Annotated in this window: 54 protein-coding genes, 1 tRNA gene and 1 pseudogene (2 of these 56 only partly in view); 26 read left to right on the plus strand and 30 right to left on the minus strand. The window is 59.3% G+C overall.

Annotated elements, in window-relative coordinates:
• Nucleotides 1-543: the beginning of a phosphogluconate dehydratase gene (gene edd, locus AC3WMT_RS13775; RefSeq protein WP_103303984.1), read on the minus strand. Its footprint begins 1,284 nt before the window's first position; 543 of the gene's 1,827 nt are visible here — the first part of the coding sequence; its start codon is at nt 541-543; its stop codon lies off the left edge, out of view.
• Between the two features lie 220 nt (nt 544-763).
• On the opposite strand from edd, the gene gap reads away from it, so the two are divergent.
• The 9 genes and pseudogenes from gap to AC3WMT_RS13820 all read left to right on the plus strand — a co-directional run bounded on the left by gap (nt 764) and on the right by AC3WMT_RS13820 (nt 11,602).
• Nucleotides 764-1,765, plus strand: coding sequence for a type I glyceraldehyde-3-phosphate dehydrogenase (gene gap / locus AC3WMT_RS13780; protein ID WP_103303983.1), 1,002 nt, complete (start codon nt 764-766; stop codon nt 1,763-1,765).
• A gap of 189 nt (nt 1,766-1,954) precedes the next feature.
• Nucleotides 1,955-2,473, plus strand: a complete 519-nt coding sequence (locus tag AC3WMT_RS13785) for an RNA polymerase sigma factor (protein WP_103303982.1) — start codon at nt 1,955-1,957, stop codon at nt 2,471-2,473.
• A 124-nt stretch (nt 2,474-2,597) separates the two neighbouring features.
• Nucleotides 2,598-3,563 carry a FecR family protein gene (locus AC3WMT_RS13790; RefSeq protein ID WP_103303981.1) on the plus strand — a complete coding sequence of 322 codons (966 nt, stop codon included), beginning with the start codon at nt 2,598-2,600 and terminating at the stop codon, nt 3,561-3,563.
• A gap of 122 nt (nt 3,564-3,685) precedes the next feature.
• Entirely contained in the window at nt 3,686-6,271 is a 2,586-nt protein-coding gene (locus AC3WMT_RS13795) for a TonB-dependent receptor (protein ID WP_103303980.1), read from the plus strand.
• Between the two features lie 111 nt (nt 6,272-6,382).
• Entirely contained in the window at nt 6,383-6,979 is a 597-nt protein-coding gene (locus AC3WMT_RS13800) for a biliverdin-producing heme oxygenase (RefSeq protein WP_103303979.1), read from the plus strand.
• A gap of 168 nt (nt 6,980-7,147) precedes the next feature.
• The gene (locus AC3WMT_RS13805; RefSeq protein ID WP_103303978.1) at nt 7,148-7,543 is read left to right on the plus strand and encodes a YbaN family protein; all 396 of its coding nucleotides are present in this window, start codon (nt 7,148-7,150) and stop codon (nt 7,541-7,543) included.
• A 675-nt stretch (nt 7,544-8,218) separates the two neighbouring features.
• Nucleotides 8,219-9,226: pseudogene (locus AC3WMT_RS13810) on the plus strand (methyl-accepting chemotaxis protein); the annotation flags it as partial.
• A 102-nt stretch (nt 9,227-9,328) separates the two neighbouring features.
• Nucleotides 9,329-10,084, plus strand: coding sequence for a methyl-accepting chemotaxis protein (locus AC3WMT_RS13815; protein WP_371919311.1), 756 nt, complete (start codon nt 9,329-9,331; stop codon nt 10,082-10,084).
• A gap of 171 nt (nt 10,085-10,255) precedes the next feature.
• Nucleotides 10,256-11,602 carry a CoA transferase gene (locus tag AC3WMT_RS13820; protein WP_103303976.1) on the plus strand — a complete coding sequence of 449 codons (1,347 nt, stop codon included), beginning with the start codon at nt 10,256-10,258 and terminating at the stop codon, nt 11,600-11,602.
• Between the two features lie 135 nt (nt 11,603-11,737).
• Here AC3WMT_RS13820 and AC3WMT_RS13825 read toward each other — a convergent pair whose 3' ends face one another.
• Nucleotides 11,738-12,601: a DNA-3-methyladenine glycosylase family protein gene (locus AC3WMT_RS13825; protein ID WP_103303975.1), complete on the minus strand. Its 864-nt coding sequence runs from the start codon at nt 12,599-12,601 to the stop codon at nt 11,738-11,740.
• Nucleotides 12,598-14,025 carry an arginine-ornithine antiporter gene (arcD, locus tag AC3WMT_RS13830; protein WP_103303974.1) on the minus strand — a complete coding sequence of 476 codons (1,428 nt, stop codon included), beginning with the start codon at nt 14,023-14,025 and terminating at the stop codon, nt 12,598-12,600. The genes AC3WMT_RS13825 and arcD (AC3WMT_RS13830) overlap by 4 nt, the downstream gene beginning before the upstream one ends.
• Before the next feature lie 602 nt (nt 14,026-14,627).
• On the opposite strand from arcD (AC3WMT_RS13830), the gene arcD (AC3WMT_RS13835) reads away from it, so the two are divergent.
• The 12 genes from arcD (AC3WMT_RS13835) (at nt 14,628) to AC3WMT_RS13890 (ending at nt 29,451) form a co-directional block, all read left to right on the plus strand.
• The gene (arcD, locus tag AC3WMT_RS13835) at nt 14,628-16,055 is read left to right on the plus strand and encodes an arginine-ornithine antiporter (protein ID WP_103303973.1); all 1,428 of its coding nucleotides are present in this window, start codon (nt 14,628-14,630) and stop codon (nt 16,053-16,055) included.
• A gap of 35 nt (nt 16,056-16,090) precedes the next feature.
• On the plus strand, nt 16,091-17,347 hold the full coding sequence (gene arcA / locus AC3WMT_RS13840) for an arginine deiminase (protein ID WP_103303972.1): 1,257 nt from the start codon (nt 16,091-16,093) through the stop codon (nt 17,345-17,347).
• Between the two features lie 68 nt (nt 17,348-17,415).
• Nucleotides 17,416-18,426, plus strand: a complete 1,011-nt coding sequence (locus AC3WMT_RS13845; RefSeq protein WP_064588896.1) for an ornithine carbamoyltransferase — start codon at nt 17,416-17,418, stop codon at nt 18,424-18,426.
• Nucleotides 18,427-18,586: 160 nt separating this feature from the next.
• Nucleotides 18,587-19,516 carry a carbamate kinase gene (gene arcC, locus AC3WMT_RS13850; RefSeq protein ID WP_103303971.1) on the plus strand — a complete coding sequence of 310 codons (930 nt, stop codon included), beginning with the start codon at nt 18,587-18,589 and terminating at the stop codon, nt 19,514-19,516.
• 62 nt (nt 19,517-19,578) lie between these two features.
• Nucleotides 19,579-19,941, plus strand: a complete 363-nt coding sequence (locus AC3WMT_RS13855; protein ID WP_103303970.1) for a DUF5064 family protein — start codon at nt 19,579-19,581, stop codon at nt 19,939-19,941.
• A 253-nt stretch (nt 19,942-20,194) separates the two neighbouring features.
• Nucleotides 20,195-21,703 (plus strand): transcriptional regulator GcsR, encoded by a 1,509-nt coding sequence (gcsR, locus tag AC3WMT_RS13860; RefSeq protein ID WP_103303968.1) that lies wholly within the window; start codon nt 20,195-20,197, stop codon nt 21,701-21,703.
• A gap of 435 nt (nt 21,704-22,138) precedes the next feature.
• Nucleotides 22,139-22,522 (plus strand): glycine cleavage system protein GcvH, encoded by a 384-nt coding sequence (gene gcvH / locus AC3WMT_RS13865; RefSeq protein WP_103303967.1) that lies wholly within the window; start codon nt 22,139-22,141, stop codon nt 22,520-22,522.
• A 10-nt stretch (nt 22,523-22,532) separates the two neighbouring features.
• Nucleotides 22,533-25,385 (plus strand): aminomethyl-transferring glycine dehydrogenase, encoded by a 2,853-nt coding sequence (gene gcvP, locus AC3WMT_RS13870; RefSeq protein WP_103303966.1) that lies wholly within the window; start codon nt 22,533-22,535, stop codon nt 25,383-25,385.
• A gap of 202 nt (nt 25,386-25,587) precedes the next feature.
• Nucleotides 25,588-26,964, plus strand: coding sequence for an L-serine ammonia-lyase (locus AC3WMT_RS13875; protein WP_103303965.1), 1,377 nt, complete (start codon nt 25,588-25,590; stop codon nt 26,962-26,964).
• Between the two features lie 159 nt (nt 26,965-27,123).
• Nucleotides 27,124-28,248, plus strand: coding sequence for a glycine cleavage system aminomethyltransferase GcvT (gene gcvT, locus AC3WMT_RS13880; RefSeq protein WP_103303964.1), 1,125 nt, complete (start codon nt 27,124-27,126; stop codon nt 28,246-28,248).
• 405 nt (nt 28,249-28,653) lie between these two features.
• The gene (locus tag AC3WMT_RS13885; protein ID WP_003175786.1) at nt 28,654-28,866 is read left to right on the plus strand and encodes a cold-shock protein; all 213 of its coding nucleotides are present in this window, start codon (nt 28,654-28,656) and stop codon (nt 28,864-28,866) included.
• A gap of 96 nt (nt 28,867-28,962) precedes the next feature.
• Nucleotides 28,963-29,451, plus strand: coding sequence for an RDD family protein (locus AC3WMT_RS13890; RefSeq protein ID WP_103303963.1), 489 nt, complete (start codon nt 28,963-28,965; stop codon nt 29,449-29,451).
• A 135-nt stretch (nt 29,452-29,586) separates the two neighbouring features.
• Here the strand turns inward: AC3WMT_RS13890 and nadA are convergent, their stop codons facing one another.
• From nadA to AC3WMT_RS13985, 19 genes are all read right to left on the minus strand, one after another.
• The gene (gene nadA / locus AC3WMT_RS13895) at nt 29,587-30,645 is read right to left on the minus strand and encodes a quinolinate synthase NadA (RefSeq protein ID WP_103303962.1); all 1,059 of its coding nucleotides are present in this window, start codon (nt 30,643-30,645) and stop codon (nt 29,587-29,589) included.
• Nucleotides 30,646-30,916: 271 nt separating this feature from the next.
• A tRNA-Lys gene (locus AC3WMT_RS13900) sits at nt 30,917-30,992 on the minus strand.
• Between the two features lie 62 nt (nt 30,993-31,054).
• Entirely contained in the window at nt 31,055-31,747 is a 693-nt protein-coding gene (gene queC / locus AC3WMT_RS13905) for a 7-cyano-7-deazaguanine synthase QueC (protein WP_103303961.1), read from the minus strand.
• Between the two features lies 1 nt (nt 31,748).
• Complete coding sequence (queE, locus tag AC3WMT_RS13910) at nt 31,749-32,396, minus strand: 7-carboxy-7-deazaguanine synthase QueE (protein ID WP_103303960.1); 648 nt, start codon at nt 32,394-32,396, stop codon at nt 31,749-31,751.
• Between the two features lie 165 nt (nt 32,397-32,561).
• A complete protein-coding gene (ybgF, locus tag AC3WMT_RS13915; RefSeq protein WP_007912724.1) occupies nt 32,562-33,395 on the minus strand; it encodes a tol-pal system protein YbgF in 834 nt (277 codons plus the stop codon).
• A 6-nt stretch (nt 33,396-33,401) separates the two neighbouring features.
• The gene (gene pal, locus AC3WMT_RS13920; RefSeq protein ID WP_003178634.1) at nt 33,402-33,899 is read right to left on the minus strand and encodes a peptidoglycan-associated lipoprotein Pal; all 498 of its coding nucleotides are present in this window, start codon (nt 33,897-33,899) and stop codon (nt 33,402-33,404) included.
• A gap of 52 nt (nt 33,900-33,951) precedes the next feature.
• On the minus strand, nt 33,952-35,232 hold the full coding sequence (gene tolB / locus AC3WMT_RS13925; protein WP_171057245.1) for a Tol-Pal system beta propeller repeat protein TolB: 1,281 nt from the start codon (nt 35,230-35,232) through the stop codon (nt 33,952-33,954).
• Between the two features lie 17 nt (nt 35,233-35,249).
• On the minus strand, nt 35,250-36,314 hold the full coding sequence (gene tolA / locus AC3WMT_RS13930; protein WP_103303958.1) for a cell envelope integrity protein TolA: 1,065 nt from the start codon (nt 36,312-36,314) through the stop codon (nt 35,250-35,252).
• Nucleotides 36,314-36,766 carry a protein TolR gene (tolR, locus tag AC3WMT_RS13935; RefSeq protein WP_161806672.1) on the minus strand — a complete coding sequence of 151 codons (453 nt, stop codon included), beginning with the start codon at nt 36,764-36,766 and terminating at the stop codon, nt 36,314-36,316. The genes tolA and tolR overlap by 1 nt, the downstream gene beginning before the upstream one ends.
• 23 nt (nt 36,767-36,789) lie before the next feature.
• The gene (gene tolQ / locus AC3WMT_RS13940) at nt 36,790-37,485 is read right to left on the minus strand and encodes a protein TolQ (RefSeq protein WP_008080223.1); all 696 of its coding nucleotides are present in this window, start codon (nt 37,483-37,485) and stop codon (nt 36,790-36,792) included.
• On the minus strand, nt 37,475-37,942 hold the full coding sequence (ybgC, locus tag AC3WMT_RS13945; RefSeq protein ID WP_077574280.1) for a tol-pal system-associated acyl-CoA thioesterase: 468 nt from the start codon (nt 37,940-37,942) through the stop codon (nt 37,475-37,477). The genes tolQ and ybgC overlap by 11 nt, the downstream gene beginning before the upstream one ends.
• 127 nt (nt 37,943-38,069) lie before the next feature.
• Entirely contained in the window at nt 38,070-39,131 is a 1,062-nt protein-coding gene (gene ruvB, locus AC3WMT_RS13950) for a Holliday junction branch migration DNA helicase RuvB (RefSeq protein ID WP_047599519.1), read from the minus strand.
• Complete coding sequence (ruvA, locus tag AC3WMT_RS13955) at nt 39,132-39,740, minus strand: Holliday junction branch migration protein RuvA (RefSeq protein WP_103303957.1); 609 nt, start codon at nt 39,738-39,740, stop codon at nt 39,132-39,134.
• Nucleotides 39,741-39,855: 115 nt separating this feature from the next.
• Nucleotides 39,856-40,383, minus strand: coding sequence for a crossover junction endodeoxyribonuclease RuvC (gene ruvC / locus AC3WMT_RS13960; protein WP_103303956.1), 528 nt, complete (start codon nt 40,381-40,383; stop codon nt 39,856-39,858).
• A 141-nt stretch (nt 40,384-40,524) separates the two neighbouring features.
• Nucleotides 40,525-41,271, minus strand: a complete 747-nt coding sequence (locus AC3WMT_RS13965; RefSeq protein ID WP_007912738.1) for a YebC/PmpR family DNA-binding transcriptional regulator — start codon at nt 41,269-41,271, stop codon at nt 40,525-40,527.
• A 131-nt stretch (nt 41,272-41,402) separates the two neighbouring features.
• Complete coding sequence (gene aspS, locus AC3WMT_RS13970) at nt 41,403-43,178, minus strand: aspartate--tRNA ligase (protein ID WP_103303955.1); 1,776 nt, start codon at nt 43,176-43,178, stop codon at nt 41,403-41,405.
• A 99-nt stretch (nt 43,179-43,277) separates the two neighbouring features.
• The gene (locus tag AC3WMT_RS13975; protein WP_103303954.1) at nt 43,278-43,499 is read right to left on the minus strand and encodes an FmdB family zinc ribbon protein; all 222 of its coding nucleotides are present in this window, start codon (nt 43,497-43,499) and stop codon (nt 43,278-43,280) included.
• A gap of 131 nt (nt 43,500-43,630) precedes the next feature.
• Complete coding sequence (locus tag AC3WMT_RS13980; RefSeq protein WP_103303953.1) at nt 43,631-43,969, minus strand: ribbon-helix-helix domain-containing protein; 339 nt, start codon at nt 43,967-43,969, stop codon at nt 43,631-43,633.
• 181 nt (nt 43,970-44,150) lie between these two features.
• Nucleotides 44,151-44,621: a Dps family protein gene (locus AC3WMT_RS13985; protein ID WP_103303952.1), complete on the minus strand. Its 471-nt coding sequence runs from the start codon at nt 44,619-44,621 to the stop codon at nt 44,151-44,153.
• Nucleotides 44,622-44,933: 312 nt separating this feature from the next.
• Here AC3WMT_RS13985 and AC3WMT_RS13990 point away from each other — a divergent pair, with 312 nt between their 5' ends.
• Nucleotides 44,934-45,536 (plus strand): cold-shock protein, encoded by a 603-nt coding sequence (locus AC3WMT_RS13990; RefSeq protein ID WP_103303951.1) that lies wholly within the window; start codon nt 44,934-44,936, stop codon nt 45,534-45,536.
• Between the two features lie 71 nt (nt 45,537-45,607).
• On the opposite strand, the gene AC3WMT_RS13995 is transcribed toward AC3WMT_RS13990, so the two are convergent.
• Together AC3WMT_RS13995 and AC3WMT_RS14000 are read right to left on the minus strand one after the other, a co-directional pair.
• Nucleotides 45,608-45,814 carry a SlyX family protein gene (locus tag AC3WMT_RS13995; RefSeq protein ID WP_103303950.1) on the minus strand — a complete coding sequence of 69 codons (207 nt, stop codon included), beginning with the start codon at nt 45,812-45,814 and terminating at the stop codon, nt 45,608-45,610.
• A 3-nt stretch (nt 45,815-45,817) separates the two neighbouring features.
• Entirely contained in the window at nt 45,818-46,243 is a 426-nt protein-coding gene (locus AC3WMT_RS14000; protein ID WP_103303949.1) for an HIT domain-containing protein, read from the minus strand.
• An 887-nt stretch (nt 46,244-47,130) separates the two neighbouring features.
• Here AC3WMT_RS14000 and AC3WMT_RS14005 point away from each other — a divergent pair.
• Nucleotides 47,131-48,429 carry an OprD family porin gene (locus tag AC3WMT_RS14005; protein ID WP_103303948.1) on the plus strand — a complete coding sequence of 433 codons (1,299 nt, stop codon included), beginning with the start codon at nt 47,131-47,133 and terminating at the stop codon, nt 48,427-48,429.
• 233 nt (nt 48,430-48,662) lie between these two features.
• Here the strand turns inward: AC3WMT_RS14005 and AC3WMT_RS14010 are convergent, their stop codons facing one another.
• Together AC3WMT_RS14010 and AC3WMT_RS14015 are read right to left on the minus strand one after the other, a co-directional pair.
• Nucleotides 48,663-49,502, minus strand: coding sequence for a mechanosensitive ion channel family protein (locus AC3WMT_RS14010; RefSeq protein WP_103303947.1), 840 nt, complete (start codon nt 49,500-49,502; stop codon nt 48,663-48,665).
• A gap of 120 nt (nt 49,503-49,622) precedes the next feature.
• Complete coding sequence (locus AC3WMT_RS14015) at nt 49,623-50,108, minus strand: YajQ family cyclic di-GMP-binding protein (RefSeq protein ID WP_008080210.1); 486 nt, start codon at nt 50,106-50,108, stop codon at nt 49,623-49,625.
• Between the two features lie 141 nt (nt 50,109-50,249).
• Here AC3WMT_RS14015 and AC3WMT_RS14020 point away from each other — a divergent pair, with 141 nt between their 5' ends.
• From AC3WMT_RS14020 to AC3WMT_RS14030, 3 genes are read left to right on the plus strand one after another with little or no spacing between them, the layout of a single operon-like run.
• Nucleotides 50,250-51,167 carry a putative 2-dehydropantoate 2-reductase gene (locus AC3WMT_RS14020; RefSeq protein WP_103303946.1) on the plus strand — a complete coding sequence of 306 codons (918 nt, stop codon included), beginning with the start codon at nt 50,250-50,252 and terminating at the stop codon, nt 51,165-51,167.
• 45 nt (nt 51,168-51,212) lie between these two features.
• Nucleotides 51,213-53,249, plus strand: coding sequence for a sensor histidine kinase (locus tag AC3WMT_RS14025; RefSeq protein WP_103303945.1), 2,037 nt, complete (start codon nt 51,213-51,215; stop codon nt 53,247-53,249).
• A gap of 3 nt (nt 53,250-53,252) precedes the next feature.
• Nucleotides 53,253-53,837 (plus strand): cob(I)yrinic acid a,c-diamide adenosyltransferase, encoded by a 585-nt coding sequence (locus tag AC3WMT_RS14030; RefSeq protein ID WP_103303944.1) that lies wholly within the window; start codon nt 53,253-53,255, stop codon nt 53,835-53,837.
• 120 nt (nt 53,838-53,957) lie between these two features.
• Here the strand turns inward: AC3WMT_RS14030 and AC3WMT_RS14035 are convergent, their stop codons facing one another.
• The 4 genes from AC3WMT_RS14035 to secA all read right to left on the minus strand — a co-directional run.
• Nucleotides 53,958-54,905 (minus strand): Nudix family hydrolase, encoded by a 948-nt coding sequence (locus AC3WMT_RS14035; RefSeq protein WP_103303943.1) that lies wholly within the window; start codon nt 54,903-54,905, stop codon nt 53,958-53,960.
• Nucleotides 54,902-55,534 (minus strand): glutathione S-transferase family protein, encoded by a 633-nt coding sequence (locus tag AC3WMT_RS14040; protein WP_103303942.1) that lies wholly within the window; start codon nt 55,532-55,534, stop codon nt 54,902-54,904. Before AC3WMT_RS14040 ends, AC3WMT_RS14035 begins: the two co-directional genes overlap by 4 nt.
• A gap of 178 nt (nt 55,535-55,712) precedes the next feature.
• The gene (argJ, locus tag AC3WMT_RS14045) at nt 55,713-56,930 is read right to left on the minus strand and encodes a bifunctional glutamate N-acetyltransferase/amino-acid acetyltransferase ArgJ (protein ID WP_103303941.1); all 1,218 of its coding nucleotides are present in this window, start codon (nt 56,928-56,930) and stop codon (nt 55,713-55,715) included.
• A 121-nt stretch (nt 56,931-57,051) separates the two neighbouring features.
• Nucleotides 57,052-57,507 carry the 3' end of a preprotein translocase subunit SecA gene (secA, locus tag AC3WMT_RS14050; protein WP_103303940.1) on the minus strand. 2,280 nt of this gene lie beyond the right edge of the window, so the window shows 456 of its 2,736 coding nt (coding positions 2,281-2,736); its start codon lies beyond the right edge, outside the window; its stop codon occupies nt 57,052-57,054.

A 57,507-nucleotide genomic window follows, 5' to 3' on the forward strand; every position in this document is an offset into this window, starting at 1 on the left:
CATCGGCCCGCCCGGAACGAAAATCGTTGGCAGATGACCGAAGCGCAGCGAGCCCATCATCAGGCCCGGGACAATCTTGTCGCAAATGCCCAGCATCAGCGCGCCGTCGAACATGTTGTGCGACAGCGCCACTGCCGTGGACATGGCGATGACTTCGCGGCTCGGCAGGCTCAGTTCCATGCCCGGCTCGCCTTGGGTCACACCGTCGCACATCGCCGGAGTGCCGCCGGCGAACTGGCCGACCGAACCGATTTCGCGCAGGGCACTCTTGATTTGTTCAGGGAAGACTTCGTACGGCTGGTGCGCCGAGAGCATGTCGTTATATGAAGAAACAATGGCGATGTTCGCCGAATTCATCATCCGCAGGCTGTGCTTGTCTTCGCTGCCACACCCGGCCACACCGTGGGCGAAGTTGGCGCATTGCAGCTTGCCGCGCATCGGGCCATCCGTCGCGGCCCCGCGAATCAGTGCAAGGTAAGCCTGACGCGTGGCGCGGCTGCGGGCGATAAGCCGTTCGGTGACCTCAAGGACGCGGGGATGCATGTGTAGAACTCCAGGCTAACGGATGTGGCGACCTGATTGTCTATGCTGATCAAACGCCGTTGTTGTCGGAATGACAGACGGCTTTTTTGACCATTCGGACCAGTTGATTCAGGTCACTCGTTGTAGATAAAACAAAATATTGCCACTAAAAAGGCTTGTTTTCTATTTTTATGCGAATAATCTTGTAATTCCAACAACAAAACGACGGCGGCGCTGTTTCATGACTCTTCGAATCGCAATCAATGGTTTTGGCCGCATCGGCCGTAATGTCCTGCGCGCACTGTATACCCAAGGCTATCGTCAGGATTTGCAGATCGTCGCCATCAACGATCTGGGCGACAGTTCGATCAACGCGCATCTGCTCAAATACGACACCGTTCATGGCACGTTCGACGCCGAAGTGGCGCATGACAACGAAAGCCTGACCGTCAACGGCGACCGCATTTCGGTCAGCGCCATTCGCAACCCGGCCGAGCTGCCCTGGGCTGCGGAAAAAATCGATGTGGTGTTCGAATGCACCGGTCTGTTCACCGACCGTGCCAAAGCCGCTGCGCATATTACTGCCGGCGCACGCAAAGTGATCATCTCGGCCCCGGCCAAAGGTGCCGACGCCACCGTCGTTTATGGTGTGAACCACGACATTCTGCGCCAGTCGCACCAGATCATTTCCAACGCGTCGTGCACCACCAACTGCCTGGCGCCGGTGGCGCAGGTGTTGCACCGCGAGCTGGGGATCGAAAGCGGTCTGATGACCACCATTCATGCTTACACCAACGATCAGAACCTGACCGACGTTTACCACACCGACCCGTACCGCGCGCGCTCGGCCACGCAGAACATGATCCCGAGCAAGACCGGTGCCGCTGAAGCGGTGGGTCTGGTGCTGCCGGAACTGGCGGGCAAACTGACCGGCATGGCCGTGCGGGTGCCGGTGATCAATGTGTCGCTGGTGGATCTGACCGTTCAGTTGAAGAAAGAAGCCACTGCCGAAGAAGTGAATGCCCTGCTGAAAGCGGCCAGCCAGCATTCGAAAATTTTGGGTTACAACACGTTGCCGCTGGTTTCCAGCGACTTCAACCACAACCCGCTGTCGTCGATCTTCGACGCCAACCACACCAAATCCAGCGGCAAACTGCTGAAGGTACTGGCCTGGTACGACAACGAGTGGGGCTTCTCCAACCGTATGCTGGATAACTGCCTGGCGCTGTGCAACGCGGAATAATTCCCCGCCCCTGATTCCTGTGGGAGCTGGCTTGCCAGCGATGAGGTCGGCACATCCATCTGATGTGCCCACCGCCATCGCTGGCAAGCCAGCTCCCACAAGGTCAATCATTCCAATTTGAAATCAGCACTTGACCATTCAGATAGATGATAAGCATTATCATTCGCTCAAAATGGATCAGGTCCTCCCGTGAGTCAATCGCGCTTCAACCACGTCTTCCTCACCCAGCGCACTTCACTGCTGCGTACGCTGGAACGGATGGTCAATAATCACAGCACCGCTGAAGACCTGTTGCAGGAAACCTACCTGCGCGTGACGCGGGCGCTGAGCGAGCGGGCCATCGATCATCTCGAACCCTTTGTCTTCCAGACTGCGCGCAACCTGGCGCTGGATCATCTGCGCGCGCGCAAGATTCATTCACGGACCATGGTCGATGACGTGCCGCAGGACGTCGTGCACAGCGTCGCCGCCCCGGCCAGCAGCGCAGAAGACGCCGCCCACGCCGAACAACTGCTGGAGCGCTTGAACGTGAGCCTCAGTCAACTCAGCCCGCGCCAGCAGCAGATTTTCATCCTCAGCCGCCTGCACGGGCACAGCTATCAGGAAATCGCCGATGAACTGAATGTGTCCCTCAGCACGGTGCAAAAGGAACTCAAGCTGATCATGTCGATCTGCATCGGTGTCGCCGAACGCTTGAATGGCGACTGAGGCTGTAGGGCTTTTCTGTAAGTGTCAGGATCGACTGCACTGGTCATCGGGCTTTGTTACCCTTGCCCGACTTTTACGCTTCACTTAAAAAACAGCCGTGCGCAGACACTGCCGAGGAAACACCGTGACGGACACCCACCGCTCGCCTTCGCCTTCATCGGCGCAGGACGCTGCAAACGCAATGGACCAGGCACTCGACTGGCTCATCGTGCTCGGCAGCCCGGACGAGGAGCAGACCCGGCAATTCCATGCCTGGCTGGCGGCTGATCCGTTGAACACCCAGGCTTTCGCCAAGGCGCAGGCGATCTGGGACGGTCCGCAAATCGCCCAGTGTGCAGAGAAGCTGGCGACGCCACCTGCGAAAGTCACCGCCCTCAAACGTCTGCGCCCGCACTGGAAACCGCTGGCCACCGCTGCCGTGCTGATTCTCGGTCTGTTCAGTTTCAGTAACCTGCCGATGCGCATTCAGGCCGATCATTTGACCGTGGTCGGCGAACGTCAGCGCCTGCAACTGGAGGACGGTTCGAAAGTCCTGCTCAATACCAATTCAGCCTTCTCCAGCACCATCAACGATCAACAACGCGTCGCGCGGTTGTATCAGGGCGAAGCGTTTTTCGAGGTCGCGGCCAATCGCAATCAGCCACTGGAAATCGATGTCGGCCCGGTCAGGGCGAGTGTGCGCGACACCGCGTTCGCGGTGCGCTACCTGGATGGCGTGGCGCAGGTCAACGTGCAACGCGGCGACGTCGATTTGCGCGCCACTCACAATGATGCCCGGGTGCGTTTGAGTGCCGGTGAAAGTGTCCGCATCGGCCCGAACGGTTTCGACCGCCCGGCCAAGCTCGACGCCAATACCGATCTGGCCTGGGTGCAAGGTCGACTGGTGTTCGAGAACTGCCCGTTGAATCAGGTCTTGGCCGAACTGCGCCGCTACTATCCGGGCTGGATCATCAACACCAACGAGCAGTTGGCCGACGTTGCCGTAACCGGCAATTATCGCCTCGACCAACCGCTCGACGTGGTGCGCTCCCTCGCCCACATCACCTCGGCGCGCTTGCAGGAATTCCCCGCGCTGGTGATCTTGAACTAAATGAGAATTATTTTTACTCGATAGCGAAAGCCCGTTCGTCTCGTTATAGCCAATGCAATTGATTCGCATCCTCGGAAGCGGATCAGCACCTATAAAGATTCGTGCGACACGGAGCGCTATCGATGTCCTCACGCCTTACCCGCCAGACTTCTTCCCCATCCCGCGTATTGTCGCTGCTGACCGCTGCCATCCTGATGGCCGGTACCGCACCGCTGATGGCTGCCACCGAACAACCGGCGCGCAACATGGGCGATTACTCGTTCTCGATTGGCCAGCAACCGCTGGTGTCGGCCCTCAACGCCTTCACCGCCGTGACAGGCTGGCAGGTCGGTTTGCCGGCGGAGCTGGGTCAGGGCGTATCGTCGCCGGGCGTGCGTGGTTCGCTGCCACCGGAAAAAGCCCTCGAGCGCCTGTTGGTGGGGACCAACCTGAGCTTCCGCAAGCTGAGCAACAACAACGTCGTGCTGGAAAAACGCAGCACCAGCGGCGCACTCAACCTGGATCAGGTAACCATCAGCGCCACTCGCCAGGAACAGTCGGTGAACAGCGTGCCGAGCACCGTCACCGTGCATACCCGCGACGAGCTGGACCGTAACAATGTCAACACCATCAAGGATCTGGTGCGCTACGAGCCGGGCGTGTCCGTCGGCGGCGCCGGCCAGCGTGGCGGCATCAGCGGCTACAACATCCGTGGCATCGACGGCGACCGCATCCTCACGCAGGTCGATGGCGTGGAAATACCGGACGGGTTCTTCAACGGCCCTTACGCCAAGACCCAGCGCAATTACGTTGATCCGGAAATCGTCAAACGCGTGGAAATCCTCCGTGGCCCGGCCTCGGTGCTGTACGGCAGCAACGCCATCGGCGGCGCGGTCAGCTATTACACCCTTGATGCCGACGACATCATCAAACCCGGCAAAGACGTCGGCGCACGCCTGAAAACCGGTTACAGCTCGGCCGATGACAGCTGGCTGAAGTCCGCCACCGTGGCCGGCCGTGCCGACCAGTTCGACGGTTTGCTGCACTACAGCCAGCGCGATGGCCACGAAACCGATTCCTACGGCAGCAACAACGGCACCGGCCTCGAACGCACCGCTGCCAACCCGGAAGACGTTCGGGCGACCAACGTACTGGCCAAGATAGGCTGGAACTACAACGAAGATTCGCGCCTGGGCCTGACCTACGAAAAGTACAAGGATGATCGCGACACCGATCAGAAAAGCGCCTACGGCGGCCCGTTCTTCAACGGCGCGCCGACCATTCCCGACAGCATGTTGCCGGGTGGCATGTACCAGTGGCGCACCGGCAACGACACCATCACCCGTGAGCGTTTCGGCATCGAGCACCGCTTCGCCCTCGACAGCCTGCTGGTCGACAACGTGAAGTGGAGCCTCAACCACCAGATCGCCAAAACCGACCAGAGCACCGAAGAGTTCTACTACCCGATGACCCGTAAAGTGCTGCGCACCCGCGACACGATTTACGAGGAAAAACAGTGGGTGTTCGACGCGCAACTGGACAAGGCCTTCGCCATCGGTGACACCGATCACGTGCTGACTTACGGCACCACCCTCAAGCAACAGAAAGTCACCGGTTCGCGCAGCGGCGACGGCAAGTGCCTGGCCGTCGGGCGTGGCTGCACCGCCATCGGTGCGACCAGTACTGCTGACGTGTTGGCCAAAGCTACCGACTTCCCGGACCCGACCATCAACACTTACAGCGTGTTCGCTCAGGATCAGATCAGCTGGAACGACTGGACCTTCCTGCCGGGTCTGCGCTACGACTACACCCAGCTCAAGCCGCACATCACTCAGGAATTCCTCAACACCGTGGCGGCGGATGGCCAGGGCACGGTCAGCGACAAGAACAAGACCTGGCATAAAGTCTCGCCGAAATTCGGCCTGACCTACGCCCTGACCGAGAACTACACCTGGTACGGTCAATACGCCGAAGGCTTCCGCACGCCGACCGCGAAAGCGCTGTACGGCCGCTTTGAAAACAGCACCACCGGCTACAGCGTGACGCCGAACCCGGACCTGGAACCAGAAAAAAGCAAAAGCTATGAGACCGGTCTGCGCGGTAACTTCGAGCAAGGTTCGTTCGACGTGGCGGTGTTCTATAACAAGTATCGCGACTTCATCAACGAAGACGCTGTGACCCCGGGCCGCAACGAGCTGACCTTCCAGTCGGCCAACATCAAGCACGCCACCATCAAGGGTGCGGAAGTCAAAGGTCGTCTGAATCTGGATGCGTTTGGCGCCCCGCAAGGCCTCTACACTCAGGGTTCGATTGCCTACGCCTACGGTCGCAACAACGACAACGGCGAGCCGATCAACAGCGTCAACCCGCTGACCGGCGTGTTCGGTCTGGGTTACGACCAGGACAACTACGGCGGCCTGCTGAGCTGGACCGTGGTGAAGAAAAAGGATCGCGTCGACGACAGCAACTTCAAGTCGCCGGACGGCGTCAGCAGTCAGTTCAAAACGCCAGGCTTCGGCATTCTTGATCTGGCCGGTTATTACAAAGTCACCGACGACGTCACCGTCAGCGGCGGCATTTACAACCTGACCGACAAGAAATACTGGCTGTGGGACGACGTGCGCGGTTACGACAGCGTCGGCGAAGCCTCGGTCACGCAACCGGCCAACCTCGATCGCCTGACCCAACCGGGCCGCAACTTCGCGATCAATCTGATCTGGGACATCTGATCCCGTCGACCTCACTGCGCGTGTTCAGCCACCGCGCAGTGAGGTTTTTTTACGCTCACGCGTCTTCTTGTTCGTCTCGTTATCAAGCGCCTCTTTTATCAAGGACACCCCATGACCACTTCGGAAAAAGCCCTGCGTTCACAACGCTTGAACCAGATCACCCACGAGCCGCACAGCAAGCTCGACGCCCTGGTCAAAGCCCACGCGCCGTTCGAGACTCGCGCCAACTTCGCCCGTTTCGTCGTGGCGCAATACCTGTTCCAGTCGGAACTGGTCGAGCTGTACAACGATGCCGAACTGACGGCGATCGTGCCTGACCTGCCGGCTCGCTGCCGCGCTGAAGCGGCCAAGGCTGACCTGGCGGATCTGCACACCGAAGTCCCGGCGCCGGTGGCCGGGGCGGTGAAGAACCCGAGCAAGGCCCGTGCCCTGGGCTGGATCTTCGTCTCCGAAGGTTCGAAGCTGGGTGCCGCGTTCCTGATCAAACGCGCCGTGGCGCTGGAGCTGAGCGAAACCTTTGGCGCCCGTCATTTGGGTGAGCCGGAAGGTGGCCGCGCCGAAGGCTGGAAAAGCTTCGTGCGTACGCTCGACTCGCTGCAGTTCAGTGCTGAAGAAGAAGCCGAAGTGGAGCAAGGCGCGATTGACGCGTTCAACCGCTTCACGGTGCTGCTGGAACAGGCTTACGCCACTGAGGCTGAACCGGCCTGATCCCTAGGCACACCATAAAACCCTGTGGGAGCTGGCTTGCCAGCGATAAGGGCTGATCAGTCTCCATTTATGTTGCCTGACCCACCGCTATCGCTGGCAAGCCAGCTCCCACAGGGATCTCCACAAGTCTGTAAGATCCCCTTCTCGCCTCACAGCAATCCCGAGCCCATGCCGCAACCCGCCTCTTCCAAACTCGCCCGTGTGCTGTTCGGCCTGCTCGCCTATGTCAGCCTCGGCATCGGTCTGATCGCCATTGTCGTGCCCGGCCTGCCGACCACCGAGTTCATCCTTCTCGCCGCCTGGGCCGCCACCCGCAGCTCGCCGCGCCTGAGTGCCTGGCTGGAAAACCATCAGTTGTTCGGGCCGATCCTGAGTAACTGGCGTAACGGCAAGATCATCGCGCGCAAAGCCAAGGTCAGCGCCACGGTGAGCATGTTGCTCTGCGCAACGATGATGCTGGTGATGCTCGATCACGGCTGGCCGGTTTATCTGGCGATTGTCGGGATGGGTTTGGGCAATCTGTGGATCTGGTCGCGCCCGGAATCTATCGTCACGTCTTCCTGACTCACACAATCACCAAGTGAATGGGGTCTTTGTGGTGAGGGGATTTATCCCCGATGGGCTGCGCAGCAGCCACCAGGCAGACAACCCCAATATGTCAGAAAGAGTCGGTTCTCAGGTTTTGGGCCTGCTTCGCAAACCATCGGGGATAAATCCCCTCACCACAAAAGCTCTCACCTCCTCATATCCAGACACACCATTTTCATCCCCGTGAAACTTCCCTGTAATTAATCCCCTTTTCAGCACTTTTCCCTGCGCAAACGTTTAGCGATGACCGTTCGTCGGCATCCAGCTCATGCGCCCTCGCCTCACGCCGATGAGCATTGAATGGCGCTGAATGGATTTGGCGAACCGGGTAACTCCAAACCCCGTGGCCACCGGTTTATTCATTCACGAGATCGCCCCATGTTCGACTCTCTCTCCATTCGCCTGAAAATCGTTCTGCTCTCCGGTCTGTGCCTGCTCGGCGTGGTTGCGCTGATCGTCGGCATGAACATCTACCAGACCAACCAGAACGACGAACTGGTCAGCCACTCCAGCAACCAGTTGCTCACCGCCAGTGTGCAGAACCTGCTGCAGGCCAAAGCCGCCGAGCAGGCGGTGCGGGTGCAGAAGACCTTTGGCGAGAGCCTGACGGTGATCACTGCGCTGGCCGACCAGATCAAGGACATGCGCGTGATGGCGGCCAAGCGTTCGCTGGAGGCTGGCGCCTTGCGCGAAGAGTTGAACCTGAGCCTGAAAACCGCTTTCGAGCGCAACGACAAAGTGCTCGGCATCTGGCTCGCCTTCGAACCCAATGGCCTGGACGGCAAGGACAGCGAGTTCGCCAACGATGCGGCGCGCCAGTCCAACGAAGCCGGACGTTTCGCCACGTACTGGAGCCGCGCCGCCGGTTCCGCGCTGAACACGATCATGGTCGAAGAAGACATGACCAAGACCACCCTCAGCCTCAGCGGCACGCCGTACAACAGCTGGTACACCTGCCCTCGCGACAACAAACGCACCTGCCTGCTCGACCCGTATGCCGACACCGTCGGTGGCAAGGAAATGCTCATGACGACCATTTCCGTGCCTTTGATCGTCGACGGCAAAGCCATCGGCGTGGTCGGCGTCGACATCGCCCTCGATGCCCTGCAAGCGGCGGCGGTGGATTCGCAGCGCAACCTGTTCAACAACGCCGGGCACATGCTCATCGTTTCCGGCAGCGGCGTGCTGGCTGCCGACAGTTCCGACGCTGCCAAAGTCGGCAAGAAAATCAGCGACACCCTCGCTGCCGATGGCAAGGATGTGCTGCAACTGCTCAGCACTGGCACGCCCAAGATTCTGGAACAGGGCGATCTGATCCGCGCCGTGTACCCGGTCGATCCGATTGGTAACTCGCGCGCGTGGGGCGTGGTCATCGATCTGCCGAAACAGGTGCTGCTGGCCGATTCGGTCAAGCTGCAAGCCGTACTTGATGATGCTCAGGAAACCGGTGTGCTCACCGCATTGGCGGTGGCTGTGGTTGCCGGTCTGCTGGGTTTGCTGCTGATCTGGCTGACCGCTTCCGGCGTCACCCGGCCGATCAACAGCGTCGCAGAGATGCTGAAGAACATCGCCAGCGGCGAAGGCGACCTGACTCAACGTTTGAACTACAGCAAGCAAGATGAACTGGGCGAACTGGTGAACTGGTTCAACCGCTTCCTCGACAAGCTGCAACCGACCATCGCGCAGATCAAACAGAGCATCAGCGAGGCGCGCGGCACCGCCGATCAGTCTTCGGAAATCGCCCGTCAGACCAGCGAAGGCATGCAAGTGCAGTTCCGCGAGATCGATCAGGTCGCCACCGCGTCCAACGAAATGAGCGCCACCGCCCACGACGTCGCCAACAGCGCCTCGAACGCCGCCAACGCGGCGAAAGGCGCCGACCAATCGGCCAAGGACGGCATGTCGATCATCGAGCGCAGCACCCGCGACATCAATCAACTGGCCGACGAAGTCAGCAAAGCCGTGACCGAAGTCGAAGCACTGGCGGTCAACAGCGAGCAGATCGGTTCGGTGCTGGAGGTGATCCGCAGCATCGCCGAACAGACCAACCTGCTGGCGCTCAACGCGGCCATCGAAGCGGCCCGCGCCGGTGAGAGCGGTCGCGGGTTTGCCGTGGTCGCTGACGAAGTGCGCAACCTGGCCAAGCGCACACAGGATTCGGTGGAGGAAATCCGTGTGGTCATCGAGCGGATTCAGACTGGTACGCGCGGCGTGGTCGCGACCATGCATTCGAGCCAGACCCAGGCCCACAACAACGCCGGGCAGATCCGTCAGGCCGTGGATGCACTGGGCAAAATCAGCGATGCGGTAACCGTGATCAGCGACATGAACCTGCAAATCGCCAGCGCCGCCGAACAGCAGAGCGCAGTGGCCGAAGAGGTCAATCGCAACGTTTCGGCGATTCGCACCGTGACTGAAACCCTGACCGAGCAGGCCACCGAGTCGGCGGCGATCAGCAGTCAGCTCAATGCCCTGGCGAGCCAGCAGATGAAATTGATGGATCAGTTCCGCGTATAACGCCACGCAGTTCCCCTGTAGGAGTGAGCCTGCTCGCGATAGCGGTGAATCAGTTAACCGATGCATCAACTGATACGACGCAATCGCGAGCAGGCTCACTCCTACAATTGAGTTTCATCTGGCCCAAGATTCTTTTGCACTATCATCGCCCTCTCTCCCGGAGGGCCTTTGATGACTGATTTCCTCACGTCCATTCAAGCCGCACTCGGCTTGCCCCGCACGCCGATTCCGTTCACTGCCAGCGGCGCCCTGCCCTCGGCGTTCGCCGTCACCGATCTGGCCTGCGCCAGCATCGCCGCTGCCGGGCAAGCCATCAGCGAACTCTTGAATCAACAAACCGGTCGCCTGCCCAAAGTTGAAGTCGATCGCCGCCTGGCCTCGTTCTGGTTCGCCACCTCGATCCGCCCGATCGGCTGGCAACTGCCACCGCTATGGGATCCGGTCGCCGGCGACTACGCGACGCAGGACGGCTGGATCCGCCTGCACACCAATGCCCCGCATCACCGCGCCGCCGCTGAAAGCGTACTCGGCGCCTGTACCGACCGCGCGGCGATGGCAGCCAAAGTCGCGCAATGGGCCAGCAAAGACCTGGAGCAAGCGGTGGTCGATGCCAAGGGCTGTGCCGCCGAGATGCGCAGTTGGGCACAGTGGCAGCAACATCCGCAGGGGCTGGCAGTGAATGCCGAACCACTGGTGCAGTTCACTCAGGAGCAGGACGAAAACCCTCAAACCTGGCAAGGCTCGGTGACGCGACCGCTGGCGGGCATCAAGGTACTCGATCTGACCCGCGTGCTCGCTGGCCCGACCGCCAGCCGCTTTCTTGCCGGCCTCGGCGCCAATGTGCTGCGCATCGATCCGCCAACCTGGAACGAGCCAGGTGTGGTGCCGGAAGTCACCCTCGGCAAACGTTGCGCGCGGCTGGATCTGCACGATCCGACAGATCGCAGCGTGTTTGAAAATCTACTGAAAGACGCTGACATTCTGCTCCACGGCTACCGCGCCGATGCACTGGAGCAGCTCGGTTTCGCTGCCGAGCGCCGTCGGCAACTGGCACCGGGGTTGATCGACGTCTGCCTCAACGCCTACGGCTGGAGCGGCCCGTGGCAAAACCGCCGCGGCTTCGACAGCCTGGTGCAGATGAGCAGCGGCATCGCCGAGGCCGGGCAGCGCTGGAAGCAGGCGGACCAACCGACGCCGCTGCCGGTGCAGGCGCTGGATCATGCGACCGGGTATCTGATGGCGGCGAGCGCGATCCGTCTTTTGACGGAACGTTTGAAGACTGGCAGCGGTGGCTCGGCGCGTTTGTCACTGGCGCGAACTGCCAAGTTGCTGATCGAGCATGGGCCGGGGACGAGTGAGGCATTGCGCGCTGAGGATGAGCAGGATCAGGGTTTACAGGTTGAGCGAACACCGTGGGGGCCGGCGCACCGGTTGCAGGCGCCGCTGCAGATCAGCGGCACGCCGATTCAGTGGGCGTTGCCGGCCACAGAATTGGGTTCACATCTCCCACAGTGGTAGTGACTGCTCGGGCCCCATCGCTGGCAAGCCAGCTCCCACAGTGTCCGTGTCGCCCCCCTAATCTGTGAGCGCCCGGAAACCTGTGGGAGCTGGCTTGCCAGCGATGAGGCCAGTATTGGCAGCACACACTTCGGATCAGTCACCCCGGCTCAATGACGTCCACAAAAGCTGCGCCGCATACCCTCGATAAGGCCGCCAAGCCTCTGCGCGAACGGCCAATTCCCGCGCCGTCGGCCGCCGCCCTTCCAGTACTTCCAGCGCCCGCAACAGCCCGACATCCCCGGTCGGAAACCCATCCATATCACGCAACTGCCGCAGCGCAATGTATTGCGCCGTCCAATCACCAATGCCGTGCAGGGCCAACAAGCGCGCCACCCCGCCATCGCGATTCGGTTCAAACAATGACGGATCATCGAGCAACGCCTGTGCTACGCCCGACAGCGTTCGCCCACGACTTCTGGGCATGCCCAACGCGGCCAGATCCGCCACGGCCAAAACATCCGGCTGAGGAAAAACGTGAGTCAAACCCGCAAGCGTCGAACGTAACGGCACGCCATATTGCGCAACCAGTTTCCCCGCCAGCCGAATCGCCGCCACCACGGTAATCTGCTGCCCAAGCACCGCGCGAAACGCCAGTTCCAGCCCGTCCCACGCACCGGGAACCCGCAACCCCGGACGCTCGGCGAGCAACCGCGCCAGCAACGGATCTTGCGCCAGATGCCGCTGCATCAACGACAGATCCGCATCCAGATCAAACATCCGCCGCAGCCGCGCAACGATCTCCGGCAGCACCGTTGAATCAGGAAAATCCAGCGTCACCTCCAGCGCATCAGCGGCACCAGGGCCGACCGAAACCGTGCCATGCACACCGTTCAAGCTAATGCTGCGTGAATAAACGCCATCGACCACGGTCTCCATCCCGACCACCGCCCGCGCGGCGAGAAAGCCCGACATCGCCGCCCAGTCATACGGCGGCTGATACTCAAGCGACAACCTCACAACGACAACAGCCCGCTGTACAAACCATACGCCGCCAGCCCGGCGCCGATGATCACGCAGGTAAAAATCCCTTTCTCGACCGTGGTGAACAACGGCTCGCCCTGCTCATGTTTGGCCTTGGCAAACAGGATCACCCCCGGCGCATACAGCAGCGCCGACAACAGCAAATACTTGACCCCGCCGGCATACAACAACCACACCGCATAGCACAGGGCAATGCCGCCGATCAGCAGATCCTTGGTGCGTTCGGCCGAGGCGTGTTCGTAGGTTTCGCCGCGTCCGCTCAGCAGCACTGCGTACGCCGCCGACCACAGGTACGGCACCAGAATCATCGACGAAGCCAGATAGATCAGGCTGGTGTAAGTGCCGGCCGAGAACAGCGTGATCAGCAGGAAAATCTGGATCATCACGTTGGTCAGCCACAACGCATTGACCGGTACATGGTTGGCGTTTTCCTTTTTCAGGAACGCCGGCATGGTCTTGTCCTTGGCCGTGGCAAACAGGATCTCGGCGCACAGCAGCGCCCAGGACAGCAACGCACCGAGCAACGAAACCGCCAGGCCAATGCTGATCGCCAGCGCGCCCCACGGCCCGACGATGTGTTCCAGCACCGCCGCCAGCGAAGGGTTCTGCAGGGTGGCCAGTTCCGGTTGGCTCATGATCCCCAGCGACAGCACGTTAACCAGTACCAGCAACGCCAGCACACCGATAAAGCCGATCACGGTGGCGCGGCCGACGTCGCTGCGTTTCTCCGCCCGCGCCGAGTACACGCTGGCGCCCTCGATGCCGATGAACACAAACACGGTGACCAGCATCATGTTGCGCACCTGATCCATCACCCCGCCGAAACTCGGGTTGCTGCGGCCCCAGATGTCGCGGGTGAAGATGTCAGCCTTGAACGCCACGGCGGCGATGACAATGAACATGATCAGCGGCACGATCTTCGCGACCGTGGTCACTTGATTGATGAAGGCCGCCTCCTTGATCCCGCGCATCACCAGAAAATGCACGGCCCACAACAAGACCGAGGCGCAGCCGATGGCGACGGGCGTGTTGCCCTGGCCAAACACCGGAAAAAAGTAACCGAGGGTGCTGAACAGCAAAACGAAATAACCGACGTTGCCCAGCCAGGCGCTGATCCAGTAACCCCACGCCGACGAGAAGCCCATGTAGTCGCCGAACCCGGCCTTGGCGTAGGCATACACGCCGGAATCCAGCTCGGGTTTGCGGTTGGCGAGGGTTTGAAAGACGAACGCCAGGGTCAGCATGCCGATGGCAGTGATGCCCCAACCGATCAGAATTGCCCCGGCATCGGCGCGCGCCGCCATGTTCTGCGGCAACGAGAAAATCCCCCCGCCAATCATCGAACCCACGACCAGGGCGATCAATGCACCCAGGCGCAGCTTTTGCGTGGTTTGCGACATTCCAGTCTCCCTTTTCCAAACAACTGGTTCTCAGACCTGTTTACACCTGTGGCGAGAGTGACTCTCTGTGGCGAGGGGATTTATCCCCGATGGGTGGCGAAGCCGCCCTTAAATTCAGTTAGCGCGGTTTGGGGGCGGCTTCGCCACCCATCGGGGCGGTACGACGTTTCGCTAAATCCCTTCGCCACAAGATAGACGTGGTCATCGAACATTAACTAAATGGATAAACACTAATAACGTTTATTGGATAACACCGAAAAACGCCCACTTATATATAGCCGATGACGCTAACGCCTAGCACGTTAAGACAGTTTTGTGCGCTGATCCTAATAAATCAATTCTGTACTGAAAACAGATGCCGAAAATTTGCCAAAAGCTGAAAACGAACTAGCGTGATAATTCAAAAGTAATAATAGCCATTCCCAAAAACCTACAGCAAACCCTTCTAGGACGGGGCTTCCAGACAATAGCTTTATGCCTGCACCCGAGACCTAAGTCATTCATTAACAATGGAATGTGGCCATGCACTGATCTATGTCAGTTGTTCGAACAGTCAACAGTCCTACGCTGTGAACTCTTCTCTCCTGCAATGGAGTCATGCAATGTCTGAAGCTCCCGGAAAACTACGATTAGGTGCACTGGTTGCATTGGTAGTCGGCTCGATGATCGGTGGCGGGATATTCTCTTTGCCACAAAACATGGCCGCCAGCGCCGACGTCGGCGCGGTGCTGATCGGTTGGGCCATCACCGCTGTCGGCATGCTCACCCTCGCTTTTGTCTTCCAGACCCTCGCCAATCGCAAGCCTGACCTCGACGGCGGTGTCTACGCCTACGCCAAGGCCGGTTTTGGCGACTACATGGGTTTCTCATCCGCCTGGGGTTACTGGATCAGTGCCTGGCTGGGCAACGTCGGTTACTTCGTTCTGTTGTTCAGTACCCTCGGCTATTTCTTCCCGGTTTTCGGTGAAGGCAACACCGTTGCCGCGGTGATCGGCGCTTCTGTCCTGCTCTGGGCCGTGCATTTTCTGGTGCTGCGCGGGATCAAGGAGGCGGCCTTCATCAACCTGGTGACCACGGTGGCCAAGGTCGTGCCGCTGCTGCTGTTCGTATTGATCGCGCTCTTCGCGTTCAAACTGGACATCTTCACCGCCGACATCTGGGGCGTGAAAAACCCCGATCTGGGCAGCGTGATGAACCAGGTGCGCAACATGATGCTGGTCACCGTGTGGGTGTTCATCGGCATCGAAGGCGCGAGCATCTTCTCGGCCCGTGCGGAAAAACGTTCGGACGTGGGCAAGGCCACCGTCATCGGTTTCATCACTGTGCTGCTGTTTTTGGTGCTGGTGAACGTGCTGTCGCTGGGCATCATGACCCAACCGGAACTGGCCAAACTGCAGAACCCGTCGATGGCCGCCGTGCTTGAGCACGTGGTCGGTCACTGGGGTGCGGTGCTGATCAGCGTCGGCTTGATCATCTCGTTGCTGGGGGCCCTGCTGTCGTGGGTGCTGCTGTGCGCGGAGATCATGTTCGCCGCCGCCAAAGACCACACCATGCCGGAGTTCCTGCGCAAGGAGAACGCCAACCACGTACCGGTCAACGCCCTGTGGCTGACCAACGCGATGGTGCAGATTTTCCTGATCATCACCCTGTTCTCGGCCAGCACTTACCTGTCACTGATCTACCTCGCCACCTCGATGATTCTGGTGCCGTACCTGTGGTCGGCGGCGTATGCCCTGCTGCTGGCGGTACGTGGCGAAACCTACAAAGGCTTCGCAGCCGAGCGGCGCAAGGATCTGATCATCGGCGGCATCGCCCTGATCTACGCGGTCTGGCTGCTCTACGCCGGCGGCGTCAAGTACCTGCTGCTCTCGGCCCTGCTGTATGCGCCCGGCGCGATCCTGTTCGCCAAGGCCAAGCTGGAACTCAAACAAGCAATTTTCACCAACGTCGAGAAGCTGATTTTCGCCGCGGTGGTCGTCGGTGCCCTGGTGGCAGCCTACGGTCTCTACGACGGCTTCCTGACTCTGTAACACCTGATTGATTTGTTATCTGGAGGATCACTGCAATGACCACGGAAAAAGTTAAGTACGGCGTCCATTCCGAAGCCGGCAAACTGCGCAAAGTCATGGTCTGCTCCCCTGGTCTGGCCCATCAGCGGCTGACCCCGAACAACTGCGATGAACTGCTGTTCGACGACGTGCTCTGGGTCGCCCAGGCCAAGCGCGACCACTTCGACTTCGTCACCAAGATGCGTGAACGCGGGATCGATGTGCTGGAAATGCACAACCTGCTGACCGACATCGTCGCCATCCCGGAAGCACTGGACTGGATTCTTGAGCGCAAGGTCACCGCCGATTCGGTGGGCCTGGGCCTGATCAGCGAAGTGAAATCCTGGCTGAAAAGCCTGGAGCCGCGACACATCGCCGAATTCCTGATTGGCGGCGTGTCCGCCGATGATCTGCCGGACAGTTTCGGTGGCAAGACCATCCAGATGTTCCGCGACTTCCTCGGCCACTCCAGCTTCATTCTGCCGCCGCTGCCGAACACCCAGTTCACCCGCGACACCACCTGCTGGATCTATGGCGGCGTGACGCTGAACCCGATGTACTGGCCGGCGCGTCGTCAGGAAACCCTGCTGACCACTGCCATCTACAAATTCCACCCGCAGTTCACCAACGCCGATTTCGAGATCTGGTACGGCGACCCGGACAAGGACCACGGCAGCTCCACCCTTGAGGGCGGTGATGTGATGCCGATCGGCAACGGCGTGGTGTTGATCGGTATGGGCGAGCGCTCATCCCGTCAGGCCATCGGCCAACTGGCGCTGAACCTGTTCAAGAACAAAGCCGTGGAAAAAGTCATCGTCGCCGGTCTGCCGAAGTCCCGCGCAGCGATGCACCTGGACACCGTGTTCAGCTTCTGCGACCGCGACCTGGTGACGATCTTTCCGGAAGTGGTCAACCAGATCGTCGCCTTCACCCTGCGCCCTGACGAAAGCAAACAGGGCGGCATCGACATCCGCCGCGAAGAATCGAGCTTCCTCGACACCGTCGCCAAAGCCCTCAACCTGCCGAAGCTGCGCGTGGTGGAAACCGGCGGCAACAGCTTCGCCGCCGAACGCGAGCAATGGGACGACGGCAACAACGTGGTCGCCGTGGAGCCGGGCGTGGTCATCGGCTACGACCGCAACACCTACACCAACACCCTGCTGCGCAAGGCGGGTGTGGAGGTCATCACCATCAGCGCCGGCGAACTCGGCCGTGGCCGTGGCGGCGGCCACTGCATGACCTGCCCGATCATCCGCGACCCGATCGATTACTAAACCTCTGAGCCCTGATCGCACTTATCCAGTGCGATCAGGGGGATAACCGATACCGAAGGAGATCCATCATGGCTTTCAATATTCACAACCGTAACCTGCTCAGCCTGGAACACCACACCCCACGTGAGCTGCGTTACCTGCTCGACCTGTCCCGCGACCTGAAACGCGCCAAGTACACCGGCACCGAGCAGCAACACCTGAAGGGCAACAACATCGCCCTGATCTTCGAAAAAACCTCGACCCGCACCCGTTGCGCGTTCGAAGTCGCCGCTTATGACCAGGGCGCCAACGTCACCTACATCGACCCTAATTCCTCGCAGATTGGCCACAAGGAAAGCATGAAGGACACGGCTCGCGTGCTGGGTCGTATGTACGACGCCATCGAGTACCGAGGCTTCAAACAGGAAATCGTCGAAGAGCTGGCCAAGTTCGCCGGCGTGCCGGTGTTCAACGGTCTGACCGACGAATATCACCCGACCCAGATGATCGCCGACGTGCTGACCATGCGTGAGCACGCCGACAAGCCAATCCACGAGATCAGCTACGCCTACCTCGGCGATGCACGTAACAACATGGGTAATTCGCTGCTGCTGGTCGGCGCAAAACTCGGCATGGACGTGCGCATCTGCGCGCCGAAAGCGCTGTGGCCGCATGACGATCTGGTCGAGCGCTGCCACAAATACGCGGAAGAAAGCGGTGCGCGCATCACCCTGACCGAAGACCCGAAAGCCGCAGTCAAAGGCGTCGACTTCATCCACACCGACGTCTGGGTGTCGATGGGCGAGCCGGTGGAAGCGTGGGCCGAGCGTATCCAGCAACTGCTGCCGTACCAGGTCAACAAAGAGCTGATGAAAGCCACCGGCAACCCGCGCACCAAGTTCATGCACTGCCTGCCGGCGTTCCACAACAGCGACACCAAGGTCGGCAAACAGATCGCCGAGCAGTATCCACACCTGGCCAACGGCATCGAAGTCACCGACGACGTGTTCGAATCGCCAGCCTGCATCGCCTTCGAGCAAGCGGAAAACCGCATGCACACCATCAAGGCGATTCTGGTCTCGACCCTGGCTGATCTGTAATTGATCGACACGGTCACTGTGGGAGCTGGCTTGCCAGCGATAGCGGTGTGTCAGCCGACAGAAATGCTGACGGATACACCGCCATCGCGGGCAAGCCCGGCTCCCACAGGGATCGCATTCGTCCTGCACGAACTCACTGTTTTTTAGAAGGACATGCACCATGCGTATCGTCGTAGCTCTGGGCGGTAACGCCCTGCTCCGCCGTGGCGAACCGATGACCGCTGACAACCAGCGCGCCAACATCCGCATCGCCACCGAGCAAATCGCCAAGATCCATCCCGGCAACCAACTGGTCATCGCCCACGGCAATGGCCCGCAAGTCGGCCTGCTGTCGCTGCAAGCGGCGGCCTATACCTCCGTCTCCCCCTACCCGCTGGACGTGCTCGGTGCAGAAACCGAAGGCATGATCGGCTACATCATCGAACAGGAACTGGGTAACTTGCTGGACTTCGAGGTCCCGTTCGCCACCCTGCTCACTCAGGTCGAAGTCGACGCCAACGACCCGGCCTTCAAGAACCCGACCAAGCCGATCGGCCCGGTCTACGACAAGGCCGAAGCGGAAAAACTCGCCGCCGAAAAAGGCTGGGCCATCGCGCCCGACGGCGACAAGTTCCGCCGTGTAGTCGCCAGTCCACGGCCAAAACGCATCTTCGAAATCCGCCCGATCAAGTGGCTGCTGGACAAGGGCAGCATCGTCATTTGCGCCGGTGGCGGCGGCATTCCGACCATGTATGACGAGAACCGCAACCTCAAGGGCATCGAGGCGGTGATCGACAAGGACCTGTGCTCCTCGCTGTTGGCTGAACAACTGGAAGCGGATTTGCTGGTGATCGCCACCGACGTCAACGCCGCGTTCATCGACTTCGGCAAAACGAGCCAGAAAGCCATCGCCGAGGCGCATCCGGACGAACTCGAACGACTGGGTTTTGCCGCAGGTTCCATGGGACCAAAGGTTCAGGCAGCCTGCGAATTCGCGCGCCATACTGGCAAGGTTGCGGTGATCGGTTCGCTGGCAGACATCGAAGCCATCGTCCAGGGCACCGCCGGTACTCGGGTCAGCACGGCGAAGCCCGGCATCAGCTATCGATAATTAGAAACTCCGGGGGCAGGCGTGAGGTCTGCCCTTCTCCCATGCCTTGAAAGGAGAAACCCATGGCCCAGTTCGAACCCGGTCATTTGCATATCGAGCGACATGCGTTGACTGACGACGACGTCAATTACAACGTGTGCCTCGACTATGAAGTGTTCACTGATCCCCAGAAAGGCAAAGGGATACAGTTCACTCTGCATGGCAACATGCAGGGCAAGGACATGAAGGAAACGTTTTTCCTGCCCAAGGAAGAGGCTTACAACTTCGCCCGCGACGTGACACGAATCGCCGAAAAATACGGGATTCCCAAGACTCACAGCCAGATCGGCTCGGTTCACAAACATTACGACTTGATGTTTGAAGACATCCGCAAGCAGCTGGATATGCATTCCGGGGATCCGGTCAATCTTGAGCATTTCGAGTAACCACCCATTGAGCGTTCCCACGCGGACGGTTCGACGCCTCGACATGGGAACGATCAGCGCAGAACACAGGATCGTTCCCACGCTCTGCGTGGGAACGCCGCCACGGACGCTCCGCGTCCGCTGTGACGCAGAGCGTCACGAGATGCATTCCCACGCAGAGCATGGGAACGATCAGCGGGGACACAGGTTTCACCATTAGCCCGCCCCAAGGCATACTTGCCACCCTCCGCAATCCAGAACCCAAAACCGCCCCATGCGTATCCACGTCAGCTTCATCGACCGCGTCGGCATCACCCAGGAAGTCCTGGCTATCCTCGGTGGGCGCAATCTCAATCTGGATGCCGTGGAGATGATCCCGCCGAACGTCTACATCGACGCTCCGACCTTGAGCCCGCAAGTGCTCGAAGAACTGAAGGACGCGTTGTTCCGTGTGCGCGGCGTGGAAGCGGTGACCGTGGTCGACATCCTCCCCGGTCAGCGTCGGCACTTGCAGCTCGACGCGTTGCTCGCGGCGATGACTGATCCCGTTTTGGCGCTCGACAGTGCCGGCAAAGTCTTGCTGGCCAATCCGGCGTTGATCGCGTTGTACGGTCGCGAACCGGCCGGCGAAAGCGTCGCGGAACTGTTCAACGATCCCGGCCTGCTCGACACCCTGCTCGAACACGGCTTCCGTCTGCCGCTGCGCGAGATCACCGTCAACGGCCAGACCCTGTTGCTCGACGCCACGCCGATCACCGACGCTGGCGCCCTGCTGACCCTGTATCAACCGAACCGCATCGGCGAACAGCTCTCGGCGTTGCACCATGACCACGCCGAAGGCTTCGATGCCCTGCTCGGCGAATCTCCGGCGATTCGTACCCTCAAGGCTCGCGCTCAAAGAGTGGCAGCCCTGGATGCGCCGCTGTTGATCCAGGGTGAAACCGGCACCGGTAAAGAATTGGTGGCCCGCGCCTGCCACGCCATCAGTGCGCGACACAGCGCACCGTTTCTCGCGCTGAACTGCGCGGCTCTGCCGGAGAACCTCGCCGAAAGCGAACTGTTCGGCTACGCCCCCGGCGCCTTCACCGGCGCGGCGCGCGGCGGCAAACCGGGACTGATGGAACTGGCGAATCAGGGCACGGTGTTTCTCGACGAAATCGGTGAGATGTCGCCGTACTTGCAGGCCAAGTTGCTGCGCTTTTTGAATGACGGCAGCTTCCGCCGCGTCGGTGGCGATCGTGAGGTGAAGGTCAACGTGCGCATCCTCAGCGCGACTCACCGTGATCTGGAAAAAATGGTCAGCGAAGGACTGTTTCGCGAAGACCTGTTCTATCGCCTCAACGTGCTCAACGTCGAAGTGCCGCCACTGCGCGAACGCGGTCAGGACATCCTGTTGCTGGCGCGCTATTTCATGCAACAGGCCTGCGCGCAAATCCAGCGCCCGGTCTGCCGCCTCGCCCCCGGTACCTATCCGGCGCTGCTCGGCAACCGCTGGCCGGGCAATGTGCGCCAGTTGCAGAACGTGATCTTCCGCGCCGCCGCGATCTGCGAAAGCAGCCTGGTCGACATCGGCGATCTCGACATCGCCGGCACCTCCGTTGCACGGCAGACTGACAGCGACGTCGACAGCCTCGAACAAGCGGTCGAGTCGTTCGAAAAGTCGCTGCTGGAAAAACTCTACGTCAGCTACCCCTCGACCCGGCAACTGGCGAGCCGCTTGCAGACCTCGCACACCGCTATCGCCCATCGATTGCGCAAGTACGGCATTCCCAACAAGCCCTGAGCACGCCGCAAATGCCCTGTAGGAGTGAGCCTGCTCGCGATAGCGGTCTGACATTCAACATTTGCGGCGTCTGACACACCGCTATCGCGAGCAGGCTCACTCCTACAATGGTTGGTGGCAGATCTGAGATTCGCGCTAAAAACGACCTGCAACTGTACTGAAAGCGCTACAGCGGAACGATATCGCTACACCCTCCTCCGGTCACCGCTGTGCAAGGCTTTGATCCCGTTCAGCTTTTTTCCTCGCTCCACGCTGTAGCGATTTCGCTACACGCTACTCAATCAATCATCTCGACCAAATAGATAAGCCATTGATTTATATGGATAAATAAACCTTGGCCGCGTTCTTGCTAATCAACCCTTCATAAATAAGGGCTTCCCTGCCCACGCCTTCAACCGCGTCCACCAGACGAGTCTGGCCCCCTGAGGAGTTTCCATGAGCGAGTTGCGTTTTACTGAAGATCACGAATGGCTGCGCGCCGAAGCTGACGGCTCTGTCACTGTCGGCATCACCGCTTTCGCGCAGAACGCCTTGGGCGACGTGGTGTTCGTGCAACTGCCTGAACTGCAGGCTTATGAAAAAGGCGCTGAAGCCGCCACCGTGGAATCGGTAAAAGCCGCCAGCGGCGTGTACATGCCGCTGGACGGTGACGTACTGGAAGTGAACCCGGCACTGGAAGACGCCCCGGAACTGGTCAACGAAGATCCGCTGGGCCAAGGCTGGTTCTTCCGCTTCCAGCCAAGCGACGCCGCCGCTGTCGGCAAACTGCTGGATCAAGACGCTTACGACCGTCTGATCAAAGCCCAAGCCGAAGCCTGAGGAACCTGACATGACCCAAGTACAACTCGGCACCGCCAACGAATTCATCGCCCGTCACATCGGCCCGCGCGCCGGTGACGAGCAAGCCATGCTCAACAGCCTCGGCTTCGATTCGCTCGAAGCCCTGAGCGCCAGCGTCATCCCGGAAAGCATCAAGGGCACCAGCGTGCTCGGCATGGACGACGGCCTGAGTGAAGCCGATGCCCTGGCGATGATCAAATCGATCGCCGGCAAGAATCAGCTGTTCAAGACCTACATCGGCCAGGGCTACTACAACTGCCACACGCCGTCGCCGATCCTGCGCAACCTCCTGGAAAACCCGGCCTGGTACACCGCTTACACGCCGTACCAGCCAGAAATTTCCCAGGGCCGTCTCGAAGCGCTGCTGAACTTCCAGACCCTGATCAGCGATCTCACCGGCCTGCCGATCGCCAACGCTTCCCTGCTCGACGAAGCCACCGCTGCTGCCGAAGCCATGACCTTCTGCAAACGCCTGAGCAAGAACAAGGGCAGCCACCAATTCTTCGCCTCGATCCACAGCCACCCGCAAACCCTCGACGTGCTACGCACCCGTGCCGAGCCGCTGGGCATCGAAGTCGTTGTGGGCGATGAGCGTGAACTGACCGACGTGACGCCATTCTTTGGCGCGCTGCTGCAATACCCGGCCAGCAACGGTGATGTGTTCGACTACAGCGAACTGGCCGAACGCTTCCACGCCGCGAATGCGCTGGTCGCAGTCGCCGCTGACCTGCTGGCCCTGACCCTGCTGACCGCCCCGGGCGAGTTCGGCGCTGACGTCGCTATCGGTTCGGCACAACGCTTCGGCGTGCCGCTGGGCTTCGGTGGCCCGCACGCGGCTTACTTCTCCACCAAGGATGCATTCAAGCGTGACATGCCGGGCCGTCTGGTCGGTGTTTCGGTTGACCGTTTCGGCAAACCGGCGCTGCGTCTGGCGATGCAGACCCGCGAGCAACACATCCGCCGCGAGAAGGCCACGTCGAACATCTGCACCGCGCAAGTGCTGCTGGCCAACATCGCCAGCATGTACGCCGTCTACCACGGCCCGAAAGGCCTGACGCAGATTGCCAATCGCGTGCATCACCTGACCGCGATTCTGGCCAAGGGCCTGACCGCACTGGGCCAGACCGTCGAGCAGGCACACTTCTTCGACACCCTGACCCTGGCCACCGGCGCGCAAACCGCCGCGCTGCACGACAAGGCTCACGCCGCGCAGATCAACCTGCGCGTGATTGATGCCGAACGTCTGGGCCTGTCGGTCGACGAAACCACCACTCAGGCTGACATCGAAACCCTGTGGAGCCTGTTCGCCGACGGCAAGACCCTGCCGGACTTCGCGGCACTGGCCGCTTCGGTACACAGCACCATCCCGGCTGCGCTGGTGCGTCAGTCGCTAATCCTCAGCCACCCGGTGTTCAACCGTTATCACTCGGAAACCGAGCTGATGCGCTACCTGCGCAAACTGGCGGACAAGGACCTGGCACTGGATCGCACCATGATCCCGCTGGGCTCGTGCACCATGAAGCTCAACGCCGCCAGCGAAATGATCCCGGTGACCTGGGCCGAATTCGGCGCCCTGCACCCGTTCGCTCCGGCAGCGCAAAGCGCCGGTTATCAGCAACTGACCGATGAACTGGAAGCGATGCTCTGCGCCGCCACCGGCTACGACGCGATCTCGCTGCAACCAAACGCCGGTTCGCAGGGTGAATACGCCGGCCTGCTGGCGATCCGCGCCTACCACCAGAGCCGTGGAGATGAGCGTCGCGACATCTGCCTGATCCCGTCGTCGGCCCACGGCACCAACCCGGCCACCGCCAACATGGCAGGCATGCGCGTGGTTGTGACTGCGTGCGATGCGCGCGGCAACGTCGACATCGAAGACCTGCGCGCCAAGGCCATCGAGCACCGCGAGCACCTCGCCGCGCTGATGATCACCTACCCGTCGACCCATGGTGTGTTCGAAGAAGGCATCCGCGAAATCTGCGGGATCATTCATGACAACGGCGGCCAGGTGTACATCGACGGCGCCAACATGAACGCGATGGTCGGCCTCTGCGCACCGGGCAAGTTCGGCGGCGATGTTTCGCACTTGAACCTGCACAAGACCTTTTGTATTCCGCACGGCGGTGGCGGCCCGGGCGTCGGCCCGATTGGCGTCAAGTCGCACCTGACACCGTTCCTGCCGGGCCATGGCCAGATGGAACGCAAAGAAGGCGCGGTGTGCGCGGCACCGTTCGGCAGCGCGAGCATTCTGCCGATCACCTGGATGTACATTCGCATGATGGGCGGCGCCGGTCTGAAGCGTGCTTCGCAACTGGCGATTCTCAATGCCAACTACATTTCCCGTCGTCTGGAAGAGCACTACCCAGTGCTGTACACCGGCAGCAACGGTCTGGTGGCGCACGAGTGCATCCTTGATCTGCGTCCGCTCAAAGACAGCAGCGGCATCAGCGTCGATGACGTCGCCAAGCGTCTGATCGACTTCGGCTTCCACGCTCCGACCATGTCGTTCCCGGTAGCGGGCACGTTGATGATCGAGCCGACCGAAAGCGAATCCAAGGAAGAACTGGACCGCTTCTGCGACGCCATGATCCGCATCCGCGAAGAAATCCGCGCCGTGGAAAACGGCACGCTGGACAAGGATGACAACCCGCTGAAGAACGCCCCGCATACCGCGGCAGAGCTGGTTGGCGAATGGACCCACCCGTACAGCCGCGAGCAAGCAGTGTATCCGGTGGCGTCGTTGATCGAAGGTAAATACTGGCCGCCGGTCGGTCGCGTCGACAACGTGTTCGGCGACCGCAACCTGGTCTGCGCCTGCCCGTCGATCGAAAGCTACGCTTAAACGAATGAGGGGCAGGTTTACCTGCCCCTCTTTCGAGAACACCACAAATCCCTGTGGGAGCTGGCTTGCCAGCGATGAGGGTGGATCAGTCTCCACTTCTATTGCCTGACACACCGCCATCGCTGGCAAGCCAGCTCCCACAAGGAACGCATCAAGCCTGATATTCCGCCAATTCCTATAACAAGAAACCGGAGAACCACTCATGTCGTTAAGCGTGTTCGACCTGTTCAAGATTGGCATCGGTCCCTCCAGCTCCCACACCGTCGGCCCGATGCGCGCTGCTGCGCGCTTCGCTGAAGGCCTGCGGCGAGAAAATCTGCTGACTAGCACCGCCAGCGTTCGCGTCGAACTGTACGGTTCCCTCGGCGCCACTGGTAAAGGTCACGGCAGCGACAAAGCCGTGCTGCTCGGCCTCGAAGGCGAGCACCCGGACACCGTCGACACCGAAACCGTCGCCGCGCGCCTGCAAGACATTCGCGGTAACGGCCGGCTCAACCTGCTCGGTGAACACAGCATTGCGTTCAACGAGAAAGAACACCTGGCGATGATCCGCAAGCCACTGGCCTATCACCCCAACGGCATGATCTTTCGTGCATTCGATGCGGCGGGCCTGCAGATTCGCAGCCGCGAGTACTACTCGGTCGGTGGCGGTTTCGTGGTCGACGAGGATGCGGCCGGTGCCGATCGCATCGTCGAAGACGCCACGCCGCTGACCTTCCCGTTCAAAAGTGCCAAGGATTTGCTCAGTCATTGCGCCACCTACGGTCTGTCGATCAGTCAGGTGATGCTGACCAACGAAAGCGCCTGGCGCCCGGAAGCGGAAACCCGTGCCGGTCTGCTGAAGATCTGGCAGGTGATGCAGGACTGCGTCGCGGCGGGTTGCCGTAACGAAGGCATCTTGCCGGGTGGTTTGAAGGTCAAACGACGTGCGGCGGCGCTGCATCGGCAACTGTGCAAGAACCCGGAATCAGCGCTGCGCGATCCGTTGTCGGTGCTCGACTGGGTCAACCTCTACGCCTTGGCGGTCAACGAAGAAAACGCCAACGGCGGGCGCGTGGTCACGGCGCCGACCAACGGTGCGGCGGGGATTATTCCTGCTGTTTTGCATTACTACATGCGCTTTATTCCCGGTGCGAATGACGATGGCGTGGTGCGATTTCTGCTCACTGCGGCGGCCATCGGCATTCTCTACAAGGAAAACGCCTCGATCTCCGGCGCCGAAGTCGGTTGTCAGGGTGAAGTCGGCGTTGCCTGTTCAATGGCGGCCGGCGCGTTGTGTGAAGTGCTCGGCGGCAGCGTGCAGCAAGTCGAGAACGCTGCGGAAATCGGCATGGAACATAACCTGGGCCTGACCTGCGACCCGATTGGCGGCCTGGTGCAAGTGCCGTGCATCGAGCGCAATGCGATGGGCTCGGTGAAGGCGATCAACGCGGTGCGCATGGCCATGCGTGGCGACGGTCAACATTTCGTCTCCCTCGACAAAGTCATTCGCACCATGCGCCAGACCGGCGCCGACATGAAAAGCAAATACAAAGAGACCGCCCGTGGCGGTCTGGCGGTCAACATTATCGAATGCTGAACCTTATTTAACTCCGCCTCCCTCAGGGAGACGATCGTACTTAGCCCCCTCTCCCTCCGGGAGAAAACGTAACTAGCTCCCTCTCCCTCCGGGAGAGGGCTGGGGTGAGGGGCTCTTGATCTTGCCCCCGATCCCGAACCCATTTTCAAGGAGCCACGCATGTCCACCGAACAACTGTCGAAAACCCCGCTGCACGCTCTGCACATCGAACTTGGCGCCCGCATGGTGCCGTTCGCCGGCTACGACATGCCGGTGCAATACCCGTTGGGCGTGATGAAAGAACATCAGCACACCCGTGAGCAGGCCGGGCTGTTCGACGTTTCGCACATGGGCCAGATCCGCCTGACCGGTGCCAACGCCGCCAAAGCCCTGGAAACCCTGGTGCCGGTAGATATCATCGACCTGCCAGTGGGCATGCAGCGTTACGCGATGTTCACCAATGAAACCGGCGGCATTCTCGATGACCTGATGGTCGCCAACCTCGGTAACGACGAACTGTTCCTGGTGGTCAACGCCGCGTGCAAGGATCAGGATCTGGCGCATCTGCAAAAACACATCGGCGATCAGTGCACCATTACGGAGCTGTTCGAAGCCCGTGCCCTGCTCGCTCTGCAGGGTCCAGCAGCGGTTGCCGTGCTGGCGCGCCTCGCGCCTGAGGTCGCGAAAATGACCTTCATGCAGTTCAACCGCGTGCAACTCTTGGGTGTGGATTGCTTCGTCAGCCGTTCGGGTTACACCGGTGAAGACGGTTTCGAAATCTCGGTGCCAGCCGCCGATGCGGAAAAACTCGCTCGCGCCCTGCTTGCCGAGCCAGAAGTCCAGGCCATTGGCCTTGGCGCTCGCGATTCGCTGCGTCTGGAAGCCGGCCTGTGCCTGTACGGCCACGACATGAACACCGACACCACGCCAATCGAGGCCAGCCTGTTGTGGGCGATCTCCAAGACGCGCCGCGCTGATGGCGCACGGGCCGGCGGTTTCCCGGGTGCAGAACAAGTCTTTGCTCAACAAGAGAACGGTGTCGCGCGTAAACGCGTCGGCCTGCTGCCGCAAGAACGCACGCCAGTGCGTGAAGGCGCGGAGATCGTCAACGAAGCGGGCGAGATCATTGGCAGCGTGTGCAGCGGCGGTTTCGGACCGACCCTGGGCGGGCCATTGGCGATGGGCTACCTCGACAGTGCTTATGTCACTCTTGATACAACCGTTTGGGCCATCGTGCGTGGGAAAAAGGTGCCAATGCTTGTAAGCAAAATGCCATTTGTTCCACAACGCTACTATCGTGGTTGATTGACTGTTTCTATAAGTAACGCGATTGCGTTATGCGTGCACTAATGTGTAACGCAATCGCCACAAAAAAGTGCATTTTCTAACAGTCGATTCGAATATGAACTTTGCTTATAACGTTCGAAAAGATTTGAAAAAGCTAATCGTCTAAGCCTGCACTAGTGGACCGACTAACTGCCAGCAAGTGCAGCAAAACCGGGCCCTTGCGGGGGCTTGTTTTTTCTCCCGTAGTTGGCGTAGAGTTTGTCCACTGTGTTTGCATGGGTCAGCTTGGAATCGTGACCTGGGCAGTAGCCTACAAGTTAGCTACATCCCGTTCGACGTCTTCTTACTCTCCTGCAACCAGCCCCAGTACTCTTTCATGAGAAAGAGACTGTCATCAATTTATTGCGTCAAAGGAAATAAGAAATGTCCCAACGTCAGAGCGGTACCGTCAAGTGGTTTAACGACGAGAAAGGTTTTGGTTTTATCACTCCTGAAAGCGGTCCGGATCTGTTCGTGCATTTCCGCGCTATCCAGGGCAACGGCTTCAAGAGCCTGAAAGAAGGCCAGAAAGTGACTTTCGTTGCTGTGCAAGGCCAGAAAGGCATGCAGGCTGACGAAGTACAAGCAGAAGCCTGATCTCTGTAACGAAAAAGCCCCTGATATTGATATCAGGGGCTTTTTTGTGCGCGCGAATCCGTAAAATGGCGCTTCATTTTGCGTCCAGAGGCTGCCATGTCGAAAAACCTGCTCACCCCCCAGGGCGACTTTCCTCCCGTTGGCCTCGGCCGTCGTCTGGCCGCGATGTTCTATGACTTTCTGCTGTGCACCGCTCTGCTGATCGTGACCGGCTTCGTTTACAAGTTGATCCAGGCGGCGATCATCGGCGAAGAACGTCTGCGCGCAATGACCGATGCCGGCAAACTCGACGGCGATCCGCTCTATTCGACAGTGCTGTTGCTGGTGCTGTTTGCCTTCTTCGCCAAGTTCTGGACCCATGGCGGGCAGACACTGGGCATGCAGGTGTGGGGGATTCGCGTACAGAACGCCAATGGCGAGGCGATCAGCCTGTGGCAGGCGCTGCTGCGCTTCATGGTGTCGATTGCTTCGTGGCTGTGTGTGGGGCTCGGATTCTTCTGGTCGCTGTACGACAAGCAGAAGCGCACGTGGCACGACATCTATTCCGACACCCGCGTGGTGCGGATTCCGAAGAAGACCAAGTAATTTCCAGACGCCAGAAACCACAGTAGGAGTGAGCCTGCTCGCGATAGCGGTGTGTCAGCAAACATAATTGCTATCTGACACAACGCTATCGCAAGCAGGCTCACTCCTACAGGTTTTTTTGTTGCCTGAAAGACCTCAGGCGTTACCGGCCAGCTTCATCCGCGCCGCTTGCGTAAAGTCCAGCATCCGCTTCAACGGTCGAATCGCCTGCGGAATCAACGCCGGATCGACAAAGATCTCGTTCGTCCCTTCCTTCAAGCTCTTGAGCGTGCGCTCAAGGGTATTCATGGCCATCCACGGGCAATGTGCGCAACTGCGGCACGCGGCGCCGTTACCGGCGGTTGGCGCCTCGATGAAGACCTTGTCCGGGCACAGCTGCTGCATCTTGTAGAAGATGCCTCGGTCGGTGGCGACAATCAGCGTCTTGTTCGGCAGCGTCTGCGCAGCAGCGATCAATTGGCTGGTGGAGCCGACGGCATCGGCCAGTTCGATCACCGACGTCGGCGATTCCGGGTGCACCAGAATTGCCGCGTCCGGGTACAGCGCTTTCATGTCTTCGAGCTGCTTGGACTTGAACTCTTCATGGACGATGCAGGCACCGTCCCAGAGCAGCATGTCGGCGCCGGTCTTGCGTTGGATATAAGTGCCCAGATGCTTGTCCGGCCCCCAGATGATGGTCTCGCCGTTGTCCATCAGGCTTTCGACGATTTCCAGTGCGCAGCTCGATGTCACCACCCAGTCGGCCCGCGCCTTCACGGCAGCGGAAGTGTTGGCGTAAACCACTACCGTGCGCTCTGGATGCTGATCGCAGAACGCCGAGAACTCGTCCACCGGGCAACCCAGGTCGAGCGAGCAAGTCGCTTCCAGAGTTGGCATCAGCACACGTTTTTCAGGATTGAGAATCTTCGCGGTCTCGCCCATGAACTTCACGCCGGCGACCACTACGGTCTTGGCCGGATGAGCATTGCCGAAGCGAGCCATCTCCAGGGAGTCGGAGACACAGCCGCCGGTTTCTTCGGCCAGAGCCTGAATCACCGGGTCGCAATAAAAATGGGCAACCAACACCGCGTCCTGAGCCTTGAGCTCGGCGGCGATGGCTGAACGGTAATAAGCCTCTTCCTCGGCCGTCAGCGGTTTGGGCTGTTTGGCATCGAGATGGGCTTGAACCAGAAGGCGTTCGGAAATCTGCGTCATGTTCGCAAGACCTGCAGGCGCGTTCGCGCGAAAGTCGAGTATACACCCGGCTCCGGACCGCTTGAGGGTACCGCCGGGAGAGTGAGTTTTATCAGGCACGGACAGCGTTGAAGCTGCGCAAGGCTACAGAATATCCCGTTGATACAAAAGATGATTCTGACCTGCGTCAGCGCCGCTGGCACTGAAAGAGCAGACGCCCGAATTGCAGGCAAAAAAAAACCCGGAAATCCTCACTTTCGTGGGCCTTCCGGATTTTCTAAACCGCCAAATATGGTGGGTCGTGTGGGATTCGAACCTACGACCAATTGGTTAAAAGCCAACTGCTCTACCAACTGAGCTAACGACCCGCTGTGTGGTGGCGCGTATAATACTGATTTTTAAGGACTATTCAACACCTTTTTGAAAAAAATCAAAAATAAGGTGTTGGATCCTCCACTCCGGCTGCCGCAAAGCCTTCTGCACGCAGGCGGCAGCTGTCGCATTTGCCGCATGCGCGGCCGTCATTATCGGCCTGATAGCAGGAAACGGTGAGGCCGTAATCGACACCAAGCTTCACGCCTGCCTGAACGATTTGCGCCTTGCTCAAATTCTGCAACGGGGCCTGGATACGGAAGCCATTGCCCTCGACACCGGCCTTGGTCGCCAGATTGGCCATGCGTTCGAACGACTCGATGAACTCGGGACGGCAATCCGGGTAACCGGAATAGTCCACGGCGTTCACACCGATGAAGATGTCGCGAGCGCCGAGCACTTCAGCCCAACCCAGCGCCAGAGACAGAAAAACGGTATTGCGCGCCGGCACATAAGTGACCGGGATGCCCTCACCCAGCTCCTCCGGAATGTCGATGCTGCTATCAGTCAGTGCCGAGCCGCCCATGCCGTTCAGGTTGAGGCCGATCACCTTGTGTTCGACCACACCCAGATCCCGGGCAACGCGGGCAGCAGCGTGCAATTCTGCGTGAGAGCGCTGGCCGTAATCGAAACTCATGGTGTAGCAGCTATAGCCTTCGGCGCGTGCCATGGCCACGACGGTTGCCGAGTCGAGGCCGCCGGACAGCAGGATGACCGCACGTTTTTCGGTGGTGTTCAGTTGTTCGGTCATGTCAGCGCCCCGGCTCATCGTTCCAAAGATATTTATGCAACTGCAATTGCAGGCGTACCGGCAAATTGTCTGCCACCACCCAGTCCGCCAGATCCCGAGCATTCAGGTCATGGTGGCTAGGCGAGAACAGCACTTCGCCGGCGCGTCGATCCAGTCCGTACTGAATCAGCTTGGAAACCGCCCAGTCGTAGTCTTCCCGCGAGCAGATGACAAACTTCACCTGATCGTTCGGGGTCAGCAGTTCGATATTTTCGTAACGGTTGCGGTGAGCTTCTTTCGAACCCGGCGTCTTCAAGTCGACCACGCGACTGACGCGCGGATCGACAGCCGAAACGTCAAGGGCGCCGCTGGTTTCCAGCGAAACCTCGTAACCGGCATCACACAACTGTTTGAGCAAAGGAATGGCGTTCGGCTGTGCCAGTGGCTCACCGCCGGTGACGCACACGTAGCGCGGTCGAAACCCGGCTACTTGTTCAAGGATGTCGTCGAGGGTGCGGATTGTCCCGCCACTGAACGCATAGGCACTGTCGCAGTATTGGCAACGCAATGGGCAACCAGTCAGGCGCACAAAAACCGTGGGCAGCCCGGCGGTCCGCGTTTCCCCCTGCAAAGAGTAGAAAACTTCGGTGATTCTCAATGTGTCTTGCATAGTCGCCACGGGCGTAACAGCTAAACAGGCTGTCCGCCTCCGTCAGGCACTTCAGGCAATCCCGCCAACGCGTAGACCACAAGAAGCGTGTTTCAGAAAAAGGGCGTGAATTCTAACGAAAAAACCCGCGACAAGCGCGGGTTTCTTCCAAACGGGTAAGCTGCGTTACATGCGTTGCAGATCGCGCTGGGCCAACTGCGCGGCGGACGTGCCCGGATATTGGGCCACCACCTGCTGCAGGATGCCTTTGACCTTGTCGGTGTGACCGAGACGGCGCTCTACATCGGCGAGCTTGTACAGCGAATCCGGCACTTTGGCATGCTTGGGATACAGCTGCGATACCTTGGCAAACGCCTGACCTGCACCTTGCAGATCACCTTTGGCCAGGTTCACTTCACCCAACCAGTACTGGGCATTGCCCGCGTACTGGCTGTTCGGGTATTTACGCAGGAAAGCGGCGAAGGCCTGGCTGGCCTTGTCGAAATCCTTGGCTTTGATCAGGTCGAAAGCGGCATCGTAATACAGCTTTTCCTTGGCCGGATCACCCGGTTCACTACTTGCAGCAGGTGCCTGGGCAGCAGCCCCGGCGCCAGCGGCAGCACCGGCAGCAGCACTTGCATCGCCACCGGCAGAAGAATTCTCAGGAGTCGCGGCAGGTGCAACACCGGATCCTATGCGCCGATCAAGATCCTGGTATCGCTCCAGGGATTCTTGCTTCATGCGCGCAACCTGATTCTGCAGTTCTTCAATCACGCCTTGCTGGCGCGAAATCTGATCCTGCATTTGTTGCAGTTGGTTGAACAGCATGCCTTGTGCCGAGGCAGGGGCCGAAGCCGCTCCCCCGGCATAGGCGCCGTTCGTACCGTAACCCGCAGGCGGATAACTACTCCCGCTATTGTTATAACCGGAGTTGTCATCGACCACAGGAACCGCAGCCCAAGCCGCAAGCGGCGCGAGGCTGAGAGCCAGAACAGTTACAGCACGACGGCACGTTCGCATATCGAATTACTTACGCAGTTCGACGCGACGGTTTTGAGCCCAGGACTGCTCGTCGTTGCCGGTAGCAACTGGACGCTCTTCGCCGTAGGAAACCAGTTCCAGCTGAGCTGGGGAAACACCTTGCAGTACCAGGTAGCGTTGAACGGCTTTCGCACGACGCTCGCCCAGTGCCATGTTGTACTCACGAGTACCACGTTCGTCGGTGTTGCCTTCCAGAACAACGCGAGCGCCGTTAGCTTTCAGGTCTTTGGCGTGAACGTCCAGAGCGCGCATGGCTTCTGGCTTCAGGTCCGAGCTGTCGTATTCGAAGTAGAAGGTGGTGATTGCGCGCAGAGCAGCTTCTTCGCTCAGGGAACCGTCAACGGCACCAGTGTTTGCGCCGTAACCAGCGTTTGGATCAACAGCGCCTTCACCGGCGTTGTCGCCGCCTTTGGACGAGCAACCTACAGCTACAGCCATGGCCAGAGCCAGCGCAGCAAATTTACCAAACTTCAGCATTTCCATCGTGAAACTCCTAATGAACCCCAGTGTGTTAAGTAAAACGTAAAGCGCCGCGTCAGTTCAGGTAAGGGGACCAGGACGGTTCTCTGACTTCGCCTTGAGCGGTAGGAAGCGGGAGCCTCACGCGTCCATTAATGGACACGAGCATCAAGACTCCCCGGCCCTGCTGGCGGGTGGCGTAGATTACCATGGTGCCGTTGGGCGCAACAGTAGGTGACTCGTCCAGAGTGCTATCAGTGAGGATCTTTACACTACCTCGCTGCAAATCCTGGGCCGCCACCTTGAAATTGGTGAAGCCATCCTGGCGATGGATCATCACCAGAGTCTTTTCGTCAGCCGACAGTTTCGGGTTGGCGTTGTAGTTACCGATAAAGGTCACTCGCTCCGCACCGCCGCCACTGGCGCTGGTTTTATAGATCTGTGGCTTGCCGCCACGGTCGGACGTGAAGTAGATGGTCGAGCCATCCTTGCCCCAGTACGGTTCGGTGTTGATGCCAGGGCCCGCGGTTACACGGGTGATCTGACGCGAACCGAGGTTCATCACATAGATGTCCGGGTTACCGTCTTTTGACAGTACGAACGCCAGGCGATTGCCATCCGGCGACCAGGCTGGCGCGCCGTTCAGGCCTTCAAAGTTGGTGATCTGCTCACGGCGACCGGTGTCGATGTTCTGCATGAAGATGCGCGGACGCTTCTGTTCGAACGACACGTAGGCGATACGCTTGCCATCCGGTGCAAAACGCGGCGACAGGATCGGCTCGCGCGATTGCAGCAGTGTCACGGCGCGGGCACCGTCGTAGTCCGAACGCTGCAGGGTGTAACGGGTGTTCTTCTCGGAGAAGCGCTCAGCCGTTACGTACAGCAGACGGGTGGAAAACGCACCTTTAATGCCGGTGAGTTTTTCAAACGACTGGTCCGAGATGTAGTGCGCCATGTCGCGCAGCTGCTCGGTAGTACCGGAGACACTGCCGTCGGCCACTTTCTGCTCGGTGGCGACGTTGAACAGTGCCCATTGCACCTGCAGACGACCGCCTGCTGGAACGATGCTGCCAACCATCATGTATTGAGCACCCACCGCCTTCCAGTCACGGAAGATGATTTCGCTCGGCTGGCTTGGCTGGCTGATCATGTTTTGCTTTGGAATCGGCGAGTAGTAGCCCGAGTTGCGCAAATCGTTACCAATAATTTCAGCCATGTCGTCCGGCAGGACTGCACCGCCCTGGAAACCGAACGGTACAACAGCGATCGGCGTTGCCCGATCGCTACCACTGGTGACCAGAATGTTCTTTTCATCAGCCATCGCGATCCCTGCCATGCAGCAGATCACGACCAGCATTCCTCGAAGAAGGTTTCTCACAAGGCTAAGTCCTCAGGTGTGAATGTCATCTTGAATGAACGATATGGAGCGAAATCGCTCGCCTTCATTCCCTGCATTTCTGTCAAACGTCCAATATTCTTCACTGCCGCCACTGCCGAAGCATCGAACGGACCGTCGCCACTGGATTTGGCCACGCTGACCGAAGTCACCGTACCGTCCGGCAACATGCCGATTTGCAGCACGACCGTCATGCCTTTGCGTGCCGAAGGTGGACGAGCCCAACCTTCTGCTGCTCGCGCACGAATCAGGTCATCGAAACTGCCCGCGACTTCGTCACCCTGCTCATCGGCCAAGGCCTGCTGGCGCTGCGGCGTGTCGGAAAGCAAATCAGCCAAGGCCTGAGCCTTTTTGTCTTCGGTCGATTTACGTGCCGCATCCTGCGCTTTCTTCTTCGCAGCATCGGCAGCAGCTTTCTTCTTCGCTTCGTCGGCGATCTTCTTCTTCGCCTCTTCAGCTTCTGCTTTCTTCTTGGCGTCTTCGGCGGCTTTCTTCTTCGCGTCTTCGACGATTTTCTTCTTGGCTTCTTCAGCGGCTTCTTTCTTGGCTTCTTCCTTAGCCTCTTCTTCAGCCTTCTTCTTGGCTATATCAGCCAATTGTTTCTCTTCTGCCTTCTTGGCCTCGGCTTTTTTCGCGTCGTCGGCTTTCTTGGCATCATCAGCCTTCTTCGCCTCGTCCGCTTTTTTAGCCTCGTCGGCCTTCTTGGCTTCCTCGGCCTTTTGAGCCGCTTCTTCTTTCTTTTGTTCCGCAGCTTTCACCGCTTCCTGCTCGACCTTTTTCTGCTCCATCTGCTCGACTTCGGTCTGGCGCGCGGCGGATTTCTTCGCCTCACCCGCAATCTTCTGATTGGTCTGGGTGGTTGCCTGACTTTTCGATTTCAGTTGGTACAGGGTCGCCTGGACAATCGGCTTGGCCGGCGGCAGCTCTGGTGTGAAGGCGAAACTGACAAACAGCATGCCGAACACCAGCACGTGCAAGACAATCGCCCAGACACTAGGCCAGAAGTAGCTTTCCGAGGCGGACGGCTCTCGCAGTTGCTGCATCAGGGGGCCTCGGTAATCAAACCAACATTACCGACCCCGGCTTTCTGCAATCCGCCCATGGCGCCCATGACGGAACCATAATCAACGGTTTTGTCGCCGCGGATAAAGACCTGCGTACGCTTGCCGCCTTCGGTGCCGGCGCGAATGATCTTGGTCACCGCATCGGTCATTTGCGGCAGGGTCATGGCCCTGTCCTGCTGCTTCTCGGTGTCGACTTCGCTGCCAAGGTTCCAGTAGTAGGTCTTGTCAGCCTTGATCGAAATGGTCAGGACCTGAGTGTTGTTGTCCTGCGGCAAGGCTTCGCTGGAAACCTTGGGCAGATCAACTTTCACGCCCTGATTGAGCATCGGCGCGGTCACCATGAAGATGACCAGCAGTACCAACATCACGTCGATGTAAGGCACTACGTTCATCTCGGCGACCGGCTTGCGCTTTTTGCGAGCTCGAGCGATTAAAGCCATTGGAAATTACCTGCTTATTCTTCGCTGGTGTGCACTTTGCGGTGCAGGATCGCCTGGAATTCATCGGCGAAGGTGTAGTAGCGGCCCAGCAAGGTTTCGCTGCGGGCAGCAAAACGGTTGTAAGCGATGACCGCAGGGATCGCGGCGAACAGACCGATCGCTGTGGCGATCAGGGCTTCGGCGATACCCGGGGCTACGGTGGCCAGGGTCGCTTGCTGGGCGCTGGCCAGACCGCGGAAGGAGTTCATGATGCCCCACACGGTACCGAACAGACCGATGTACGGGCTGACCGAACCGACGGTGGCGAGAAACGGCAGGCTCTGCTCCAGTTTCTCTTCTTCACGGGAGATGGCGACGCGCATGGCCCGGGCCACACCTTCCATCACCGCTTCAGGGTCGACACCTGGCTGCTGACGCAGACGGGAGAACTCTTTGAAACCGGCACGGAAGATCTGCTCGACGCCCGAATCCGGGTCAGGGTTGCTGCCGGCCTGACGGTACAGTTTGGACAGGTCGATACCCGACCAGAAGCGCTCTTCGAAGCTCTCCAGGGCACGTCGACCGGCACGCAGCAGGTTGCTGCGCTGAAAGATCATGATCCATGAGGTCACCGATGCGGCCACCAGAGTCAACATTACCAACTGCACCACGATGCTGGCATTGCTGACCAGGCTCCACATGGAGGAATGGTCGACGACGTTAGCTTCCACGCTTTATCTCCTGCTTTGAGTGTGTACCCGGACCGACCGCGTCGGCGAAGGCCGCACGCAAGTCTTCGGGAAGGGCCCGGGGTTTCAAACTGTTAGTGCGCACACAGGCCACCAAAAACTGCCCTTCACAGAGCAGCACATTATCCGTCGCCCGCCTGACCTGCTGTTTGAAGCGCAGGCTGGCACGGTTCAATTCGATTACATCAGCGCTTACCAGCAGTTCGTCGTCCAGTCGCGCCGGCGCGTGGTAGCGCGCTTCGCTGGAGTGCACGACAAACAACAGATCCTCCCCGGCAAGCTGCGATTGAGCAAAGCCCAGCTCGCGGAGCCGCTCGGTTCGAGCCCGTTCCATAAACTTGAGGTAATTAACGTAATACACGATGCCGCCCGCATCGGTGTCCTCGTAATAAACGCGACAACGATGTGCGAACGGCTCAAGCCCGTTTTGCGCGCGCATACTCTAGTGCTTACTCCTCAGGTTGCCAATCCGGCGAGGCAACTGTTTTTCATTGTTCAAAGGCTTTACCGCAAAAGTACCGTCGTCAGACAGTACAAACCCTGAATAAATCGACAACAAATGTGTATTAATCGTCCACGGCATCGAGAAACTCGTCTGCCACGGGCATCTCACCCATTCGTGACGGAATGTTTAAACCGAAATGCAGATACGCATGCCGCGTCACCACCCTGCCCCGTGGTGTGCGCATGATGTAGCCCTGCTGGATCAGGTACGGTTCCAGCACATCTTCAATGGTGTGGCGTTCTTCACTGATTGCCGCAGCGAGACTGTCGATCCCGACCGGACCGCCATCGAACTTCTCGATCATGGTCAGCAGCAGACGCCGGTCCTGGTGATCGAAACCGTGCTCGTCGACATCCAGCAGGTTCAGCGCCAGATCGGCCACCGATTTAGTGATGTGCCCCTTGGCGCGCACCTCGGCAAAGTCCCGCACCCGACGCAGCAGACGGTTGGCAATTCGCGGCGTACCACGGGCGCGACGAGCGATTTCGAAAGCGCCCTCCGGATCCAGCGGCAGACCGAGAATATTCGCTGAACGCCCGACAATCGTTGCCAGATCCGCCGTGCTGTAGAACTCAAGACGCTGGACGATACCGAAGCGGTCACGCAACGGATTGGTCAGCATGCCGGCGCGCGTGGTTGCCCCGACCAGGGTAAACGGCGGCAGATCGAGCTTGATCGAACGCGCCGCAGGGCCCTCGCCGATCATGATGTCGAGCTGGAAATCTTCCATCGCCGGATACAGCACTTCTTCAACGATCGGCGACAGGCGATGAATTTCATCGATGAACAACACGTCGTGCGGTTCAAGGTTCGTCAACAACGCGGCCAGATCACCCGGCCGTTCCAGCACCGGCCCCGACGTGCTCTTGATCGACACGCCCATTTCCTGGGCAATGATGTTGGCCAGCGTGGTTTTACCCAGACCCGGCGGGCCGAAAATCAGCGTGTGATCAAGGGATTCACTGCGGCCACGGGCAGCCTGGATAAACAGTTCCATCTGCTCGCGCACGGTCGGCTGGCCGATATAGTCGGCCAGGCTGACCGGGCGAATGGCCCGGTCCTGGACTTCTTCGCGCTCGCGCGGACTGTGCGCGGCGGCGATCAGACGATCAGCTTCAATCACTTAAATCATTCCCTTCAGGGCGCGGCGGATCAGGTCTTCACTGCTCAAATTCTTGTCCTTGATGGCGGTAATCGCCTTGCTCGCTTCCTGCGGCTTGTAGCCCAGGGAAATCAGCGCACTCACAGCATCGTTCTCGGCGGTGTTGACCGGCGCCGGGCCGTCAGGCTGGTTCGGCACCAGGGCAAACATGGTCGGCGAGGTTTCCCAGGCCTTGAAGCGATCCTTGAGTTCAACCAGCAGACGCTCGGCGGTTTTCTTGCCCACGCCTGGCACCTTGGTCAGCGCCGAGGTGTCCTGGGATTGCACGCAGCGGACCAGCTCATCGACCTCCAGGCTCGACATGAGGGCCAAGGCCAGTTTTGGCCCGACACCATTGAGACGGATCAACTCGCGAAAAAAGTCTCGCTCACGCTTGCCGGCAAAACCATAGAGTAACTGCGCGTCTTCGCGTACGACCAAGTGGGTGTGCAGGGTCAGTGGCTCACCGACCGACGGCAACCGATAAAGCGTGGTCATGGGCACTTCCAGCTCATACCCGAGGCCGTTTACATCGAGAATCAGGTGCGGCGGCTGTTTTTCAGCCAGGGTGCCGCGCAAGCGTCCAATCACGTTTCAGATCCTTGAGCGTTGGCCAGCCGTGGGCTGGCGACTGACGGAAGGTGCGCTACAGGCCGACGACCCAGGCATGAAACTCACCTTGCGAAAAATTTGATTGCTGATGCTATCAGAGACGCAGGCGCCCGCCACGACTGCGTGCCGTTCCCAAGCCATGCGGCAACAGACTGGAGCGGGTATGCGCGTGACAAATGGCAATGGCCAGGGCATCGGATGCGTCGATTTGCGGTTTGCTGGTCAGCTTGAGCATGTGCATGACCATCATCTGCACCTGCTCTTTGTTCGCCGCGCCGGTGCCCACTACCGCTTGCTTGACCTGAGTCGCGGTGTATTCGGCGATTTCCAGACACTCTTCGGCGCCAGCGACAATGGCAGCTCCACGGGCCTGCCCGAGCTTGAGTGCCGAATCGGCGTTTTTCGCCATGAACACCTTTTCGATGCCCATGGTCACGGGGCCATAGGTCTGAATGATTTCACGCACGCCGCGATAGACGATTTGCAAACGCTCATGCAGTTCGCCGGCGCCGGTGCGAATACAGCCCGAGGCCACGTAAATGCAACCACCGCGTCCGGTATCGCGAACAACGCCGTAACCGGTGATACGCGAACCGGGGTCGATACCAAGAATTAAAGTCATAACGCCTGCGGGTTCGAAATAACACAAAAACAAATGTGGGAGCTGGCTTGCCAGCGATGACGGAGTGTCAGACGCCATCATTGTCTGATGTGCCGACGCCATCGCTGGCAAGCCAGCTCCCACATTGAAGCCTAGTCGCTCTTAACCGAGCTGAGCGGCCACGTCTTCCGGAATATCCGCGTTCGAATAGACGTTCTGCACGTCGTCCAGATCCTCAAGCATATCGATCAGCTTGAGTACCTTCTCGGCGCCCTCCAGGTCCAGTTCGGCACTGGTGGTCGGTTGCATGACGATTTCGGCGTCATCACCTTTGAAACCAGCGGCCTCCAGCGCATTACGCACCGCGTAGAAGCTGGTGAACGAGGTAAACACATCGATCGAGCCGTCTTCGTGGCTGACCACGTCATCGGCATCGGCTTCCAGCGCCGCTTCGGTCAGTGCGTCTTCGTCGACACCCGGCGCAAAGCTGATCTGGCCCTTGCGCTCGAACAGGTACGCTACCGAACCGTCAGTGCCGAGGTTGCCGCCACACTTGCTGAACGCATGGCGCACGGCGGCGGCGGTACGGTTGCGGTTGTCGGTCATGCACTCGACCATCACCGCCACGCCGCCCGGGCCGTAACCTTCGTAGGTCAGCTCTTCAACGTTGTCCGCTTCGGTCGCACCGGCGCCGCGCGCAACCGCGCGATCGATGATGTCGCGACTCATGTTCGCGCTCAACGCTTTGTCCAGGGCCAGACGCAAACGCGGGTTGGAACCCGGATCGCCGCCACCCTGACGGGCCGCAACGGTCAGCTCACGGATCCACTTGGTGAAGATCTTGCCTCTCTTGGCATCCTGACGTTCTTTGCGGTGCTTGATGTTCGCCCACTTGGAATGACCTGCCATAACTCGCTCCGAATTCTCTTTGAAACGTTGCCCGCCGCGCAAAACCGCGCCGGCCGGCAAACAAAAAAATCTCGACCTGATCTCTATAGAAAGAAAAAAGGCGCATCCGAAGATGCGCCTTCAGGCCCGTCTCACTCAGCCTTTGGCGTTTCGCGCAAACGAATGTGCAGCTCGCGCAGCGCCTTGGCGTCCACCACACCCGGCGCTTGCGTCATGACGTCGGCAGCGCTCTGGGTTTTGGGGAAGGCGATCACTTCACGGATCGACTGGGCGCCGGTCATCAGCATCACCAGACGGTCCAGACCGAAGGCCAGACCACCGTGCGGCGGTGCACCGTACTTCAGCGCATCGAGCAGGAAGCCGAATTTCTCTTCCTGTTCCGCTTCGTTGATACCCAACAGGCGGAACACTGCTTGCTGCATTTCCTTGCGGTGAATACGGATCGAACCGCCACCCAGCTCAGTGCCGTTCAGCACCATGTCGTAAGCACGGGACAGCGCGCCGGCCGGGTTGGCTTCCAGCTCTTCCGGCGTGCACTTCGGTGCGGTGAACGGGTGGTGCAGTGCGGAGAAACTGCCGTCGTCGTTCTCTTCGAACATCGGGAAGTCGACGACCCACATTGGCGCCCACTTGCAGGTCAGCAGGTTCAGGTCGTGACCGAGCTTGATACGCAGCGCGCCCAGAGCTTCGCTGACGATCTTGGCCTTGTCGGCACCGAAGAACACGATGTCACCATCGACTGCGCCGACACGATCGAGGATCACGTTCAGCTTGTCTTCAGGGATGTTTTTCACGATCGGCGATTGCAAACCGTCAACACCGGCAGCGCGCTCGTTGACCTTGATGTACGCCAGGCCCTTGGCACCATAGATGCCGACGAACTTGGTGTAGTCGTCGATCTGCTTGCGCGGCATGCTCGCCCCGCCAGGAACGCGCAGTGCGGCGATACGGCATTTCGGATCGTTGGCCGGGCCACTGAAGACCTTGAATTCAACTTCCTTGAGCTGGTCGGCAACGTCGACCAGTTCCAGCGGAATACGCAGGTCTGGCTTGTCGGAACCGTAGCGGCGCATGGCTTCTTCGAAGGTCATGTGCGGGAATTCGCCGAATTCCAGATCCAGCACTTCCTTGAACAGGTTGCGGATCATTTGTTCGGTGAGGCCCATGATGTCTTTTTCATCGAGGAAGCTGGTCTCGATGTCGATCTGGGTGAATTCTGGCTGACGGTCGGCACGCAGGTCTTCGTCGCGGAAGCACTTGGCGATCTGGTAGTAACGGTCGAAGCCAGCAACCATCAGCAGTTGCTTGAACAGCTGAGGCGATTGCGGCAGCGCGAAAAACGAACCCGGGTGGGTACGACTCGGCACCAGATAGTCACGAGCGCCTTCCGGAGTCGCACGGGTGAGGATCGGCGTTTCGACGTCGAGGAAGCCGTTCTCGTCGAGGAAGCGACGGATGCTGGTGGTCATGCGCGAACGCAAACGCAGCTTCTCGGCCATTTCCGGACGACGCAGGTCGAGGAAGCGGTAGCGCAGACGGGTTTCTTCGCCCACGTCGGAGAACTCGTTGAGCGGGAACGGCGGGGTTTCCGCTTCGTTCATGACTTCCAGTTCGTAGCCCAGCACTTCGATCATGCCCGACGCCATGTTGGCGTTGGTGGCACCGGCCGGACGCGGACGTACCTTACCGGTGATCTTCACCACGTATTCACTGCGCACGCGATCGGCGGCGGCGAAGCTCTCGGCGCGATCCGGATCGAACACCACCTGGGCCAGACCGTCACGATCACGGATATCGAGGAAAATCACCCCGCCGTGGTCGCGGCGACGGTGAACCCATCCGCAAAGGGTAATTTCCTGGCCTTCCAGGCTTTCGTTCAGTTGGCCGCAATAGTGGCTGCGCATCATGATAATGGTTCGCTTCTCGTCATTCGATATTCGGTGGAGATCCCGGCGCACTGAAGCTGCCCGGAAACTCACGCGTGTCGTTCAACCTGGGTTTGAACCCTAGTCAGCTTTGTCGCCACCGGCCAGGTTCTTCTTGGTTCCGGTCTTGAAATCGGTTTCGTACCAACCGCTGCCGCTGAGGCGAAAGCCCGGCATGGACAGCTGTTTCTTGAGCTCTGGCGCCTGGCAGGCAGGGCAGTCGACCAGCGGAGCCTCGCTGATCTTTTGAATGGCTTCCAACTGATGACCACAGGAAGCGCATTGGTAATCGTACATCGGCATGGGGGTGTCTCGGCGATCAGATTGCCACCGCGCGCAGGGCTTTGCGGCGAAAGAGCGGGATTATATCCATTAAATGCGGCCTGTGCAGCCGTAAGACTGCACAGGCCGCCACCTCCTTTGCAACCGCTGTTTCAGGCTGGTTTCGCCGATTTGGCTTCCCTGACCCCATTCATGACACACACCACTCGCACCAGCGCGCTGAAATTTTTGACCCCGCCGTGACGCAAATGCACCTCACGGTCGACGTGGGACAACAGCGAACTGATCGAACAGCAATTGTCTGCGGCCATGTTGCCGAGGATATTCCAGTAAATCTGTTCCAGCCGCAGGCATGTCGCGTAGCCGTTCAATCGCACGGATCGTGACAACGGCTGAATCAGTGACATGTCGAATTCATTGGCGAACGGATCGAATTTCAGCTCATGCGGCAAGCCGACGATCCTGTCGCCTCGCCTGTCTCCCTCTACCATATCGGTGACACTCCTTTGTCATCTCTACCTGTTTGCAAAGCCACATCCTGTGACCTCATCAAAACGCAGACACAAAGTTATATCCAGATGACTTATTGACCATCACCGTAGGATAAGCCGACGACAGAGGTAAGATTCCGGACGACGCGGGCACGCCCAAGGCATGCCCGCGCGCCGGGGGTCAGGCTTCCAGCAAGGCGCGCAACATCCACGCGGTTTTCTCGTGGACCTGCATGCGCTGGGTCAGCAAGTCAGCCGTCGGTTCATCGCTGACCTTGTCGAGCAGCGGGAAGATACCGCGCGCGGTGCGGGTCACCGCTTCCTGACCGTCGACCAGTTGCCTGATCATGTCCTCGGCACTCGGCACACCGACCTCCTCCTTGATCGAAGAAAGACGTGCATAGGTGGCATAGGCGCCCGGCGCCGGAAAACCCAGCGCGCGAATGCGCTCGGCGATCAGGTCAACGGCCAGCGCCAACTCGTTGTATTGCTCTTCGAACATCAAGTGCAGCGTTCGGAACATCGGACCGGTGACGTTCCAGTGGAAGTTATGGGTTTTCAGATACAGCACGTAGGTGTCCGACAGCAGACGCGACAGTCCTTCGACGATGGACTTGCGATCCTCTTCACTGATACCGATATCGATTGCCATGTTTACCCCCTAACGGCGATTGAATTCATCCAACAGGTGCAGACCCACTCTAGCAAGGCTGTCGACACCCCGCAGCCCCGAATCAGCGCACACCCTGCGACAAATCGACCGGCCGCCTTGCCGCTGGCCGGGCTGATTTGAGTAGCCGCAGGCTTTGCTGTTAAATAGGCAGTGTGTCGCCATGCCCCATTTTCCGGGGTGTTGCGCATAGGCTGATGCCGTGTACGTGCCTACCGCCTCTTATTTTGTTGCGAAGCGAACCGTGCGCCTTCAGCTCTTCCTTGTGAGCCGTCATAACGTGAGCCAATCAAAATGTTGAAAATCGTCCACCTGCTAATGGGCGCAGCGGCCTTGCTGCTGTCGTTCATACCTAGCTTGAAATCCGAAGCCGTTCCCTACCTGCAACAACCCGATGCACTTTACCTGGCCTTCTTCGGCCTGCTGAACCTGATCATTGCTCCCGTAATTCCTTACTGGAACAAAGGTCCACGCCAGCATCTGCAAAATCTGGCCAGCGCTCTTCTGGTGCTGACCGTCGTCCTGCAAACCCTGACCCTGATCGCGCCGATGCCCGTCATCGCCGGCCAGCCAGCCGTGTTGTTCAGTCTGGTGATTGCCCTGGTTGCCGTGGTTGTACACCTGGCCGTCAGCTTCTATCGATCTTCACCGGCTGCCGCGCCAACCAACTACGACATGACCAACCGCGATACCGGCACCGTCAAGTGGTTCAACACGTCCAAAGGCTTCGGCTTTATCTCCCGGGATTCCGGCGATGATATTTTCGTGCACTTTCGTGCAATCCGTGGCGAAGGCCACCGCGTTCTGGTTGAAGGCCAGCGCGTGGAGTTCTCGGTAATGAACCGGGACAAAGGCCTGCAAGCCGAGGACGTGATCGCCGCTCTGCCGCGTCGCTGATCCAAGGCATAAAAAAACCGCGAGCAGCGTGCTGTTCGCGGTTTTTTTTCGCCTGGCGGAAAGTGCCCGCCTCAATAATGCGGCGGCGGCGCCTCTTCTTCGAAGGACTCGAACTGCCCGACCATTTCTTCCTGACGCTTGAGCAGCGCGGCCATCTGCAATTGCAGACGCTCGACCACGCGCTGCTGCGCCACCAGCACGTCGTTCAACGCCTGAATGGTGTCGTCCTGAAACGCCAGACGGCTTTCCAGTTCGGTAACACGTTGTTCCAGGCTCATGATTCAGCCCTCCACAAAGGTGAAATCTTCGGTCAGCACCACACGCAACCGCGCGCGGATGGCCGCCACCTGCTCGCTGCTATAAGGCTTTGCCGGATGCCTGCCCCAGACCGGGGCCGGCCATGCAGCGTCGTCACGTTTACGAACGATCACATGCATGTGCATCTGGCTGACCACGTTACCCAGAGTCGCGACGTTCATTTTGTCGGCATCGAACAAGTCCTTGAGCAACTCGGCCAGTGCTGTGGTTTCCAGCCATAGCTGTTGCTGATCAGCGACATCCAACTGAAACAACTCGCTGATATCGTCGCGACGAGGCACCAGGATGAACCATGGGTAGTTGGCGTCGTTGGACAGCAGCAGACGGCAGAGCGGGAAGTCGCCGATTGCCAGCGTGTCCTGTTGAAGTCGTGAATCTAAAGCAAACACTGCGCGCACTCCCGGCTGATCTACATAATTGAGCTTAGCGGCCCCGCCCAAGTGCGGCGCGCCAAGCGACAGACCGGCAGCATACCTGCGAAAGCGCTCGCCTTCACGACGGCAGTACCGATTGAGCGCCCCGAGATGTGACATTTATCGAAACCCTGCACCAGTACGGAACCCGAAACGGGAGCATCACGCTGAAATGGTTGAAAAAACCTGAGGTGAGCACAAAGCACCCATAGCCTGAACTGTATGAATACGGTACAGCGGGTAAATTTTTTTGCACCAAAACCGCACAGTGCGTCTACGCTCAGTGCGTCGGGCATCCGCCGAATACTCACTGGTGGGGTGAACCGGTAACGTTTTTGGTTGTCGCGCGCTTGAAGCTGTGCGGCAACACCATAGAAACAATCGCGTCAAGCCCTGATAGAAAGGGGCTTGGCGCCCCGTATTCATGAGGCTTTTACAGGTAAAGACAAGCGTTCTAAAAAATAACCGCACCGATATTGCGGTTTGTGCACGCTTGTTGCATTCGTACTCATATGGACTATAAGCGCACCACGGGAAGTGGGAGCCTTAAGCCCGAAGAAAATAGTGGCAGGGTTGCCCGATGGAGATTCAAGTGTTTTGCCAGGGACTCTTTTTTAGCGATGCAAAAGGCTAGAAAAACAGCGAAAAAGTTGTCGGTCCGATTGCATCGGTACTGTGAATTTGCGACATCTACACAGCCAATTGCGACAGCGTCGTAAAGAAGGTGAAAGGTTAGATTCGCAAGTATCGCCAACAATGTCGGCGTGATATAAGTTTGCGCCGACACAAAAAGAAAGAGCCGCCCAGATAATAAAACAGGTGGGACGGCAGTACTCTTCTAAAAACCAAAGGAGCAAATCACGATGCGCGTGATGAAGTGGAGCATGATCGCCCTGGCTGTCGCAGCAGGCACCTCGCAGTTCGCAGTAGCGTCCTCTCAAGATGACGCGAAGGGTTTCCTGGAAGATCAGAGCCTGAATCTGAAAACCCGTCTGGAATACATGAACCGTGACTTCCGTAATGGCGCCGGCAACATTGCCAAAGACGGTGGCGGTTTCAAAAGCGGTTATCGTCAGGACACTGGTGTCAGCCAACTGCTGACCTACGAGTCGGGCTTCACTCAAGGCACTATCGGTTTTGGTCTTGACGCGATGGCCATGGGCACCGTCAAGCTGGATGGTGGCGAAGGTCGTTCCGGTAACGGTCTGTTTGCCCGTAATGGCGACAACGAGCCAGAAAACGCTCAAGGCAAAACTGGCGCAGCCGTCAAGTTCCGCCTCTCCGACACCACTCTAAAGTACGGTCGTCAATTCGTTGCCAGCCCTGTATTCGCTACCGATGACAGCCGTCTGCTGCCAGAAGTCGCTGAAGGCACCTTGCTCACCAGCAAAGAGATCAAGGGTCTGGAACTGACCGCAGGTCGTTTCACCGCGCTGAGCTCGCAAACCGGCATGGGCAAGGACAGCATCAACGGCAAGTCCACCCCGGGCCTGACCAGCGCCAACATCGCTGGCGCCACCTACCAGTTCACCGATAACTTCGTTGCCGGTGTTGCTGCGTCGGACGTTGATGACTACTTCAAGAAGCAATACATCAACGCCAACTACACCTTCCCGATCAATGACGAGCAGTCGCTGAACATCGACTTCAACGGCTACCGCACCAAGGATCAGGGCCAGGCGCTGTACGGCGAACTGGACAACAAACTGTGGAGCCTTGCAGCGGCGTACAGCATCGGTGCACACAAATTCACCATCGCTCACCAGCGTTCCACCGGTGACACCAACTACCTGTACGGCGTGGACGGTAACAGCACGATCTTCGTAGCCAACTCCATCCAGATCTCCGACTTCATCGGTCGCGACGAACGCTCCTGGCAGGCTCGCTACGACCTGAACATGAAGACCTACGGCGTTCCTGGCCTGAGCTTCATGGCGCGTTACGTCAAAGGCGACAACATCAAGACCTCGTCCGATACCGAAGGTAAGGAAAACGAGTTCAACTTCGAAACCAAATACGTACTGCAGGAAGGTCCAGCCAAGGATCTGTCGTTCCGCCTGCGTAGCGCGATCTATCGTGCAAACGGTGCGTACAACGCCGACTACACCGCAGACAACAACGACGTGCGTGTAATCGTTGAGTACCCGCTGCACATCCTGTAATCAGGATGTAAATCGGCGTTACTTCAGAGCATTGCTCTAAAAAGAACCGTCCACCTGTTTCAGGTGGGCGGTTTTTTTATGACTCTGGCAACTCACCTTTAAACAATAACGTTTAGCCAGCTATCTATTAGCCAGCAAACTTTTACCTGGCCCATAAAAAAACCCAAGAGTGCGAACAACTCTTGGGCTTTTCATTAATTAACTGACCGCTGGGCCAGCTCTCAACGTTGTTTCTATACCGCAGTTTCCTGAACTACCCGAATCACCCGTTGCGGAAACGGGATATCAATGCCGGCAGTCTTTAAACGATCGCGGGACTGTTCGTTAAACATGAACATCACATCCCAATAGTCTGCGGTTTTCACCCACACACGCAGGGAAACCGTGATCGAACTGTCGCCCAAAGTCGAAATGACGGCCTGTGGCGCAGGATCCTGCAACACGCGCTCATCCTTGGCCAAATCCAGTAACACTTGACGGGCCTTTTGCAGATCGGCTTCGTAATCCACACCCACATCGAACACAACCTTGCGAGTCGGCTGACGGTTGGTGTTGGTGATGATGCCGTTGGACAGGTTGCCGTTTGGCACGATGATGGTCTTGTTGTCGCCGGTACGCAGCACCGTGTGGAAAATCTGAATGCTGTCGACGGTACCCGACACACCTTGCGCTTCGATCCAGTCGCCGATACGGAACGGACGGAACAACAGAATCAGCACACCGCCGGCGAAGTTTGCCAGGCTGCCCTGCAAGGCCAGACCGATGGCCAGACCGGCAGCACCGATCGCGGCAACGAACGAAGTGGTTTCGACACCGATCATCGAGGCGACGCTGACGATCAGCAGCACCTTGAGAATGATGTTGGCCAGGCTGCTGATGAAACCTTGCAACGCCAGATCAGCGTTACGCAGGGCCAGCAGACCGCCCAGTTTTTGCGTGACCTTGTTGATCAGCCACCAGCCGATGGCCAGGGTAATCACTGCCAGCAGCACACGGCTGCCGTATTCCATGATCATCGGGATCCACGCCTGGGATGCCTTGACCAGGTTGTCTACCTCAGCATTCAAATCCATGTTTTAACTCCTGATTTCCGGCCATTCGGCACGCGAGAGATGAACGGCAGAAAACCGCCGGGGTGTACATAAATCCAATGTGGGAGGGGCTTTGCTCTCTCCCACAGGGTAACGAGGTGCTTAATCGCGGAAGTTGTTGAACTGCAGCGGCATGCCGAATTCCTTGGCACGCAGGGCGGCGATGGCTTCTTGCAGATCGTCACGCTTCTTGCCGGTCACACGTACCTGCTCGCCCTGAATGGCGGCCTGCACCTTGAGCTTGGCATCCTTGATGTGGCCGACGATCTTCTTCGCCAGCTCTTTGTCGATACCTTCCTTGAGGATGGCGTCCTGCTTCATCAGCTTGCCCGAAGCGTAAGCGTCCTTGACCTCAAGGCACTGCACGTCGATCTTGCGCTTGACCAGCGCCAGCTTGAGGATTTCAATCATCGCTTCCAGCTGGAACCCGGCTTCAGCGGTCAGGCTGACGGTGAGGTCCTTTTCCTTGAACTCGAAACTGCCTTTGCCTTTCAGGTCATAACGACGATCGAGTTCCTTCACGGCGTTCTCGACCGCGTTGGTGAGTTCGTGTTTGTCCAGTTCGGATACCACGTCGAACGACGGCATGTAATCTCTCCAATAAAAAAGGCGCGCTCGATGTGCATGGAGCGCGCTTGGCTTGCGGTTAAAATCGGGCTCATTATAACGGGTCTTTTCCTGTCGACACGGCGAGCCGCACATGCCTGCAACCAATCGAGCAAAAAACTGATGTCTACCCCCTGGCATGTTCTCGGCGCCGGCAGTCTCGGCACACTTTGGGCTACACGACTGGCTCGGGCCGGAGTGCCGGTCAGGCTGATCGTGCGCGACGCGGTGCGCTTGCAAAGCTACAACGCGGCGGGCGGTTTGACGCTCGTGGAACAGGGACAAGCGAATACCTATGCAGTTCCCGGCGAAACCCCGGACAGCCCCGAACCGATCCGTCGCCTGCTGGTGGCCTGCAAGGCCTACGATGCTGAAAGTGCCGTCGCCCTCCTCGCTCCGCGCCTGACAACCGATGCCGAGCTGATCCTGTTGCAAAACGGTCTCGGCAGTCAGGACGCCGTTGCCGCAATAGTGCCGCAGGTGCGCTGCATCAGCGCCTCCAGCACCGAGGGCGCGTTCCGCGACGGTGACTGGCGTGTGGTGTTCGCCGGCCACGGTTTCACCTGGCTCGGCGATGTCGCGCATCCGGTCGCGCCGATCTGGCTGGACGATCTGGAGGCAGCGAAAATCCCCCATGAATGGAGCACCGACATCCTCACGCGGCTGTGGCGCAAACTGGCACTCAACTGCGCGATCAATCCGTTGACCGTGTTGCACGGCTGCCGTAACGGCGGATTGCAGGCCCATCATTGTGAAGTCGCCACACTGTGCGCGGAACTGGCCGAATTGCTGGAGCGTTGCGGCCAACCGGCAGCGGCGGACAATCTGCAACAGGAAGTCGAACGGGTAATCCAGGCCACCGCCGCCAATTACTCGTCGATGTATCAAGACGTGGCCAACCAGCGCCGCACCGAAATCAGCTATCTATTGGGCCACGCCTGCAAAGTCGCTGAGCGCCACCAATTGAACCTGCCGCACCTCAATCAATTACAGCAACGCCTGGTGGCGCATCTGCACAGCCTTGGATTGCCCAGCGACTGAGCAGCGGCTACGCTGGCCACTTGTTCCTTTGCTGCGATAACCCTGATGCCATTGCGCCAGCGCCTCGAAAACCTGCCGGTCGGCCAGAAACTGCTGGCTGCCCTGCTGGTGCTGTTGACCACTGTCTTGCTGGTCGCCAACCTGACTTTTATCAGCGCCGCCTATTACATTTCCCAGGAAAGCATGGCCCCGCAGGCCTTGCAGACCATCGGCCGGTTGATTTCCAACCCGAGTCTGGTCAGTGAAGCCCTGCAATCGCCACAAAGTGCCGAACGCCTGCTCAAGGAACTCGACAGCTATTCGCCGCTGCGCGCCGCCGCACTGTATGACGGCAAAGGCGAACGGCTCGCGCAAGTGCAACACGGTGACAAACTCGCTCTGCCGGAACGCTACCGGCACATCGAAGCCTGGCAACTCACCGAGTTTCGCAGCAACCAACTGATCACCCTGCCCCGTCCCGGTACCGCGCCGGGCCATCTGCTGCTGGTGGCCAGTAGTGAGCTGCCGATGGCGTTCTACACCGGCACGCTGACGGCGAGCCTGGGCATCCTGATTTTCAGCGTGCTGTTGTGGCTGGTGATTGCCCGGCAGATCAAACGCCTGATCACCCGGCCGATCCATCAGCTTGAAGAGTTGTCCCGGCAGGTCACGCGCGAAGAGAACTACGCCCTGCGCGCCTCACGCGGCAATCATGACGAAATCGGCAGCCTCGCCGAGGCGTTCAACACCATGCTCTCGCGCATCGAAGCCCGCGAGCAACAACTCAAACGCGCCCGCGATGACTCACAAGCGGCTTACGATCAGGCCCAAGGGCTTGCCGAAGAAACCCGTCACACCAATCGCAAGCTGGAACTCGAAGTGCAGGTGCGCAGCAAGATCGAGAAGAAACTCACCGGCTTCCAGAACTACCTCAACAGCATCATCGACTCGATGCCGTCCGCGCTGATCGCCCTCGATGAGCAGCTCTACGTCACGCAATGGAACCAGGAAGCCAGCGCGCTCTCCGGCACGCGGCTGGACGAAGCGCTGAACCAGCCGATCTTTCTTGCCTTCGAACCGCTCAAGCCGTTTCTGCCGCAACTCAAGCAAACCGTTGAACAACACACCGTGGCGAAAGTCGAGCGCGTTACCTGGTTCAAGGATGATGAGCCCAAGCATTACGCCCTGACCTTCTACCCGCTGATGGGCGGTGCCGGCCGTGGTGTGGTGATCCGTATCGACGACATCACCCAGCGCCTGTCGCTGGAAGAAATGATGGTGCAGTCGGAAAAAATGCTTTCGGTCGGCGGCCTCGCCGCCGGCATGGCCCACGAAATCAACAACCCGCTGGGCGCGATCCTGCACAACGTGCAAAACATCCGCCGGCGCTTGTCGGCGGAGCTGCCGAAGAACCTCGAAACCGCCGAGCAACTGGGCATTGAACTGGACACGGTCAATCGCTACCTGCAAGGGCGAGAAGTCCCGCAACTGCTCGACGGTATTCAACAGGCTGGGGCGCGGGCGGCGAAAATCGTCACGCACATGCTCAGTTTCAGCCGCCGCAGCACTCGGCAAATGGCGCCGTGCGATCTGCCGGCACTGATCGATCAAGCGGTGGAAATCGCCGGCAATGATTTCGATCTGGCCATCGGTTTCGACTTCAAGGGTCAGGCGATCATCCGCCAGTTCGACCCGGCGCTCGGGCCAGTGCCAGGCACGGCCAACGAGCTGGAACAAGTGCTGCTCAATCTGCTGAAAAACGCCGCGCAAGCGATTCACCAGCGCGAAGACGACAGCGAGCCAGGACGGATTATTCTGCGCACCAAGCTTAATCCGCCGTGGGCGGAGATTCAGGTCGAGGACAACGGCATCGGCATGAGCGAGAACGTGCGCAAACGCACGTTCGAGCCGTTCTTCACCACCAAGGAAATCGGCCAGGGCACGGGCCTTGGTTTATCCGTGTCGTATTTCATCATCACCAACAATCACAAAGGGCAGATGGAAGTGCAGTCGGCGCCCGGGCAAGGCACCTGTTTCACCTTGCGCCTGCCGCTGACCCAGCCACTGCCCATCGCTGCCGAAACCAATCAACTGACGAGGTAACCCATGGGCTTTCGCCTGTCGAAGATCTACACCCGCACTGGCGACAAAGGCGAAACCGGCCTGGGCGATGGTCGCCGCGTGCCTAAGGATCACCCGCGCATCGAGGCGATTGGCGAAGTCGATACGCTGAACAGTCAGGTCGGCGTACTGCTTGCCGGATTGATTGCCGAGCGTGAAGCGACGCCCGGGTTGAATGAATTGATCGAGGTGCTGGCGCCTTGTCAGCATCGACTGTTCGACCTCGGTGGCGAGTTGGCCATGCCGGAATATCAGGCGCTGAACGCGGCGGAAATCGAGCGTCTGGAAGCGGCGATTGATGTCTGGAATGAAGAGTTGGGGCCGCTGGAGAATTTCATTCTGCCGGGCGGCTCGATGCTGATTGCGCAGGCCCATGTGTGCCGGAGCCTGGCGAGGAGTGCCGAGCGACGCTGTCAGCATTTGAATGCGATTGAGCCGTTGGCCGGGGTTGGCCTGGCGTATATCAATCGGTTGTCGGATTTGTTATTTGTGGCCGCAAGGCTGATTGCACGGCGGCAGGGGGTGGCGGAGATTCTCTGGCAGCCGGCGGCGAAACCCACAGGGATGTAGCGTCTGAACGGACGCCATCGCCGGCAAGCCAGCTCCCACAGGGCTTTGTGTCGTTCACAAATGTTGTGTAAACCCAAAAACCTGTGGGAGCTGGCTTGCCGGCGATGAGGCCAGCCGCCTTTACAAAGAATCAGGCCAGAATGCGCGAATCCCCGCCACACCCTGGGCCCCGCAGTTCCAGGCTTTTTCGCGCTCTGCCGGGCCAACTCCGCCCAACAGGAACACCGGTTTACTGAATCCCTCGATCAACGTCGAAGCCTGCTCCCAACCCAGCGGCTGCGCATCCGGGTGAGTCAGCGTCGGCTGCACCGGCGACAGGGTCACGAAATCCACACCCATCTGCTCGGCCAGCGCCAGTTCTTCGGCATTGTGGCAAGACGCTGCCAACCAGCGCTCCGCCGGCAATGGACGCCCCGCTGCCGCATATTTACGCAACTGCGCGGCGGTGATGTGCCAACCGGCGGACGGGAAATCTCCCAACCATTCGAATGGCCCCTTGATCATCAACTGCGCCTTGCCCGCGCACAGACCCGCCGCGTCCACTGCCAGATCGCGATACTTGGGGTCGTAACCGTTCGGCGCGCGCAGCTGGATCAATTTGATCCCGCCCGCGATTGCCTTCTGGATGCCACGCAGCAAGGCTGGCGTTTCGAGGTCTTCCGGAGTGATCAGGTATTCAGCGGGCAAACGCGCCGCCGCCACAATCGGCTGATTGGCGGCCGGGAACTCGTAATTCGCCAGCTCCTTCGCGGTGACCCAGGCCAACGGTTGACCTTCTGCGCCGTGGGGTTCGCCGCTGAAGCTCGACACTTCCCAGACATCCAGCAATACCTGTTTGTCGGGGTAGTCGTGGCGCACCTTGATCAAGGGTCGGGCAGCACCCACGACAATGCCCAACTCTTCGTGCAGCTCGCGGGCCAGTGCGGTTTCGACCGACTCTTCAGGCTCGACCTTGCCACCGGGAAATTCCCACAGACCACCCTGATGCTGGGTGTCGGCACGACGAGCGATGAGAATTTTGCCAGCCTCGTCACGAATGACAGCGGCGGCGACGTGTACACGTTTCACGGATTCAACTCCTCCAGTCCAGCCTTTTGCCAGGCCTTGAAGGCCGGCCATTGGTAGACGGTTTCAACATAGGCTGCGTCGGTGGCCGGCAACGTCACCTGATAGGTGCGCAGACGCACGGCAATCGGGGCGAAGAATGCATCGGCCAGGCTCACACGGCCAAACAGATACGGCCCTTCTTCAGTGGCGACGGCACGGCATTCGGCCCACAGCGCGAGCATGCGTTCGATATCGACCTTCACCTCCGGCGGCACCGGGTTCAGCGGCGCGTCGTGTCTGAGGTTGAACGGCATGTGATTGCGCATGGCGAAGAAGCCGCTGTGCATTTGTGCGCAGGCGGATCGGGCCTGAGCACGGGCGAAGAGATCGGTGGGCCAGAGCTGCTCGGACGGGAACTGCTCGGCGAGATATTCGGCAATCGCCAAAGAGTCGGCAATGGTGCCGCGGGCGGTTTTCAGCAGTGGCACCTTCGCGGTCGGCGAAAGCTTGAGCAGTTGCTCGCGGGTGTCGGGCTTGCCGAGCTTGATCAGCTCTTCGGTGTAGGGCGCACCGGTCAGTTCAACGGCCAGGGCGGCGCGCAGGGACCAGGAGGACAGCAGTTTGTCGCCGATGATCAGGTGCAGGGACATGGTTGGGTGCCTTCTCGTCAGGGAAACAATCCAGAATGTCTGGCGTCTGGTCGTCCGTCATCGCGGGCAAGCCCGCTCCCACAGGTAGTCTGGTGTGCGCAATATTTGTGAACGACACAAACCCCTGTGGGAGCTGGCTTGCCCGCGATGAGGCCGCAAGCCGCTCCCACCTTATGGATCAGGTGCGGTATTCGGCGTTGATCTTCACGTATTCATGCGACAGGTCGGTGGTCCAGATGGTTTCGCTGCAATCGCCACGACCCAATTCGATGCGGATGGTGATTTCTTCCTGCTGCATCACCGCCGAGCCCTGCGCTTCAGTGTAGGTCGCAGCGCGCGCGCCACGGCTGGCAATGCACACGTCGCCGAGGAACACGTCGATCTTGCTCACGTCCAGATCCGGCACGCCGGCACGGCCGACAGCGGCGAGGATACGGCCCCAGTTCGGGTCGGAGGCGAACAACGCGGTCTTGATCAGCGGCGAGTGCGCCACGGTGTAGCCGACGTCCAGACATTCCTGGTGATTGCCGCCGCCATTGACTTCAACGGTGACGAACTTGGTTGCGCCTTCGCCGTCGCGCACGATGGCCTGGGCCACGTCCATGCACACTTCAAACACCGCTTGTTTCAGTTTGGCGAACAACTCGCCTTCGGCACGGGTGATTTCCGGCAGCGCAGCCTTGCCGGTGGCAATCAGCATGCAGCAGTCGTTGGTCGAGGTGTCGCCGTCAATGGTGATGCGGTTGAACGACTTGTTGGCGCCGTCGAGCATCAGGTTGTGCAGCACATCGCGGGAGACTTTCGCGTCGGTGGCGATGTAACCGAGCATGGTGGCCATGTTCGGGCGGATCATGCCTGCGCCTTTGCTGATGCCGGTGACAGTGATGGTCACGCCGTCATGCTGGAACTGGCGGCTGGCACCCTTTGGCAGAGTGTCAGTGGTCATGATGCCGGTGGCGGCCGCTTCCCAATTGTTTTCCGAGAGATCGTCCAGTGCGGCTTGCAGTGCGCCTTCGATCTTCTCGACCGGCAGTGGCTCGCCGATCACCCCGGTGGAGTACGGCAGAATCTGGCTGGCATCGACGCCCGTCAGCTCGGCCAGTTTCGCGGTGGTGCGCTCGGCAGCAGCCAAACCAGGCTCGCCGGTGCCGGCGTTGGCATTGCCAGTGTTGGTCAGCAAATAACGCACGGCGTTGTGTACGCGTTTTTTCGCCAGAATTACCGGCGCCGCACAAAAGGCGTTCAAGGTGAACACGCCCGCCACGGTGGAGCCTTCGGCGCAGCGCATCACCACGACATCCTTGCGCCCTGGGCGCTTGATGCCGGCCGAGGCGATACCGAGTTCAAAACCGGCAACCGGGTGCAACGTTGGCAAAGGACCAAGACCAACAGCCATGAATGCGCTCCTTCTCAATGATGTCAGCACCGCCACTCGCAGCGACGGTGGTTTAAATGGCAAAACGCCGCGACGGCAGAAGCCGGTCGCGGCGCGGGTATCTCAGCGATTGAAACGGGTTTTACTGGATCTGCCCGTGGCAATGCTTGAATTTCTTGCCCGAACCGCAGTAGCACAGTTCGTTGCGGCCCAGCTTCTGCTCGTTGCGGACCGGGGCAGTGGCGAGGGCCACATCGACCTCCTCACCCAAGGCTTCCGGTTGATCGAGACCTGGCGCTTCGGCGTGTTCGAACTGCATGCGGGCGGCCAGCGCTTCGGCTTCCTGACGCAGGCGTTGCTCTTCGGCTTCCGGATCTTCGCGACGAACCTGAACGTGCGACAACACACGGATCGAGTCGCGCTTGATCGAATCCAGCAGCTCGGAGAACAGCGTGAACGACTCGCGCTTGTATTCCTGCTTCGGGTTCTTCTGCGCATAACCACGCAGGTGGATGCCGTGACGCAGGTGGTCCATGGTCGACAGGTGGTCTTTCCACAGATCGTCGAGTACGCGCAGAACGATTTGTTTCTCGAAGGA

The sequence above is a fragment of the Pseudomonas sp. FW305-7 genome (genome assembly GCF_058786735.1).

Bases quoted from the DNA above. Each gene is read 5' to 3' on its own strand.
- AC3WMT_RS13965 (WP_007912738.1), bottom strand. From the start codon at position 41,271: ATGGCAGGTCATTCCAAGTGGGCGAACATCAAGCACCGCAAAGAACGT.
- argJ (WP_103303941.1), bottom strand. From the start codon at position 56,930: ATGGCTGTTGGTCTTGGTCCTTTGCCAACGTTGCACCCGGTTGCCGGT.
- nadA (WP_103303962.1), bottom strand. From the start codon at position 30,645: ATGACGCAGATTTCCGAACGCCTTCTGGTTCAAGCCCATCTCGATGCC.
- aspS (WP_103303955.1), bottom strand. From the start codon at position 43,178: ATGATGCGCAGCCACTATTGCGGCCAACTGAACGAAAGCCTGGAAGGC.
- AC3WMT_RS14020 (WP_103303946.1), top strand. From the start codon at position 50,250: ATGTCTACCCCCTGGCATGTTCTCGGCGCCGGCAGTCTCGGCACACTT.
- AC3WMT_RS14025 (WP_103303945.1), top strand. From the start codon at position 51,213: ATGCCATTGCGCCAGCGCCTCGAAAACCTGCCGGTCGGCCAGAAACTG.
- arcD (WP_103303974.1), bottom strand. From the start codon at position 14,025: ATGTCGCAAACCACGCAAAAGCTGCGCCTGGGTGCATTGATCGCCCTG.
- AC3WMT_RS13885 (WP_003175786.1), top strand. From the start codon at position 28,654: ATGTCCCAACGTCAGAGCGGTACCGTCAAGTGGTTTAACGACGAGAAA.
- arcA (WP_103303972.1), top strand. From the start codon at position 16,091: ATGACCACGGAAAAAGTTAAGTACGGCGTCCATTCCGAAGCCGGCAAA.
- gcvP (WP_103303966.1), top strand. From the start codon at position 22,533: ATGACCCAAGTACAACTCGGCACCGCCAACGAATTCATCGCCCGTCAC.
- AC3WMT_RS13980 (WP_103303953.1), bottom strand. From the start codon at position 43,969: ATGGTAGAGGGAGACAGGCGAGGCGACAGGATCGTCGGCTTGCCGCAT.
- AC3WMT_RS14010 (WP_103303947.1), bottom strand. From the start codon at position 49,502: ATGGATTTGAATGCTGAGGTAGACAACCTGGTCAAGGCATCCCAGGCG.
- arcC (WP_103303971.1), top strand. From the start codon at position 18,587: ATGCGTATCGTCGTAGCTCTGGGCGGTAACGCCCTGCTCCGCCGTGGC.
- arcD (WP_103303973.1), top strand. From the start codon at position 14,628: ATGTCTGAAGCTCCCGGAAAACTACGATTAGGTGCACTGGTTGCATTG.
- ybgC (WP_077574280.1), bottom strand. From the start codon at position 37,942: ATGCGCGCGCAAAACGGGCTTGAGCCGTTCGCACATCGTTGTCGCGTT.
- queC (WP_103303961.1), bottom strand. From the start codon at position 31,747: ATGACCGAACAACTGAACACCACCGAAAAACGTGCGGTCATCCTGCTG.
- AC3WMT_RS14040 (WP_103303942.1), bottom strand. From the start codon at position 55,534: ATGTCCCTGCACCTGATCATCGGCGACAAACTGCTGTCCTCCTGGTCC.
- AC3WMT_RS13990 (WP_103303951.1), top strand. From the start codon at position 44,934: ATGTTGAAAATCGTCCACCTGCTAATGGGCGCAGCGGCCTTGCTGCTG.
- gap (WP_103303983.1), top strand. From the start codon at position 764: ATGACTCTTCGAATCGCAATCAATGGTTTTGGCCGCATCGGCCGTAAT.
- ruvC (WP_103303956.1), bottom strand. From the start codon at position 40,383: ATGACTTTAATTCTTGGTATCGACCCCGGTTCGCGTATCACCGGTTAC.
- pal (WP_003178634.1), bottom strand. From the start codon at position 33,899: ATGGAAATGCTGAAGTTTGGTAAATTTGCTGCGCTGGCTCTGGCCATG.
- AC3WMT_RS13820 (WP_103303976.1), top strand. From the start codon at position 10,256: ATGACTGATTTCCTCACGTCCATTCAAGCCGCACTCGGCTTGCCCCGC.
- AC3WMT_RS13800 (WP_103303979.1), top strand. From the start codon at position 6,383: ATGACCACTTCGGAAAAAGCCCTGCGTTCACAACGCTTGAACCAGATC.
- gcvT (WP_103303964.1), top strand. From the start codon at position 27,124: ATGTCCACCGAACAACTGTCGAAAACCCCGCTGCACGCTCTGCACATC.
- AC3WMT_RS13985 (WP_103303952.1), bottom strand. From the start codon at position 44,621: ATGGCAATCGATATCGGTATCAGTGAAGAGGATCGCAAGTCCATCGTC.
- ybgF (WP_007912724.1), bottom strand. From the start codon at position 33,395: ATGCGAACGTGCCGTCGTGCTGTAACTGTTCTGGCTCTCAGCCTCGCG.
- AC3WMT_RS13890 (WP_103303963.1), top strand. From the start codon at position 28,963: ATGTCGAAAAACCTGCTCACCCCCCAGGGCGACTTTCCTCCCGTTGGC.
- tolA (WP_103303958.1), bottom strand. From the start codon at position 36,314: ATGCAGCAACTGCGAGAGCCGTCCGCCTCGGAAAGCTACTTCTGGCCT.
- AC3WMT_RS13875 (WP_103303965.1), top strand. From the start codon at position 25,588: ATGTCGTTAAGCGTGTTCGACCTGTTCAAGATTGGCATCGGTCCCTCC.
- gcvH (WP_103303967.1), top strand. From the start codon at position 22,139: ATGAGCGAGTTGCGTTTTACTGAAGATCACGAATGGCTGCGCGCCGAA.
- AC3WMT_RS13845 (WP_064588896.1), top strand. From the start codon at position 17,416: ATGGCTTTCAATATTCACAACCGTAACCTGCTCAGCCTGGAACACCAC.
- tolB (WP_171057245.1), bottom strand. From the start codon at position 35,232: ATGCTGGTCGTGATCTGCTGCATGGCAGGGATCGCGATGGCTGATGAA.
- AC3WMT_RS14015 (WP_008080210.1), bottom strand. From the start codon at position 50,108: ATGCCGTCGTTCGACGTGGTATCCGAACTGGACAAACACGAACTCACC.
- AC3WMT_RS13995 (WP_103303950.1), bottom strand. From the start codon at position 45,814: ATGAGCCTGGAACAACGTGTTACCGAACTGGAAAGCCGTCTGGCGTTT.
- AC3WMT_RS13855 (WP_103303970.1), top strand. From the start codon at position 19,579: ATGGCCCAGTTCGAACCCGGTCATTTGCATATCGAGCGACATGCGTTG.
- AC3WMT_RS14030 (WP_103303944.1), top strand. From the start codon at position 53,253: ATGGGCTTTCGCCTGTCGAAGATCTACACCCGCACTGGCGACAAAGGC.
- AC3WMT_RS13975 (WP_103303954.1), bottom strand. From the start codon at position 43,499: ATGCCGATGTACGATTACCAATGCGCTTCCTGTGGTCATCAGTTGGAA.
- AC3WMT_RS13815 (WP_371919311.1), top strand. From the start codon at position 9,329: ATGCAAGTGCAGTTCCGCGAGATCGATCAGGTCGCCACCGCGTCCAAC.
- gcsR (WP_103303968.1), top strand. From the start codon at position 20,195: ATGCGTATCCACGTCAGCTTCATCGACCGCGTCGGCATCACCCAGGAA.
- queE (WP_103303960.1), bottom strand. From the start codon at position 32,396: ATGCAAGACACATTGAGAATCACCGAAGTTTTCTACTCTTTGCAGGGG.
- AC3WMT_RS13805 (WP_103303978.1), top strand. From the start codon at position 7,148: ATGCCGCAACCCGCCTCTTCCAAACTCGCCCGTGTGCTGTTCGGCCTG.
- AC3WMT_RS14005 (WP_103303948.1), top strand. From the start codon at position 47,131: ATGCGCGTGATGAAGTGGAGCATGATCGCCCTGGCTGTCGCAGCAGGC.
- AC3WMT_RS13795 (WP_103303980.1), top strand. From the start codon at position 3,686: ATGTCCTCACGCCTTACCCGCCAGACTTCTTCCCCATCCCGCGTATTG.